Origin of the sequence: Vibrio gallaecicus (assembly GCF_024347495.1) — a bacterium.
In the GTDB taxonomy this organism is placed as follows: Bacteria; Pseudomonadota; Gammaproteobacteria; order Enterobacterales; family Vibrionaceae; genus Vibrio; species Vibrio gallaecicus.
Genome location: NZ_AP025490.1, coordinates 692057 through 749727, shown reverse-complemented (window position 1 = coordinate 749727; position 57671 = coordinate 692057). Strand labels below are relative to the sequence as shown.

The following is a 57671-nucleotide window of genomic DNA, read 5'->3' as shown; positions in this document are numbered from 1 at the left end:
CAGCTAGAAGAGGGTCAATGCCTGAAGGGATGAAGTTTGCTGAGAAACCACCCGATACACCAGCAAATGCTGCTGCGATACCCGCAAGAGGGTGACGACCTGCAGCATGGAAGATGATACCGCCAAGAGGGATAACGAGTACATAACCAGCATCGGCTGCAGTGTGAGATACAATTGCAACCAAAATTAGCATTGGTGTAAGAAGTTTAGCTGGCGTGAAGTTCAGCATCTTCTTTAGGCCGGTAGTAATGAAGCCAGAAGAGTCAGCAACGCCAACCCCTAACATAGCAACAAGTACAATGCCTAATGGTGCAAATCCGGTAAACGTAGTCACCATGTTCGCAAGGAAACTCGCAAGAGCTTCACCCGTTAATAGGTTATTAACTTCGAGAGCATCACCCGTTCGAGGGTTAATAAGATCGAATGATACATTCGACAAAAGTGCAGATAATACCCATACAATAACTAACGCCCAGAAGAATAAGATTGCTGGATCTGGAATCTTATTACCTGCACGTTCAATGAAGTTTAAAAAGCGGTCCATCCCACTGATTTTGCCAGTGTCTGGTGCTTGTTTTACGGCTTGGTTACTCATGGTAACTCCATATGTGATGTTGTTTTCTTTAGGTCTAATTAAAGTTATGACCACGACCTATTGGTTCACATATATTCTATTAAAACCGCAATCAAAAAGCACAAGATTCCATCTATATTTCCATAAATGGAGACATATTTTGCAAAAACACCATAATGCAGTAACAATGTAAAAACAAAAAGAACACCATGCTGGATACATGATTTTAACTAGCACGTAAACAATGTCCGAGAAGAGCAAACTATCACTACATTGAAGTTATAACTCTCAGCAATCAATCGAATTCGCTGTATTTAGAGATCATGGTTTGTAATTCGATAGCCTGATTATTACCAAACCGGTCTTCCCATGAGCTTGTTATCTGAATGGTCTTTAACGCACCTGATAAACTATTCGCAACTGTCCAATCAAGTTGATATTTCACATGCGAGTGATCCATACCATCAACAATATCTGTAGCAAAATCTGCAGGCGTTATGCTCGATAAAGCAGCAGACGCGCCACGAGTTCTGAACCATTCGAGTTTATTTTCAGCCAAATGCAGAGCTTCCACACTGTGAATAGCAAAGTCAGACTTTTGCTCAACATACGTCTGCAGCTTGATTAACCCAAGAGAGCCAACTCCGATCAATAAAAATGAAATAAGTACTTCTATTAAGCTAAAACCTTTTTGCTTATAAATCATTCCATGATCCTTTTTGCCACTTTACCTTTGAACTGTTATTTGGGACAGATCCAGAGTCAAAGGTCAAACTTAGTGAAACACCAAAAACGGTTAAGCCACCAGGTGTATCGAAAACGTAACCTCCTTTAGGCTTAAAGGCACCACGAGAAAAAAAAGTTAACTTCTTCTGTTGGGCAACCGTTAACTCAGCTGTAGATAGATTGCCATGTGTAGAAACATCACTTGTCCAACGAGAACTTAAATCAGCACTGCTTGGAATCGTAGAGGTGAATAAGTGATATATAATACCTGGGAAATCATTAGCTCCATTCACAGTAAGAATTCCATCTTCAACAACTAACACCTTCGATGAAGCACCAATTAAAGTTGTATTTAGCAAGTTGCCACTTTCCAGATCACAGTCTCCTTCAACCCAAACGTTATCATTTAAAGAATAGGCATCCTTAATCCTATCCTGGCAGCTATCACTTCCCGAAGAGCCCGAAGTTACAGTCCCTTGTACAATCTCATAATCAGCTTTTATTGAGTCAATATTACTTCTTGTATCTCCAAAAAAGCTTTCAAATGGGTCAAGACTAGAGTCATACACAAAATCATTTTCAACAAGTTTACCAGCTCCTCTATGGGTTTGATCATCTCCAACAACAGTTAAATCATAATCCCATATACTATGCTTAACGCAATTACTATCACCCGACGGGCATGTGTAACCAGATGCAGCCGTGTCTGTTTGATATGCACTATTACAAGTAACACCAGCTGGGTTCAAAGTTTTAAATGAACCATTCATGATGAATCCACTCGCATACCTTACAGATACGCATTGATCTACTCCCTCAACATCAGGAACAAATTCATTTGCACCAATCAATTTGAGGTTGGAACGAGCTTGAATTGCTCCAATGGAGCGAGAAGTTATTTTTATATTCTTTTGTAAGGAATTGTAGCCACTTACTGAGGTCAACGTATATGTAGTATCACCTATTGTATTGGGAGAGATTGACATTGAGGATAAAGTACATGCGTTATAAATATGATCTACAGGGTGAGTAGAACTATCTTCTTTGATTTCTGTAATCGCGCACTCCAGACCTCCCTCAGCTTCCCAATGCTGCTTACGTGCTTCTACCTCATTCTGAGCTCGCTTGATCTGGTAAAAAAGCCCCTTGGATGTACCCAAAACTACAGCTAACGCTATAATAAGAAGTAATGATGTAATCAATAAGACCACCACGCCTTGGTGATTTTTCCTCATTATAAATTCCTTTGCTTAACTGATGAATTTACCGAATAATTAATACCCGTATTAACGAGAGTTGCATCAATATTAAAATCAATCACTTGAGTATTAACACCAGATGCTTTTACTTCCTTTGAAGTAAGAGAAAAATCACTAACACTTATTTGCTTTTTAAAAAAAACACTTTCGCAACTCATCGCCACTCCACTCGGTGGAGTGCGTGTAAGCATCGCAGATAACAACATAACGTCACTGCTTTTAACTTCACAATAATCTATCTCGTCTCCGCTTTTTCCATACAAGATATTTAGATATTCAATAGGTTGACCTGATTGGCTGTTAAGATAAACAAATGCCATCGCTGCATCGGATCCAGAGTTATCGATATGAATAGTATGCGTCGCACCAGATAACTTGACTGACCGCCCTATATCACCTGAATAACCTGCCCTTAGCATTTCATCCTTCATAATTTGAGACATGCTAAATAAGTTATGCTGGATAAGTAATTCAAGACTATTGTTAGTCACAACCCTCTGAGTTGATAAAAATGCACTGCCAATAATAGCAATCGCAATCAAGCCAAGAAATGATGCGATCATCATTTCAACAAGAGTAGCTCCACGCTGAGAACTACAAGAATTAGCAAATTTCATAACCGAAATACCCTATGCTATTTCGTTCATTTGAATTAGGATCAACGCTACAAACCCGAACTCTTCCTGTTGTTTCAGACGCTTTAACAAATATTTTTTTTGACAGCTCATCATCAGGTGCAAACTCAACATTACCATTTGAAAGTCTCCCTCTAACGGCATCAATCGCTACTATTTTTTTTGCTTGAAAGTTAAAAATCACTTTAATTCCCTCATACGAGCTTCCATCTATATGAAGTAACTCATCAGAAACTACGTAAGGCGTGGAGCTTGTCAAAATCAACTTCCAATCTCCTGTAGAGCTTTCTAGAGGTCCAGACGCCCCCCCAACTCGAAAGTGTAAAAATAACTCTTGGTTTCGAAATACAGCCTCTGATCTAGAGGTGATAAGGAAGCTATGAATCTCTGAAGCTAGTCTCTTCATCTTCACCGTTTCCGAGACAGAACTAAAACTTGGAGCAGCAACAGCCAATAATATTGAGAGCACTGATATGGTTATGAGCAGCTCTAAGAAGGTAAACCCGCGAGACATTTCCCAAATTCCTATGTAAACCGATACGTAACCGTATTTAATCTTGCAAGGATGCTATCACCGGAGAAAAATAGGCAGAATATTGAGAAGGAACTACTCGTGATGATTCGAAAAAATAAATGTAACAACAACAACTTAAGTCGCAAAGGGATGACATTGATCGAACTATTGATCGCTGTGGCTATTATTGGAGTGCTGACCGCTATTGCCTACCCAAGCTATACCGATCATGTTATTAAATCTCACAGAACAGCAGCATTGGCTGATATGGCAAAAATACAACTCACACTTGAGCAGTCTTACAATGGTGCATATAGCTGGGGAAGTATTATTTCAGGGGGGGCTTGTACAATGTGTGAATCATCAAGTGATCGCTATGTATTTTCTGTCGCAAGTTCAAGCAGCATGGCATATACAATAACCGCTACAGCGCAGTCAACTAAAGGGCAAAGTGGTGACTCTTGCTTAGGCACTCCCAAAACAATGACGCTAAAATCTTCAGGTGAAGAATCCCCTGTAGATTGCTGGAACTAATAAAAATTAATATCCTTGATATGAGTAAAGAATGATTAGGAATATACATAACTGCATTTTTAAGTAAACGAGAAGATCAAAAAAGCCTGCACACTGGCAGGCTTTTAAAATTTCAAACCACTATCTAATTACTTAGTTAGGTCATCAAAAAAGTTTTTAACACCGTTAAAAAAACCTTCAGATTTAGGCTTATGCTTATTAGCAGCTTCGCCGCCACATGTTTCTTCAAACTCTTTTAGAAGTTCTTTCTGACGAGAGCTCAACTTCACTGGAGTTTCAATAACAAGCTTAACGATTAAGTCACCAACGCCACCGCCACGAACACCTTTAACACCTTTGCCGCGCATACGGAACATACGACCGGTTTGCGTTTCTTCAGGCACTTTAAGGTTTACACGACCATCTAGTGTTGGAACTTCAACTTCACCACCTAATGCTGCCATAGCAAAGCTTACTGGCACTTCGCAGTAAAGGTTGTTGCCGTCACGCTCGAATATGTGGTGCTCTTTAACATGAACTTGTACATACAAGTCACCAGCTGGAGCACCTTGCTCTCCCGCTTCACCTTCGCCAGATAAACGAATGCGATCGCCAGTGTCCACGCCTGCAGGAATCTTAACGTTAAGCGTTTTAGTCTTTTGCTTGCGACCTTGTCCATGACAAGAGTTACAAGGGTCTTTAATGATTTTACCTTTACCGTTACATGTTGGACATGTTTGTTGTACGGCAAAGAAACCTTGGCGCATTTGAACTTGTCCGTGACCGTGACATGTTCCACATGTTTGTGCAGATGAGCCTTTTTTCGCTCCGCTGCCATCACATGTGTCACACTCAACAAGCGTAGGGACTTCGATTTCTTTAGAAACGCCACGGACCGCTTCTTCAAGCGTTAATTCCATGTTGTAACGTAAATCTGAACCACGTTGTGCACGTTGCTGACCGCCACCACGGCGACCACCACCGAAGATATCACCAAAAACATCACCAAAGATGTCGCCGAAATCACCTTGACCGCCGCCGTAGCCGCCACCACCACCCATTCCGCCTTGTTCAAAAGCAGCATGACCATATTGATCGTAAGCGGCTTTCTTTTGCGAATCGGTTAAGATTTCGTACGCTAATTTTACTTCTTTAAACTTATCGGCTGCGCTCTCATCACCCTGATTACGGTCTGGGTGGAATTTCATTGCTAAGCGTTTATACGCTTTCTTAATATCACGCTCTGATGCATCGCGGCTAACGCCTAATACTTCGTAAAAATCACGTTTTGACATGTTTTAAGTCACCAAGTTATTGCTACCATATTGCATTTAATACTCACTATTATTCAGTAAGCTATCACTACAATCGGCGGTTTATGTATCAATCTAGATAAAGGTTCGAGATTCGAAATTCGAGAGCCATTATCTAGATCGACAAGCTAATTACAAATATGCGGGCGTAAGAGTTACCTCTGACGCCCGCAAAAATATTCATGAAGAAAAGGAGCTGTTAAAAGCCCCTTAATCAATAAGAATTACTTCTTATCTTCTTTTACTTCTTCAAATTCAGCGTCAACAACATCGTCGTCTTGCTTAGGTTGCTCACCAGCATCAGCACCAGCTTGTTCTGCTTGAGCTTTCTGTTGAGCAATTTCCATCAGCTTTTGAGCAGCTTGCATAAGTTCTTGAACTTTAGCGTCGATAGCTTCTTTATCATCACCGGACTTAACTTCTTCTAGTGCTGTAATTGCCGCTTCGATCTTCTCTTTCTCGTCTGCAGGTAGAGCTTCACCAGCTTCTTCTACTTGCTTCTTAGTGCCGTGGATCATTTGGTCAGCTTGGTTACGAACTGTTACTAACTCTTCGAACTTTTTGTCCGCTTCTTTGTTAGCTTCAGCTTCTTGTACCATTGCTTCGATCTCTTCCTCAGACAAACCGCCTGATGCTTGGATAGTGATCTTCTGCTCTTTACCCGTTGCTTTATCTTTTGCAGATACGTTCAGGATACCATCAGCATCTAGGTCGAATGTTACTTCGATTTGTGGCATGCCACGTGGTGCTGGTTGGATACCTTCTAGGTTGAACTGACCAAGAGACTTGTTGTAAGTCGCTTGCTTACGCTCACCTTGAAGAACGTGGATAGTTACTGCGTTTTGGTTGTCTTCTGCTGTAGAGAACGTTTGATCCGCTTTAGTAGGGATAGTCGTATTTTTCTCGATTAGCTTAGTCATTACGCCGCCCATCGTTTCGATACCGAAAGATAGAGGAGTAACGTCAAGAAGTAGAACGTCTTTAACGTCACCAGCAAGAACACCACCTTGAACTGCCGCACCCATTGCTACTGCTTCATCAGGGTTAACGTCTTTACGTGGTTCTTTACCGAAGAACTCAGTTACCTTAGCTTGAACCATAGGCATACGAGTCTGGCCACCAACTAGGATTACGTCAGTGATTTCGCCAACAGATAGGTCAGCATCCGCTAGAGCAACTTTTAGTGGCTCAAGAGAACGTTGAACTAGGTCTTCAACTAGAGACTCAAGCTTCGCACGAGTCACTTTAACGTTCATGTGTTTAGGACCAGTTGCATCAGCAGTAACGTAAGGTAGGTTTACGTCTGTTTGAGTAGTAGAAGAAAGCTCAATTTTCGCTTTTTCTGCTGCTTCTTTAACACGCTGCATTGCTAGTGGATCAGCTTTAAGATCGATGCCTTGCTCTTTCTTGAACTCATCTACTAGGTAGTTGATCATGCGGTTATCGAAATCTTCACCACCTAGGTGAGTATCACCGTTAGTAGAAAGAACTTCGAAAGTCTTCTCGCCTTCAACTTCGTCAATCTCGATGATAGAGATATCGAAAGTACCACCACCAAGGTCGTAAACAGCGATAGTGCGGTCGCCGCCTTTCTTGTCTAGACCGTAAGCTAGAGCAGCAGCTGTTGGTTCGTTGATGATACGTTTAACATCAAGACCAGCAATACGACCAGCATCTTTCGTTGCTTGACGCTGAGCATCGTTAAAGTAAGCAGGAACAGTTACTACTGCGCCAGTTACTTCTTCGCCTAGGAAGTCTTCAGCTGTTTTCTTCATTTTCTTAAGAACTTCAGCAGATACTTGAGGAGCAGCCATTTTTTGACCTTGCGCTTCAACCCATGCATCACCGTTATCAGCTTTAACAATGTTAAAAGGCATGATTTCGATATCGCGCTGTACTTCTTCATCTTCAAAACGACGACCGATTAGACGCTTAATAGCGAACAGTGTGTTTTGAGGGTTAGTCACTGCTTGACGTTTCGCAGGTTGACCAACTAGCGTTTCGCCGTCTGTATATGCGATTACAGATGCTGTAGTACGTTCGCCTTCAGCATTTTCAATTACGCGTGGTGCATCGCCGTCTAAAACAGCAACACAAGAGTTAGTAGTACCTAAATCAATACCAATGATTCGACCCATCAGGCTATCTCCGAATAAATTCTATTTAGTTTTTGCTATACCCACTATGTGGGGGATGGTAATCAGGGATTCAACCCTAATACACAAAATTAAAGTGCAAATGTATTTTGCTTTCGTATGCACCATAGATAAGGGCTGCAAACTGGTTTTCAAGGGAACAAGTGAAAAAATATCATTTTTCCTGCATCTTTTTACTTAGCGATGGAAAATAGATTATCCCTTACAGGTTAAGGCTTGAAAGGTTGGATATTCGAGAGCTCAACATCGGCAAAGTTATTGATTGAGAATTAACTGCTAGAAGCTTGCTTGCATGCAATTTCCCGCTTCCATACCACGCCATTTACAGGCAGAACTCGACTTTTTAGTATTACATTAGTTATATGCATCAGCTTTGAAATACATCCAATCTTGACCGTATCGAAGTAACTATAAAGTGAGTTCTAGCATTAAATAAGTCGCTTACTTTCAATCACTCTATTAAGTACAACCATGAACTATCGTTACAAACACAAAATATTACAGGCACAAAAAAGCCCCGCTCTATTTGAGCGAGGCTGCAAGTTATCAAGCTTTAAGTAAACTTAAGCTTCTGCATTTTTAAGTTCAGCACCTTCTTCTTTCTCAACGCCAATCTCATTTTCAGATTTCGCTACGATTGTATTTACCGCAGTGTCACCAACAACATTTGAAGAAGTACAGAACATGTCACAAATACGGTCAACAGCAGCAACAATCGCTAGACCTTCTGGTGGTAAGCCTAGTTGGTGTAATAGAACACCGACCATAACAACACCGCCACCAGGAACACCACCAGCACCGATAGACAGTAGCAAAATAGTTAGACCTAGAGTGAAGATGTCAGCAGTGTTAATAGGTTGACCAAATGCGTTTGCTACGAACATAGTTGCAAGTGCGATGTAGATAGATACACCAGACATGTTCATCGTTGCACCAAGCGGTACACCAAAACCAGCAACTGATTTAGATACGTTTAGCTTGTCAGTTAGAGTACGCATTGTTACTGGGATTGTTGCGTTCGAACTTGCTGTAGAAAGTGAGAAAAGAACTTGCTCACGAGTCGCACGTAGGAACTGCTTTGGTGAAATACCAGTGAAAGAACCAACCATCATTGGATAGAAGAAGAAGATCCAGAATACTAGCATTGCAACAACAAGTGCTACGTAACCCGCTACCGACATTAATGTATCAGCATCAAGTGTCGCACCTAGTTGAATCATAAGCGCAAATACACCGTATGGCGCTAGGCTCATAACTAGACCAATCAGCTTCATCATGATTTCGTTAGCCATCTTGAAAGTCTTGATAGCTGGACCGCCACGAGAATCAAGCGCTTGAATAGCAAGACCAGTCAAGATTGCCATGAAGATGATTTGTAGCATATCGCCGCTTGCAAACGCTTGAACAGGGTTGCTTGGAACGATATTAACAACTAGAGAGAAGATATCTGGCGTTTCTGTTGTAGTCAGCGCAATAGTTTCAGAAACCGTACCTGCAAGGTTTGCACCTGCACCAGGTTGGAAAATCAGACCAATAGTTAAAGCAGCTGAGATCGCGATGATGGTGTTAATAATGTAAAGAGCAAAGGTTTTACCACCTAGACGACCAAATGAACGAATATCTTTCAGTTCAACAATACCGCAAACAATCGATACGTATACCAATGGAACAACAAGAAGTTTAATCAGCGATACAAACATACCACCAGCACCTTCTGCTGCGCCTAATAGGTAAGTATCAAAAATTGCAATTCCGCTAAATAGATACTGAATAGCAGTACCAATAAGTAGGCCAGCAAACAAGCCTACAAAAATCTTACTTGAGAGCGATTTATCCATCGTTCTTCTCCAGTTTGTTGTGTTTGAAAAATGTACTTTTATAGTTATATATGCGAGTGAAATCGCTATATTGCAGAGGATTTTACATACAGGAATAACAATTAAAAGCATTTTTTTACAAAATAATTACAACTGTGACATTGAAGCATTTAGTTAAAAACAATTAGTTTCATAAAATAAAACACTAAATGATTGAAAAACTGCATTTTAAAAGAACGAGTACCCATAAAATTAGAATGTGCTTATTTAACAAGGTATCTAGCTAACAGGCATAAAAAAAGAGAGGCATATGCCTCTCTTTTTATATCGGTCTTACTAGTGGTTTATTTTGAAACCATAACCATCGCTGGGCGAACAACTCGACCATTTAGCTCATAGCCTTTTTGCATCACGAACATAACTGTGTTTGCTTCATGATCAGGGCTTTCTTGAATCGACATTGCTTGGTGGAATTCAGGGTTGAAAACTTCACCTTCAGGGTTAATCTCTTTAAGACCAAACTTAGAAACAGTATCAACAAAAGTCTTATGCGTTAATTCAACACCTTCAAGGATTGGCTTAACCGCTTCATTTTCTGTATCAGCAGCTTGGATAGCGCGCTCTAAGTTATCGATAACCGGAAGTAGACCTTCAGCAAATTTATTCAAAGCGAATTTACGCGCTTTATCTACTTCTTGCTCGCTACGGCGGCGCATATTTTCAACTTCAGCTTTCGCTCGAAGAACAGAATCTTGCTGTTCTTTCACTTTAGATTCACTAGATAATAATGCAGCTTCTAGTTGAGCAATCTTTGCTTCCTGCTCATCAGCAGCGTCTTCATTCAGTTCAGCTTCTTCCACTTTCTCAGCTTCAGCAATGATCTGATCTAGCTCTGCTTCGGTTACTTTGTTTTCTTCGTTGCTCATGATATCTCCAGAATTCGTTTTCAATGCAAGTGACAGGCGTGTTTGCGCCCCAAATTGATATAAAACACTCGCATAGACGTTCAACTTGCCTTTATTATGGGGATGAAGAATTTTGATTCAAGCCTAATTCGTTTGGAAACGTTATGAAAAAGCTATTTGAAGTCATCGCCATTATAGGTAAACCTCGAGATCAGCAAGCAATTCAGACTCATAGAGAGCTCTATCAGTGGTTAAGTGCTGAAGGTTATCAAGTATTTGTTGATGACCGACTTGCCAGTATTTTGGACGATATCCCGAAAGAACATTTCTCTAGTCTCATTGAGCTGGGCAAACGCGCAGATCTTGCGATTGTTGTCGGTGGCGACGGAAACATGCTCGGCGCCGCTCGTATTCTATCTCGTTTTGATATTTCAGTGATCGGTGTTAACCGAGGGAACCTAGGTTTTCTAACGGATCTAAACCCTGAAAACTTTCAAGAGTCGCTGACCGATGTTTTAAAAGGCGAATTTATAGAAGAAGAGCGCTTCCTACTTGAGACCGAAATACACCGCCACGGGCAAATAAAAAGTCATAATGCATCCCTCAACGAAGCCGTGTTACACCCAGGTCAAGTCGCGCATATGATCGAATTTGAGGTGTATATTGATGATAGCTTTGCGTTTTCACTGCGTTCTGATGGTTTAATTGTTTCAACGCCTACGGGCTCTACTGCCTATTCTCTGTCTGGTGGCGGTCCTATTTTATCTTCAAGCCTTAATGCGATTTCACTAGTACCAATGTTCCCGCATACCCTTTCAAGCCGTCCTCTTGTAGTCGATGGTAAACGTCGTATTAAGCTTATCGTTTCACCTGATAATCGAGGCACTCAAGAAATCAGTTGCGATGGTCAAATTTCGCTACCTGTTTCACCAGGCGACGAGATTCATATTTACCAAAGCCCTAACGTGCTCAAGCTTATTCACCCAAAAGACTACAATTATTACCACGTTCTACGTAACAAGTTAGGCTGGTCAAGCAAGCTTTTCTAAAGCAATAGATTAGCTTTCAGCAAATAATTTAAAAAGGTTGACGGAGTTCGTCAGCCTTTTTTATTACCTAAAGAACTCTCATCAAATCAATACTTATCCTTACGTCCTGTATCAAGATCTCTTCATTGAAAACGAGTGAATCAGGAATCTATAGTAGTTTCAGTGCTCTATAGAGAACTCCAATTCTGATGACTATCACAAAAAAATTTCAAACGTTGACTTTACTGTATAAAGAAACAGTATATACTGAGCTTATATACAGTATTGTTCAGTTATACAGGTAAATAAAATGCTGGCTCATTTAAGTGTTAATAATTTCGCTATTGTTAAGTCTTTACAGCTAGAACTTTCTAAAGGCATGACAACAATTACCGGAGAAACCGGTGCAGGTAAATCTATTGCAATTGATGCGTTAGGTTTGTGTCTTGGAGGAAGAGCTGATGCAGGAATGGTTAGGCAAGGTGAAGATAAAACCGAAGTCAGCGCTGCATTTTTACTCGAAAACAATTTACATGCGACTCGCTGGCTAGAAGATAATGATCTGCTAGATGGTTGTGAATGTATTTTACGCCGAACAATTTCAAAAGAAGGTCGTTCAAGAGCTTTCATCAATGGCAGCCCTGTTCCTCTAGCTCAGCTCAAATCTCTAGGGCAATGCTTAATCAATATCCATGGTCAGCATGCACACCACCAGTTAATGAAAGGTGATTACCAAATGGCTATGCTTGATCAGTATTCTGGTCATTTCAATCTTCTCAAATCTACCCGCTTGGCTTACCAAACTTGGCGTCAGGCTGATAATCACTTAAAACAACTTCTTGAAAATAGCCAACAAAACCAAGCTCAAAAACAGTTGCTTGAGTATCAAATAAAAGAATTTAATGAATTATCAATCAATGAAGATGAATTTACAGAGTTAGAGCAAGAACATAAGCGCCTTTCTAATAGTGGTGAGCTCGCATCTACTTGCCAACAAGCAATTGAATTGATTTATGAAGGTGAGAGTGTAAATGCACTAAGTATCTTACAGTCAGCAAACCAATCATTGATAGAATTAGCTGAGCTAGATGAAAGACTCGTTGAGCTTCCGAATTTACTTGCTGAAGCCATTATTCAAATCGAAGAAACCAACAGCGAGCTCAGAACGTATTTAGACAGTATTGATGTTGATCCGGCTCGAATGGTGTATGTCGAAGAGCGTTATTCCAAAATCATGTCTATGGCTCGTAAGCACCAAGTACTGCCTGAAGATCTATACCAACATCACCAAGATCTATTACAACAAATTGAAAGCTTAGATTGCTCTGACGAAAAACTTGAAGAGCTTGCTCAAGATGTAGAATTGCAATATCAAGCATTCGTCGTAAAAGCTGAGAAGCTGCATAAATCACGAATTCGATATGCTAAAGAGCTCAATAAGCTTATTACGCAGAGTATGCATGAACTCAGCATGGAAAAAGCACAATTTGAAATACAGGTAAGCAATACCAATACTCATCCCTCACCATTAGGTATGGACAGTGTGACTTTTGTAGTTTCAACCAACCCAGGTCAACCAATGCAACCTATCGCAAAAGTGGCTTCTGGTGGTGAACTTTCTCGAATCTCACTTGCTATACAAGTTATTACTGCACAAAAAGTTGATACTCCGAGCCTCATTTTTGATGAAGTAGATGTGGGAATCAGCGGTCCGACTGCAGCAGTAGTCGGTAAAATGTTACGCACTCTAGGGGAATCGACCCAAGTGATGTGTGTGACTCACTTACCTCAGGTTGCAGGTTGCGGGCATCAACAACTGTTTGTCGCAAAAAGTACCAAAGCAGGAAAAACAGAAACTCAGATGCGCACACTAGATGAACAACAACGTATATCGGAACTCGCACGCCTGCTTGGGGGAAGCCAAATTACAGAGTCGACCCTCGCCAATGCAAAAGAGCTCTTAGTTGCAGCGTAGCGTTTAAACATACCTTTATTCTCAAGTATGACTAATTTGTTCATAAAATTTGCAACTTAATTCAAATTTGCTAGTCATAACAAGCTCAATACGCAAGGAGCTTTTTACTTCTTGCGAGAGCTTGTTTATTATCAGGCAGTATTTTAGCGAATTAAGATCTCAAACTATGCGAATTAAAAAGTGGCTAGTCGCCGTTCCACTAGCTCTCACAATGTTGACGGGTTGTTCTGTATTAGAAAAGTTGGTTTATCGTATTGATGTAAACCAAGGCAACTATGTTGAGCAAGAAGCCGTAAACCAACTAAAGTTTGGCATGACCAAAACTCAAGTTCGTTATGTTATGGGCTCCCCAATGTTGATTGAGAATGGCTACCCTGATACTTGGTATTATATTTACCACCACACAGAAGGTCATAAAGACTCGATCCAAAAAAACCTCATTGTTGACTTCAACGCTGATGGCACATTAGTCGCTGTAGCGGGTGATTTTGAAAGTGGTGATGAGTTTTTCGAAAGCCTACGATAAATATAAATAAAGCTCGCAACTGGCGAGCTTTATTTTAAAAACTTTAACATAAGTTATTTTGCGGCAGCTTTCTTAGCTTGTTCTGCACGTTTCCTGCGAATTTCTTTCGGGTCAGCAAGTAAAGGTCTATATATTTCAATACGATCTTTATCTCTAACGGTCGCATCTAACTTAACATTTCGGCTAAATACGCCGACTTTATTTTTCGCAAGATCAATTTCAGCGTAAAGTTCTAACACGCCAGATTGCGCAATAATATCGCTAACATTGGTGTTCTTATTCACGACTAAAGTAAAAACACGTTGCTCTAGAGGAAGCGCATAAACCACCTCTACATGGATCATATCTGATTCAATTGTCATGGCTTAGTAAACCTGTTTGGCACGTTGAGTGAACGCACTGACCATATTCCCTGTGAGTTCATTAAAGATTTTTCCAAATGCCATTTCGATCATTCGGCTAGAAAATTCAAACTCTAATTTTAACTCTACTTTACATGCTTGATCATCTAATGGCGTAAAGTGCCATCCACCCTGTAATTTTTTAAAAGGTCCGTCAACCAACTCCATCATGATCATCGCCCCTTGAGTCAGGTGATTAGAAGTGGTAAATGTTTTACTTATGCCAGCTTTTGAAACATCAACAGATGCCACCATGGATGTATCTGATGACTCAATCACACGAGAGCCTGAGCATCCTGGTAAAAATTCTGGATAACGAGCAACATCGTTGACCAAATTAAACATTTGATCAGCACTAAATGACACCAATGCTGAACGAGTAACCTTTGGCATATAGACTCCTGTTAAAGACAGCGTTACATTAAAAGCTGTCAGCAATTCTAATTCTATTGAGCTAGCGCGCAAACAAAAGGATTCCCCAATAGAGGCGCAATCCGTATAATGAGGCCATTATGGCAAAGAATAAATCAAAATCCAAAGCTGGTAGCAATACCATTGCGCTTAATAAGAAAGCTCGCCACGAATATTTCATCGATGATGAAATAGAATCAGGGCTTGAGCTACAAGGCTGGGAAGTAAAATCCTTACGTGAAGGTAAAACCAACATTGCTGAAAGCTATGTTTACATCAGAGATGGTGAAGCATACATCAGTGGTATGACGATTACTCCGCTGACTCAAGCATGTACTCATACCGTTGCAAACCCAACACGTATTCGTAAACTTCTTTTAAAACGTAAAGAACTCGATAACCTTATCGGGCGTATAAACCGTGAAGGTATGACTTTAGTAGCAACCGCGCTTTATTGGTCTCGCTCATGGGCGAAAATCAAAATTGGCGTCGCTAAAGGTAAAAAGCTGCACGATAAACGTACTGATATGAAAGAAAAAGATTGGGCTAGAGATAAAGCACGAATTATGAAGAGTAATTTGCGCTAAATTTAAGCACTTAAACGCACAATGCTAGACAGGCAAAGCTTTTCTGGTACTATGCAAATAACACTTGGGGCTGATTTAGGATTCGACAGGAATTTTGAAGTCTGAGGTGCATGCCGTGGGGCGGTTGGCCACGTAAAAAGCCGCAAAAAAATAGTCGCAAACGACGAAAACTACGCACTAGCAGCTTAATAACCTGCTCAGAGCTCTCTTACCCTAGCTTCCGCTCGTAAGACGGGGACCAATAAGAGATCAAACCCAAACTAGCTAGCGCGGATTCTCCCACCTGAGAGGAAAAGCGCGAATAACAATTCAGGTTAGCCTTTAACTAGCGTGTCGGTTCGCAGGTTGCTGGTGAAATTAAAGATCGACTAAGCATGTAGTACCAATGATGAATGATTTTTGGACGCGGGTTCAACTCCCGCCAGCTCCACCAAACGTTTGGAAAGGGCCAACTCGAAAGAGTTGGCCCTTTTTTTATGCCTCAATTGAGGATGTCTTTTTACATTAGTGAACGTACGCACTATATGATTAGACTTTGTGCATTTCCTCTAAGCCATTCTTTATGCTCTTTATAGTCGGGCATAACTCGTTCAACTTCTTTCCAGAACTGTGGCGAATGGTCATGGTGGATTAGATGACAAAGCTCATGCACCACTACGTAATCAACAACCCTGTTGGGAGCCATGACAATCACCCAGTTAAATTCTAAATCACCGTAAGGGGTACAACTGCCCCATCTACTCTTAAACTCTTTAGTACGAACAACGCACGTTTCAACGCCCACCAACGACTCGTAACGCCTTACCTTCTCACGAATCTTCTTATCAGCATGACGCTTATACCAATTCGTTAAAGCGCGGCGAATATAGTGCGTTTGTGTGGATGGTTCAGGAACGGTAACCGTAATACGTCCATTAAGCAGTTTTGTAGGCGCTAAGTCGCCTTTAAGCACTTTTAAGCGATAATTACGCCCTAGGTATGGCAATGACTCACCTGACACATACTCTCGCATTGTCGCAGGGCTGGTGGTTTGGTATTGCGCTATCTTTTCGACTATCCATTGATGTTTGCTCGCTAAGAGCTTATCTATTTTGTCACGCTCCAGCAGCTTAGGGACAACGATGATCACTTCGCCTTCTTCAACTTTGATTGAAGCGGTTTTTCTACGTGAAGTACGTTCCACCAGCACACTATAACCTTCAGTATGAATCAGCTCAGGTTCACGCTTGTTCATTGCTTTTTGCTTACTCACTTATTACCAAACTTATGCTTAGCGAGATCCATGAAGCGTTCTTGTAGTGCACTCACTAACGCTTTATCACCGAATGGCTGATCGAGCACAGCACGCTTAATCTCTTTCTTCATACGCTTCACTTCATCTTGCTTAGCGAAGAAATCAATAATCTCTGTTGCTTCATCCAGCATCGCGACTAAAGTTTGAGTTGTCTGTTTGATTGACTCATGAAGCGATTCATCAATCACATCGCCATCACTGGCATGCGTTACTTCTGAGATAAGAATATTGTAGAAAGCAAATTCCGTTTCCGACAAACCAACATCTTGTGCCGCTTGCTGGTGAGCATTGCCAATATCGTCAGTCATCTCAAGCAGTAGTTCTAACTGAAGCGACCATTGACCTGCTGTTTTTTCAATGACATCACGCAGGCGTAAACTCAACGAACGGTAATATTCAGGGTCTTCATCGAGATTAATGGTAATGTGATGCTTAATTGCACTCTCAATCTCAGACGCTTTCGATTCATCCGACTTGGTTGGTTTTATCGTCTCTTTGAAGTTCGCCGCCAGTAAATCTACAGGGGGTATTTTCGGGTCTACTCCTGTACTAAGAATGTGCTCATCCACCAACTGGCGAACCTTTTCACCGATTTCACGCATATCTAAGCCAGCGTCTCGATACCGCGTTTTTGATGCGTTATGAACTTTGCCCAGTAACTTCATATCCGGAATGAAAGGGGCAGCACTGGCGTCAGGCAAAATCACGTTGAGTTGTTTGGCGAACAACTTAAAAGCAAGGTCGAACTGCGCACGAGTCGTTTCATCTTTTAGCGCTAACACGTAATCATCAATATCGTCACTCTTAACATTATTGAAGAAAGACATTGCTCTCGTGTGTTTCGCTTTTAGCTTAGGAATTTCATCTTTCAGGCTTTGGTATGTGCCTTCTACATCATCGCTGCTGAACAAGTCTAACGCTTCAGTAAGGTGAGTAGCTAACCCGTGATAATCCACAACATAGCCACAATTCTTACCCTTGTAGGTACGGTTCACACGGGCAATGGCTTGCATTAATGTGTGGTCTTGCAGTTTGCGGTCGATATACATAACTTGAGCAATAGGTGCATCGAAACCCGTTAACAGCATATCTTTCACAATAAGAAACGCCGTGTTATCAAACTTTTTGCTCTTATCTTCAGTTCCCGCTTTATCGATACCAAAAGGCTTTTTGAAATTCTCAATCGCTTTCTTTTGATGCGCTTTGTCGGTGTACTTAGCGATATACGTTTTGTCGTTGTGATCACCTGAGATAATCACCTCAGAAGGAGGTGCACCCAGCTCATCAAGCGTCTTTTTAAAAATAGCGGCAGCATGACGGCTACCCACGACTATCATCGCTTTAAAACCATCTGGGCGAATGTGTTCTTTATAGTGTTTAAGCAGATCTAAACATACCCAGCGAATACGAGCCGGCGCTTCACGTACTGCGCGCTCTACCCCGTACTTTTTCTTTATTTCTCGTTGTTCGTCTTCGGTGTATTCACCAAAGTACTCTTCAAACAGCTTATCAAGTGACTCTCCCGCCACTTCTGATTGCACTTCTCTGCCTTCATACAGCAAGCGTACGGTTGCACCATCTTCGACTGCTTCATTGATTTTGTATTCATCAATATAGCCACCAAACGCTTGACCCATCTTTTGCGTTTTAAGCAAAGGTGTACCCGTAAAGCCCACTTTAGGGGCGTTCGGTAGCGCGGCATTGATGGTCATAGCTAACCCACCAAATTGTGTGCGGTGAGCTTCATCAGCAAGAACGATTATTTTGTCACTCGGGTTTAGGTCTACAAAGCCTTCCGCTACTGTCGATTGTTTCTCTTGCTCTTTTTCAAGATCAGAGAACTTTTGCACCATCGCAGTCACAAGATCAGAGCTATCTTTCTTTAAGAGCTCTTTTAATTCAGCCACAGAGCCAGCGTTATAAACTGTTTCGCCTTGGGCACCACGGAAGGTATTGGAAAGCTGTTCATCCAGTTGTGTTCTATCGGTAATGAACACTAATTTGTACTGCTGTAATTCTGGATCACGGCGCATCTTAACGGCAAGCATAACCATAGTGAGTGATTTACCACTGCCTTGGGTATGCCAAACCACACCACTTCTTTCTTTACGAGAGAGGGCTTTGCGATCTTTGCCTCCCTTCAATCGTTCGATGACTTTATTCACCGCTCGATATTGCTGATAGCGAGCCACTTTCTTGATGATTTTCCCATCATCGGTTTCATAGATGATGAAGTTTTGCAGGATATCGAGGAAGTTGTCTAAGCTGAACATACCTGCTAGTAAACGTTGCTGAGCCGTCACATGGGTCAAAACCTCATAACTGGCTTTGGGTTCTGCTGCTTGCATAAGTTCGACTTGGCTTTCTATATTAGCTTCACTAACAGAGTCATCATCTAATACATCATCAGGGTATTGAACCTCTACCGCAGAACGAAACGTCACCACGTTATCTTGTAGCGACTGGTTCGCTAACGCTTCATCACTGAATGGGTAAGCGTCTTTCCAATCGCCATAATGCTGGCTGCTCGAGCTAATGGTACCGACTTTGGCTTGGTCACGACAGGTAGAAACCATCAGTTGGTTATACCAAAACAGCTTCTCTGCCCCTTCACCGTCTTGCTGTTCACGTAAATCTGCATAACGACGAAGCTGATCAATACCATGGCTCATTGGGTCTGAAATGTATGGCGATTTACACTCAATTACCGCAAGGGGAATGCCGTTCACAAAGCAGATAATATCGGGGATAATTTTCTGGTTAACCCCTTCCACTTTGAACTGGTTGGTGACTAGAAATTCATTGTTAGAAAGCGTATCGAAGTCAATAAGTTTAACGGTTTGCCCTTTGCGCCCTTTACCTAAATCTTGCTCAACCGATAGGTAATTCACCATGGTTTGATAAAAAGCGTGGTTGTACTCCATTAAGGCAGCAAAATGTGGGTGCGTAACCTCACGAGAAACTTTGCGAAGGTTTTCGTCACTTATCCAAGGGTTAATGCGTTTAATGGCCGCTTCTAGGCGTTTAACAAGCACCACGTCACGTAAGTATTCACGCTCAGGGACACCATTGGTTTCGGTGTAATTAGGCGCAAGCTTTTTACCTTGAACATACGTCCAGCCTAATTGAACCAACTGAGCAATGGCAGGCGCTTCTACTTTATCGAATTCGTTGTTTTTCATATCATTCCTAGCTAAAGCGATGCGACGGGCTCTACCTGTTTTGTTTCTTCAAGGCGCTGTTGAATTCTAGCCGTGATCGCTTCAACGCCTTCCTCTGTTAGTAGGCTATCTAAAGGGACTTCGAAACCATATTTTAAAAAGAGGTTGTCTTGCTCAACCTCAGCGGAATCACAGTAGTTAGGGTAGCTTCCGGCCTCCCACAGCTGATAAAAATCGCCCACTTTTTCAACCACAGCTCGATAAATCGCTACCCTCAGAACACTTTCCGCTTCACTTACAGGGATTTTCAATTTTAATGCGTCTGGCTGTGCTTGATACTCTTCATCATTCACACCCGAGTCATTAATAACAATAAATTCAACAATGTAATCATTAAGCGTGACGGCGCCGTAATTACTGAACTGCTTAAACACATAGCGCGTATTGGTGGCGGGTAATAAATCCCACTGCCACTTTTTAAACGGATTTTTCCCCGGCTTATCAAAACGAACAGGATGCCAAAAATAGAACTCTGTATTAACGCTATGCGCTATTTGCTCAAGAGTCGGCAGTAAGCGCTGATAATAGGCTGCGAGCAAACGGTGCGCAGTTCTGACTTGGGTGAACAGATCTTCTGGTTGTGAGTTATTCATGGGTGTTCCTAGGCCAAACCGACAGGGTATCTAAACTGACGGGAGTAAAGTTATGATTGATAAGACGAGGTTCAGACTGAAATGCACAGGCAGAAACAAGCTCTTGCTTGATACTATGATCAGAAAGTAATGAGTGTTGAAGTGATAATGCGTTAAAACCGTTACAGATAAGATCATGCAACTCAAAGCTATTCGTTTTTAACCCATATAAAGCTAATGCTTCTAGCATATCGGTAAGCACTCGTCTGTCTGTGGGGCTTATGCCATCACCTTCCATTAACTTAACCAAGTTGTCGGTAACGGCTTGCCACTTAGTGGCACTAACTGTTTTAAGGCAATCATAGCGTTCGTGAAGTAACTCAGCCCATTGGGTCGCGTTGCCTGTTTCAATACGCCCAATCGCAAGAAAGTATAGCGGTAGGTCGTTGTGCTCATCCGACTGAATAAAAGAAGCCACCTCTCTTTGCCACTGCTCATAGTATTGGTCGCCGCCTGCTGGTGGTTTTACTTCTACAATTAAATTGCACAATTCAAAGCGGATCACCAAATCAGGTTCAACTTGGCGAGATTCACCGTCTTCTGTTAAAGCATACCTCGGCCAATAGTCGATAGATTGAAATGCACCAAATTTCACCTGAAAATCATCAGGCGATAGAGAAAAACAACTCGCTAGGATTTGAGTTTGAACATCATCAGATAGGTAAGCAAAGCGCTCAAAAAAGGTAGACGTGAGCAAATCTTCACGAGCTTTAAACACGCTTGCCCAGCGTACCGAATCTTGCCCACCGTGCTCAATACGCCCTGCCTTTCCGTGAAGAATTGCTTTTAACATTAGCTGTCTACCTTAACTCGTTTTTTGCCTGTTAGGAGATCTTGCATAAGGGCTTTTTTAAGTGATTTATATTGTAGTAATCTATTTTCAACACTAGTGAATTTTTGATTCAAAGAGTCAAATACACGCCCTAGCTTAATTTGCTCTTCAAATGACGGGATTGGTACCTTTAATTTTCTAAAGTCACCTAAATTCAGATGCCCAACAGTTGAACCTACAACACCACCAAGTAATCGAGTTTGAGTTTCAGTTGCACGCATCAACCAAAGAAGATATTTAGAATCAATTACTCTACCTTTAGGCTGTAAGACAATAATGCTTTCATAAATACTAAATTCGACATCTGTATCAACAAGAGCACACACACCTAATGATCCTGATTTACTAACTAAAACATCACCACGCTTAGCTTGTCTTTTCTTCGTTAATGACTGATGCTGTGAGTGAGTAATTTGACGAGCCTTAGAGAATGAGAGTACTCCATTAGAAATATCAGTTGCTCTAATAAGATATGCCCCATCAGATTCCGTATAATCAACCTTCGCTGTTAGCCCTAGAAATATTTCATTACAAACATCATATATCCCCCTAACCTCCCAACCCTTCGGAATCCTGCCCACTGGTGAGTCTTTAAACTCGGTATGCGGTTTACCATCCACACCGACACCACGGGTGAGTAGCTCTTGCATCATGCCTGTTTTTAGGTCTTTAAGCTTGTCGATTTGCGCCTGCGTTTTTTCTATCACATCATCGACAGAAGTGAGAATAGCTGCGATTTTCTTTTGCTCTGGGAGTGGGGGCAAATTTAAAGCTAAAGACATTACATCTGAGCCAGGTAAATTAGCAACCGTACCTTTACGGACTAATGATTCGACTTGTTTTTTTGCATTAAATGTCTGCATAAAAAACTTTATGTATTCAGATGATATGTATTTTGAAGGAGTCAGGCGAATAGCGTATGCACTTGCGATATAAGGGATTTTTTGTTCATAAAACACCGCTGTCATCCCACAATCAGCGGTTGTTATCATAACTAAGTCACCATTACATAACTTGTTATTATCCACTAATTTCCTATCCAGTGTGGCTGTTGGAACTTGTTGGTATTTAATTTCACCAATAGAAGATACATCTGTTCCCCTAATCGTTTTGACATTGCCAGAATCATCATAGTCTTTAGAACTAAAGCGAGGACCATATTTATAGTCATTGAATACATCTTTAAATTTTACTGACTGCCACCCTTCAGGAACCAAGCTACTCATAACCCAGCTCCTTCAAGTAACCTTGCATCACCTGCTCGGCATCCGTTACTTGTTCATCAAGTTCATTCAACGACACTTGGTATTTATCCCACCAGCGTTCAAGTTGGCTTATTGTTAGGGGGAGAACCTTCGCATCAGCTTTCTCTATCACTTCTCGAATCTGTTCTTTGCTTTCAATACTTGGCTTGAAGACGTAGTACTCTTGATCGTCTGAAGGCTCTGCATCTTTCTTCTCGAAGACAACCGACACGTCAAAGCCTTGAATGATCTCTTCTTGAATGTATTCGTCTTCCACTTCACGCACTGGCACGCCACCATGAATAATTGCACGTACATCAAAAATCTCGGCTGGTGGTGAGGTGTCGGCATAGCGGCGAATATTGAGGTTAAAATCGTTCTCGGCGATTTCTGAGAAGTTCACCACTTTGGCGTAGCGTTTGATATCGCACTTACTTTCAAATGAATGGCTTTCGAAGGTTTCGACAATCTTGGTGATGTCTTGCTCGCGCAGTTTGTTCTGGTTTTTGCCCTCTTCAAACTCAAGCTCTGAGTTGATGAACAGGACTTTGCCCTTACGAGCTGCGGATTTATTCTTATTGATGATAAGCAAGCATGCAGGAATGCCCGTACCGTAGAATAAGCCCGATGGCAGGCCAATCACCGCTTCTAGCAAATCGTCTTCCAAAATACCTTGGCGAATCGCTTTTTCGCTTGAGCCACGAAATAGCACACCATGAGGCATAACCACACCCACCATACCTTCATTATTGGTGCTGGCGATCATATGTTGAACAAAGGCTAAATCACCCGCATCTTTTGGCGGAGTCCCATATGGGAAGCGACCAAAACCATCGCTGTCACACTCGTCTTTACCCCACTTTTTCAGTGAGAACGGCGGGTTAGCGATTACGCGGTCAAAGCTCATTAGCTCGCCGCCTTCAGTATGCTTAGGCTCGCGTAGAGTATCGCCCTTACGAATATCAGCACTTTGCACGCCATGTAAGAACATGTTCATCTTACAAATCGCCCACGTATTTAGGTTCATCTCTTGCCAAAATAGCGATAGGTTTGATGCGTTCTCGCCATTTTTAGCAAGGTGGTTACGAGTTTGAACCAGCATACCGCCCGAACCTGTTGTTGGATCGTAAATACGCATCCCCGCATGAGGTTTTAACAGTGCCACCAGCAATTGCACCACTTCACTTGGGGTATAAAATTCACCGCCCTTTTTGCCTGCGCTGTCGGCAAACATCTTGATTAGGTATTCGTAAGCGGTTCCCAGCATATCTGGGCGCTCAAAATCTTCGTTACGTAAGCGGTGCTGGCTAAAGTGAGAGAGCAAATCACGCAGCTTGGCATCGGTAAGCTTATTCTTAATGTTGAAGTCGATAGTGACCAACACACCTTCAAGCGCAGAGTTGTGTTCTTCAATCGCTTCGGTGGCTTTATTAAGGCTTTCACCGATGTTGTGCTTTAAGTCTTTAAGTCTTTAAGTCTTTAAGTCTTTAAGCGCAGACCAACGGGAACTTTCAGGCATGTAAAAAGTATCGTCGTACTCATCTTCATCATTTGCCAGATCGATAGCTTGTTCTTGTGTTTTACCTTTACCTAGGTAGTAGGCAATAACTTTCTCTTGTTCTTCTTCAAACGCATCCGACATGCGCTTTAGGAACATCATGCCAAAGATGTAGTCTTTAAATTCAGAAGCATCCATGTTGCCACGAAGAATGTCAGCCGTTTCCCAAAGGAAAGATTCAAGCTGTTGAAGGGAGAGTTTGTTGGTCATTAAGTTACCTACAGAATATGAGGTGATCTCGTACAAAGGTGTACGTTGTCGTATTGGTACGAACAGATATATGACGCGAATTTTACGGGGAAGTGGCTGGTGGGGCAATGAAAGAGTGCAAACATAACAAATCATCGATGCAATCCATGATTTGCATAACATTTCATATGAATATCTATTTTTTATGCAATTAAATACCCGTGATGTATGTAAAATATCTATTACGTAAACAAATCATGAGCAGAGCACTATCAACAACGATACCCCGAAGCCCAAATTGGCTACGCCCTCTTTAAAACACTATTTACAGCAGGCTGATTGGACATTAAGTCGCTTGCTAGGATTTATTTTAAAAGCGTTAATTTACATTTTCCTCGTCAGTCTGAGTATTGCAGTCATCAGTTTTGAATTACTCAATATTTTTGAATATCAAGATGGGTTATCTGATGTATCAACCATCGAGATTATCTTTTTCATCTCATTTCTTGTGTTGCTAAAACGCTATTGGGTATATACAAAAAAAACCTCACTTCGCTGGTGGCATATCATTAGCACCCCGCTTTTATGGCACGGAAAATTCATTACGGCTGCGCTACTTTGTGCCAGTACGATTGTTTTTATTGACCTATTCGAAGGTACCGAGCAATTTAAAAACCTGTTATTGCTAGAGCAAAGTTACGACCAAATCTTTTCTTTCAGCATTATATTACTGTGCTTGTATATTGCAGTTCCAAGCCAGGATCTGATTCTAAACCCAGGCTCAGACACCCCATTAGAAACCCCAAATAACGACAACGATACTAAACAAGCACAAACGGACGCTGAGGTAACAAATGCTCAATAAAAAACACGCCATGCTTGCTATTGCACTAGCGATCTTACCAATGGTTTCCAATGCTGAAAAACTCTCTCTGGTCGATAGCTGTGTTGAACTTATCAATATTTATGACTCCAAAAGTTCGAAACAATTGTTAGCGGCACAAACCACATCGCTATCAGAAAGTTTGCGCGCTGGATACTGCTTGGGAGTAATTGACCAATATGAAAAGTCCGAATATGGCTGCCGTTCAGATTGGTATGAGCGAGCACAGTTTATTGCACGCGAGTCATTAAAAGATAAGCCGTTGCCAGAGCGAAAACTATTGGAGCTATCGTGTGAAATCTAACGATAGCTACACCTCAACCGATAGCTACACCTCAACCGATAGCTACATCTCAACGCCTGATGCAATTAAAAAGCTATTCAACATAAAGCTAGCCGAACATAAATCATTCAAAGATTTGGTGTACCCATTAGTAAGAAGCAAAGGTTTCTTTGAGGTTAAAAAAGAGCCTATGGCGCTGGGCTCAACAAAGAACAACTTGCTCATTGCAAGTAATAGCCTAACCAAACTCCATAATGCCGTCTTGCTACAAGGGTTCTTTGCTGATAGTAAACGAGTCAAAGATATCTTTTCTCATTCAAAAAAACGCATAGAAGCAGCGGACTTTTTAGAAACAGTCGTCATGGGTAGACAATCTATTCTCGCAGTTGGCATTCAAACGACTGCGCTGTCAGAGCTGATCGTAAAATTAAAATCAGAACACATCGACCTGAGTAAGGAAAAGTTACCAAACCCTTTTCAAGAGTTACCGCAACTTTCTCTCAATGGTGTAACCAGTGTAATGCAGGCTCTATTGGCTCAAAGCGCCTTGCTGACACAAGGTGAATCAATGATCATGCACTTTTTCAATCAGGATATAGAAAAAGCCTACCTTGCAGCATGCTCTCTAGGAAATACAACTCCTGCGCTGGCTCAATACCAAACCCTTATCAAGCAGAAATACCTCGAAGCCGTCGAGTTCGATGACCTATTAAATAATTTATTAAATTAGTTGTTGCGAGTGCAGTGCACTCAATCATTCTTGCTATCAGTTCATCAGGGAGAGCAAGAATGACTTCAACTAAACAGCTTATTGATACGTTCCAATCTCAACTTCCTTCATGCTATGTAGAGCGAGCTTTCAGTATTGAAGCCCAACTCAGAGCTGGAGCTTTATACCCAAACTTAGGGGGGAAGAAGATCCGCTCTTGCCCTACCTATATTAGGTTTAAGTTGGGTAGAGGGTTCCGGTTTGTTTGGTGTGTTGCACCTGATGGGCTTTATCCCAAAGCAATCACAACTAGGCAAGGATTTGAGCGAATCATTAAACAAATCCGCAAGGCTAGTTATTAAACAAGGAAATTGATAATGGCTAAGAAAATCACACCAGCAGACAATGCAGCAAACATCCCTAACGCTAACAAGGGAACTAACGGCACTAACCGACAGTATGATCAGAACCAAGGCAACCGCGGTAAGCAACTAAATCCAAATCAACAAGGGAATAAGTAATATGCCAAATTCAAGTGATATGTCTCAAGATGAGCTCGATGTATGGTCAGATATCAACAACCCAAATAACGATGCGGATATGGATGATTGGTCTGATGCACATAACCCAAATAATGATGATTATTTAGGTGATGACTAAGTAATAAGCGGCTCTCTAAAGAGCCGCTTTTTTTACTTGTTCACAGGGTATTGATGGATAGCAATTTGGGCTCTCAATATAAAAAATCAGACTTAAGACACAATTATAAAACTTAGTAGAATTATTTAATTTAGTGGGTAACGTATAACTTTAGTACCAAGAAAAGTACCAAGATGAAAAATAAAATTATAAAACAACTAGTTACTAGATAAATTCAGATGCCGCCAGCCCACCAAACGTTTAGAAAAGCCCAACTCGCAAGAGTTGGGCTTTTTTGTATATCAAATCAAAATTCATAATAGCTGCAATTACTTCTAGTAAGCACTTCCTCTGAGAAATTGAATTCGCCATTTAAATCTCGGTAAGCTTCATTTTGACCGAATCGATATAACAAAGAGGCATAGATAGAATCTAGATATAAAGACATTGGGTCCTTTAAATCATGAAGCTTTCTGATCTCTACCATGCAGTTTTCCCATGCAAAAAGAGAATTAAACAGCTCGTATGACTCTTCTTCCAATAAGTTAATCGACTCATCAAGCTCTAACTCATGTAAAGCACGATAAATAAATGACACATTCAGTGCCATTCTCCGAAGTTCTTCATTTTGATATGTATCTAGCACACCTAGTTCAAAGCTGTCTTTAATATTATTTCTGTTTAAATCCGTACCTAAGATGACTTCTGCAGATTTAGGGTCAGATGATTCACCCGGCGCATTAGTACTTCTATCTAGGACACCATCAGTTGCCAGCCTTCTCCAATACCATGACGTTTCAGGGTGTTCTCCTTTGTTGCCCCATTTAGATAGGTATAAATCTCCGTTTACATAAACCACCAGCCCGCTATGATAATTTTTATCTACTTCAAACTGTGGGATAGATGAATTTACATGTACCCAACCTTCCCAATGGCTCTTGCCAATATAAGGCTCGTTACCTTTATTCCAGTGTGTCGCGACAAAAGCTTCCCCATTATGAGCCACACAGTCACCTATACTGTAAACAACCTGCTCTTCCCAAGATTGATCACTCAATGCATAAAAGCTTAAAAACCAACTCATAATCAACAATAGTTTTTTTAGTTTCAAAGTGTTTACTCACAAAACAAATCGTATGAGCAGTTTGAAGGTAAGTTAGGATGATGTTTATTCAGGAAAACAAAAGATGGACCTGTTCATCTAATTTGAATGACTTGCTAGCAGTGAATTACACCAAAAATGAGAGTTGAGGTGTAGCTAAAATCAAACACAAAAAATGCAATACTGTGGAGGTCGAGTCCGAAGTAAAAGGAATTATATAAACAAAGTGTTTATGGATGGTGTGAGGGGATGCGATTAAGCAGATCATAAATGTATTAAAGCTTGAAGAGTTACTTACTTAATGCATAGGCAGTTAGAACACCAACCGTCACTGGCATTAGCCAAAGCATAACTTCAACCCAAGCTCTAACGAGGCTCTTCTTTTTTTTCTTATTACTTGTTTTTTTCTTGCTATGATTTTGACTTCCTGATGATTTCACTTATGCCTCAACCATAACCCAATGTACGAGTTTACATTCTCCCAGTACATGGTTAAAACACAAGACAAATATAATGTAAGTATCTATAACAAAAGACCAAATGGACAATTGCCATACAAATTTGTTACATATTAGCTTCAGCTACAAACCGGCTTAATAAATAAGTAATATATTTTTCATCGAGTCATTTTCTTTACAAATACAACAACAAACAATGCCATGATAAAACTCCCCATAAAGGCTTCAACTGCAGCAATAAACCGAGCAATCCCAACAGGCGATATATCTCCATACCCAAGGGTTGTAAACGTCACAACGCTAAAATAAAGAGCATTAAAAAACTCTAAAAGAAGAAAGTAAGGTGCACTGGTGTCTGTATTGGAAGTAATGGTCGTATCTAGGAAAAAATACGCAACTGCACAAGTAATAATAAGAACGATAGAAAAAAGGACAACACGCAATGGGGACTCGCCATAGCCACAAAAATAATCCACCAACTTAGAAATAAAACGATGAAAACTATACCGAGGTAACTGGTAACGACGAAATCGCATTTCTTTAGTGAAAAACATCCCCGCTGTCTCGAACAACCCCTGCTTTTCACATTGCTTACGTATATTTCTACATACCTCTTCTGCTTCTTGATACAACGATCTGGCTTTACTTCTCTCTTTGCGTTTTTCTGATTTCTTAGCTTCAGTCTCTTGTTTTAATGAATTTCCCCAATTGATGTTATCCAACCTAGCTCGCCCTAAATCAGAGCCAAGTAAGTTACAATTGTCCAAGTGAGCGCAGTGTAAATTAGCATTCACCATTTTTGCTTTCATCAGTGAAGAACCACGTAGATCAAGCCCAAAGAAATGCGCGTCTCTTAAATCAGCTCTGTAAAAATCAACATTTCGACAGGAATAACCTTTCTTGCACCCACGATTAACCAAGTCGATATCACGCAAGTTTGTTTTAGCTAATTGGAATCCATCAAGTGGTTTGCCGGCTATGGCCCATCGTTCTATTTTTTCTTTTACGTCATCATTACTTTTGTCGACTTTAGGATCATGCCAGTAACAGAGCCCTGAATCTCCACATTCTTCTTCACAATGCCAACCGTCGGGATTTACGTAACCACATGTTATTTTTTCTTCTTCCATGGCTCCTCCTTACAGTTATTGATAATTGTAGAAGTTATCTAGCAAGGTTGTACGGCAGAGCAAAAAAATATGATTTAAAAACCGATTACTAATATTCAATTTGCTGCGATAACCATTCCAAAAATGATTGAACGGCTCTGCTAGAGGAATGGGTTAACGCAAAATATCCAGCGTCTGCTTTAATCTCTACCGATAATGCCACTAAACGTCCGGTCTCTAACTCATCTTTAATCAATGCTTTTCTGGCAAGCGCAACCCCTACACTAGCTTCCGCAGCTGCCATTGCCATATCTGTTCGATTAAAAAAATGACCTCGATTTGTATCGAACTCTAAATTCATTTTATTTGCCCAATAAGACCACTCTTGATCCCTGTTAGAACCTAGCCAAGGTTGGGCATCGTGCAACAAGGTGACACTCGTCCAATCAATATCGACAACAATCCCTGCAGAATTTTCAGTCGAGCCTTTAGCTAACAGAGTTTTCAAATAATGTGGGCTGGCGACTGGCACTAAATACTCTTCAAATAACAAACTTGCATGTGAATCCAAATAAGGCAATTCGCCATAATCAATCGCAATATCAAAGTCTCCCCCTGATTTATCAACAATTGCACCTTCTGCAAAGGTTTGAACTTGAATATCAGGGTAAAGCCTATGAAAAGCCTCAAGTCTTGGGACCAACCATTTAAACGCAAAAGAAGGAGTGAGTTTTAAGCGAATCTCTGTACTCTGCTGACTTGTAAAATCGAGCTGAGCTAATACTGCATCTATATCCTCAAGGCTAGATTTAGAAACTTGATGCAAACGGGAACCAACTTCCGTTAAGCGTATTCCTCTAGAATGCCTTTCCACTAGCGTCAGCCCAAGCTTTTGCTCTAACTGCAATAGCTGCTGGCTTATTGCTCCTGTTGTTAAGCACATAGATTTAGCAGCACTAGTCAGGCTAGAGTGCTGACCAACTTCTATGAATGTCATCAGAGACACCGCCATATTACTTTTCAAATACTTCACACTCAGCCTTTAGTAAAACTATAACCTGCTGTTAATTTATATCGATTGTTAGCAATTTGTAAACAAGACACTCTATCTCTACAGAATTTAGGGGATAATATGAAAATTATTGTGTTAGGCAGTGGCGTGATTGGTTTAACAAGTGCATGGTATCTTGCTCAGCAAGGGCACCAAGTCACAGTTATTGACAGGCAAGATGTGGCAGCAAATGAAACCAGCTTTGCTAACGCAGGGCAAATTTCCTATGGGTATTCATCACCTTGGGCAGCTCCAGGAGTTCCCCTAAAAGCGGTAAAGTGGCTCACGCAACAACATGCTCCTTTAAAGATCACTCCCCCACTCTCTTTCGCGACCATCAAGTGGGCTTCAAAAATGGTAAGCAACTGTACCACACAGCGTTACGACCAAAATAAAGCTCGTATGCTGCGTGTTGCTAACTACAGCAAGCAATGTTTAAACGACCTTAACGCTCAAACGAATATTAAATATCAGGGCCGTCGCTTAGGAACGCTTCAAGTATTCAGAACAGCCAAACAATTACATGCTGTACAAAAAGACATGAAGCTTCTTAAGCAAGCGAATACTGCTTTTGAGCTCTTAGACCAAACCGGCTGTATTGATAAAGAACCAGCTCTGAAAGGCGTTAAAGATAAAATACTAGGAGGGCTGCATCTGCCGGAAGATGAAACTGGCGACTGCTTTTTATTTTGTCAGCAACTGAAAAAGTTAGCGTCTTCATTAGGTGTGAACTTTATGTTCAATACACAAATCAAAAGTCTAACTACCCACAATAATCGCATTACATCTGTGCTCACCGATAAAGGAGAGCTGACCGCAGACAGTTATGTGGTGGCATGTGGAAGCTATTCCGCGCAGCTTCTTGCCCCTTTAGGTATCACACTTCCGACCTACCCAGTAAAAGGCTACTCGCTAACCTTACCCATCAAAAATAGTGAACAAGCACCACGCTCAACCGTGATGGATGAAACGTATAAAGTTGCCCTCACTCGTTTTGATGACAGATTAAGGGTCGCTGGTACCGCTGAATTGAGCGGTTTTAATTTAGAACTTCCTGAAAAAAGAAGAAAAACAATAGAACTTGTTATCCAAGATTTATTCCCAAATGCGGGGGATTTACAGCAAGCGGAGTTTTGGACAGGACTAAGACCTATGACACCTGATGGAACCCCTATCATCGGCGCAACACCGATAGAAAACTTATTCACGAATACAGGTCACGGCACATTAGGTTGGACTATGGCTTGTGGTTCTGGAAAGTTACTCGCAGACATAGTGTCAAAACGCAAACCTGATATCGATTACTCAGATCTTTCTGTTTCCAGGTACCTTTAGAGCCCATAAAACCACCAGCACAACAGGTTACATAGTGAACATCATTCAGAATTAAATTCGTTGCATATAAAAAACTTAAAACCGACGTTAATCCTGACATTTTGCAGAATGGACGCATATATATGCAGATATTAAGGGCATCGGTATGCCAATACTAAATTTTAACACTTAATTAGCATTTCGTGCTTGGCATCACGCATTAAGATAAAAGCAGATAAATAAATTAACAAATAAGTTACAAAAAGATTAATATATCGAACGAAAAATAAACATAATAGTTAATAACAGGGAAAATACTCATGCAGTCACTCGTTGATTTTTTGAATGGAATTATATGGAGCCCAGTGCTGATTTACTTGTGCTTAGGCGCAGGTTTGTTCTACTCCATAATGACTCGATTCGTACAAATTCGTCACTTCTTTGAAATGTGGCGCTTGCTTCTTAATGGTAAAAGTTCTGAAAAAGGAATCTCTTCTTTCCAAGCATTAGCAGTATCGCTATCTGGTCGTGTTGGTACTGGTAACATTGCTGGTGTTGCTGCCGCGATTGGCTTTGGTGGTCCTGGTGCAGTATTTTGGATGTGGGTCGTTGCTTTCTTCGGTGCAGCAACTGCATATGCAGAATCAACACTGGCTCAAATCTATAAAGAAGAAGATGAAGGTCAATTCCGTGGTGGTCCAGCTTACTATATTGAAAAGGCAATGGGTCAGAAATGGTATGCTTGGATCTTTGCTATCTCGACAATTTTCGCTTGTGGTATTTTACTTCCAGGCGTTCAATCGAACAGTATTGGTAATGCAGTAGAAGCCGCATTCGGTTCTGGTGACATGATTGAAACAGCTATCGGTACCTTTAGTTTTGCCAAAATTTTAACCGGTACAATCATCGCAGTCATCCTAGCATTCATCATCTTTGGTGGTGTTAAGCGTATTGCAAACTTTACTCAAATCGTTGTTCCATTTATGGCGCTGGCTTACATCATTGTTGCCTTCGTTATTATCCTATTGAACATCGGTCAAGTACCTGTTGTTTTCTCTATGATCATTGGCGACGCATTCACTCCTATGGCAGGCTTTGGTGCTGCAATTGGTTGGGGTGTGAAACGTGGTGTCTACTCAAACGAAGCTGGTCAAGGTACTGGTCCTCACGCAGCTGCAGCTGCAAGTGTTGATCACCCAGCTCAGCAAGGTTTGGTACAAGCATTCTCTATCTACATTGATACGCTACTTGTTTGTTCAGCGACTGCATTCATGATCATCATCACTGGTGCTTATAACGTACATGGTGGCGCTGAAGGTGTTTTCCTTGTTCAGAACTTAGCCGCAAATATCGGTGCTAATGGCCCTGTATTTACTCAAATGGCGATCGAAAGTGCGCTACCAGGAATCGGCAAACCGTTCATCGCATTTGCTCTATTCTTCTTCGCATTTACAACCATTCTTGCTTACTACTACATCGCAGAAACTAACATTGCGTACCTAAGACGCACCGTTAAGATCCCTGGAATGATGTTCGCACTTAAGCTTGTACTTATCACTGCTGTTTTCTACGGTACAGTAAAAGCAGCAAACCTTGCTTGGGCTATGGGTGATGTAGGTGTTGGCTTGATGGCTTGGTTGAACATTGTTGGTATTCTTATCATCTTCTTCATGGCGAAGCCTGCAATTAAAGCTTTACATGATTACGAAGAACAGCAACGAGCTGGCGTGACTGAGTTTACTTTTAACCCAGTAAAACTTGGCATCAAAGGTGCTACTTACTGGGAAGAGAAATACAAACGCAAAACAGGTATAGATCCAAAATCTGAAGTTAAGCAAGCTGATGCTGTAGAACAACCATCAACATAATGGTGAGTTTGAAAGTACTTAAAAACATAAAATGACTTATTTAAAATAAGCAGTGGATATGAAAAAGGGTTAGCAAATGCTAACCCTTTTCTTTTGTATTAAAGTCACCCAGGCTTTAAAGCAGCACTAGCATGACTTTCAATTAAGCAAATTACTATTAAGCAGCAATCTCTTGAGTCATTAATTGTTCTGCTGGTTTCTTTTCTCCAACAGGTAACACCGTACGACCGTACTCATTATTGATTACTTGAGCCATTGCAAAGTAGATTGCAGATGCACCACAGAAGATACCTTCAAACCCCGCGATAGTGCCGATTAATTCGCTGCCAGTAAAATCACGAGCAGCAAGCAAGAAGAATAGAATCGTCAGTGAACCAAATACCACTTGCTTTGCCACTGGGTAACAAAGTGAACCAATGAACATAAAGCCAGTGAAGATACCCCACAATAGTAAGTACCAACCCATAAAGCTTGCTGGGCTTGCTGGTAAACCCATGTAAGGCATAACAATAAGCCCAACCAATGTTAACCAGAATAGACCGTAAGAAGTAAATGCGGTTGTACCAAACGTATCACCACGCTTAAAGCACATCATGCCAACAAGCACCTGGCTAATACCACCGTAGAAAATACCCATCGCAAGAATCATTGAATCAATTGGGAAAAACCCAGCATTGTGGATATTAAGAAGAATAGTGGTCATACCGAACCCCATTAGGCCAAGTGGCGCAGGGTTAGCTAGTTTGGTCGACATTGCAGATTTACCTTACTAAAGTGTTTATTATCAAAAAAAACGATATAAATTGTAAGAAAATTTTAATCTATAAACTTCAGTAACAAAAATTAAGTTATCGAAAACTAAGGTTGTACAAATGATCACATATACAAATGTGAACTAGATAATATTCATTCTTATAACATTCTGTGATAACGCATTTTAAATTTTTCGTATTTACATCCTTTGATGGGATTTCACAGTGCCAATCCATACGTGAAGCATTGAACTATGCTAAACCTATAAAAGAGGCTATTAATGTTGAATCGAGATTGCATATGGATTTGTTTGCCGATCACAGGGAACTCTCTTCATCTCCCAGTACACCCGTGCCACCTCCTTTAGATGTGGCACAGTGGAAAGTATTGTTAATCGATGACGATGAGCAGATGCACCAAGTGACTAAGTTGGTACTAGCTAACTTTACATTCCAAGGGAAAGGTTTAGACCTTATCTCGGCTTACTCTGCGGCTGAAGCCAAAAGCATTTTGGCTCAACATAAAGACATTGCTCTTGCGTTAGTAGACGTGGTGATGGAGCATGATCATGCAGGGTTAGATGTGGTCAAATACATAAGGGAAGAGCTGAAAAATACTAAAATTCGTTTAGTCCTTAGAACGGGACAAGCCGGGCAAGCGCCTGAAGATTTTGTTATTCAAGAGTATGAAATTGATGACTACAAAGAAAAAACCGAGTTGACGACACAGAAACTCAAGACTCTCCTCTATTCAATGCTTCGTGCCTACCGAGATCTGACCACCATTGAAGTCCAAAAAGAAGGGCTGAGCAAGGTGATTCAAGCTTCAGCAAACGTCCAAAATACAACTACTTTAAAAGATTATGCCTCTTCTGTTTTGAGCCAATTAACATCGTTGATTCAATTAGACGCCTCTGCCTTTTATTGCTTAGTCAAACCTCGACCTGATGGTGAAGAGTCACGAGCGTTAACATTAGCCGCGACGGGGGATTATGTAGATTCTTACTCTGAATGCCTCTTTGAAGTATTACCCGAGGTTGTCTCAGCCCGTTGTCAGTTTGCGCTTACCCAACAAAGTAGCCAAAGCTATGATGATGCCTATGTTTTTCATATGACTGATGAATCCGGAGTAGACAGCCTTCTCTATATCAATATATCCCATAAACTGAGTGAATTAGATAAGCAATTACTCGAAATCTATATGCACAATATTGGGCTAACTTTTGAAAACCTAAACCTACTTGTCGACCTACGCGAAACATCTAAGGAGTTGGTCTATAACTTAGCAAATGCGGTAGAGGCAAGAAGCAAAGAAACTGGTGCTCATGTACAAAGAGTTTCACTTTTTAGTGAAAAACTAGCACAGCTTTATGGATTACCTCCACAAGAAGTTCAGATGATAAAGCATGCCTCACCTTTGCATGATGTGGGAAAGGTCGCCATACCTGATAGCATTTTGCATAAACCAGGAAAACTAGATGCTGAGGAATGGGCAACCATGCAAAAGCATGTTGAATATGGTGTCGACATTCTCAGTAAATCAAAACGAAAACTCATTTCTGTCGCTAAAGAGATCGCTCAAAACCACCATGAAAAATGGGACGGTAATGGCTACCCTACCCAACTAAGCCAATTTGATATTCCTATTAGTGGTCGAATTACTGCGTTAGCAGATGTATTTGATGCGCTAGGGTCAATTCGCAGTTACAAAAAAGCATGGTCAGATGATGACATTAAAAATGAAGTCTTCGCTCAAAGAGGTAAGCACTTTGAACCCAAACTTGTCGATCTACTTGTTGAACATTGGAATGAATTTATTGAGATTCGAGAATCACACCCAGATTAGACTTTCAGTATCCATCATCGATGTTCATAATTCATGGTTTAGGGTTTAGGGCTCATTTGATTTTTCATCGTTCATCGGTAAATTTCTAGGTAATGAAAAAGTAAAAGTCACTCCACTCCCTAATTCAGATTCAAAGCTGAGTTGCCCAGCAAGTTTCTGATGAATCAAATTAAAAACCAAGTTCAAACCAAGCCCAGAACCACCTTGTCCTCTTTTACTGGTGAAAAAGGGTTCAAAAATTTTCTGATGTAAGGTTCTGTCTACGCCACAGCCGTTATCTCTATAAATAAAAATAATGTAATCACCCTCTACATGAAAGTTCAGTATTATCTCCGCATCTTGCTTCTCAGAGAAAGCATGATTCACGCTGTTCAAAATGAGGTTAGATACCACTTGCGTTAATACGCCAGGTAAACTGTTCATTGTGATACTGGGATCGCCGTCTAAGCATGGAGTTACTGGTACTTTTCTCGTTTCAGGATGAATACTGGCAATGAGCGCATCTAAGCTTTGTTTTACGTTAAATTGACTGCGACTTTCTGATACTTGGTCCACTGCAGTTTGCTTGAAATCTCTGATCAATTTAGCGCCACGATTTAAGTTATCCTCTAGTAAAACGCTTGCTTGGTTCATCTGCTGCATGATTTGTTCAAATTGCTGGCTCGTTAATGTTTGTGAAGTAAACGCATTGTTCAATTCATTACACGACTCTTTAATCAGAGAAGAAGCCGTGACAGCAATACCAAGCGGTGTATTAACTTCATGAGCGACACCCGCAACTAATCCACCTAATGCCGCCAGCTTTTCTGACTCAACAAGTTGCTCTTGGGTCTCTTCTAAACACTGCATACTTCGCTCAAGGTCACACGTACGTTCTGCCACTTTAATTTCTAGGTTTTGATTTAAATCTTCAAGCCTAAACTGTGCATCTTTTAATGCTGTTACATCAATAGAACTGCCTCGGTACCCTTTGAATTTATTCTTTTTAAGAACGCTCATCCCTTGAAAAATCATATAAAAATGCTGCCCATCAATTTCTAGATTCACTTCGCACATTGAAAAGTCTTCTTGCTTACTTAGGTGGTAGATCAAGCTGTAGGCATCATGTATTCCACCGACATCATTAATAAAAGGATGCTGATGAATATCAATATTCAGAGCTTTCTGCATAGCTTCAGATACAAACACTAACCTGCCAATTTCATCAGTCTCCCAAAGCCAATCTGAAGACACATTGGCAAAATCGACAAATCGTTCTTGTTCGAATCGAATATTATTGTAGAGGGTTCGAATATTACCCGTAATTTTATTGGTTTCGTCTGCCAACCAATTCAACTCATCATCCTGTTCCATTACCCATGGATGATAAGCCAGCTTTAATGGGTCACTTGGGTGCCTTGGGTTGAACTTACGTAGATAGGTTGCCACAGCAAAAATACGTCGATTTACATTTTTATGGAAAACCATGAGGATCAGGTAACAAACAATTGTCGTTTTGATAGCGTTAATCACTAAAGTAACCAAGAACTGGCGAAGTAAATAACTGTAGATTTCCTCTCCATTGGATTCCATATACAAACTGCCAAGAGCTTCTATTGGAGCATCAACCTGAGGCTGGTATTGCAATACAAACTCAGCATGAATCGGGTACTTAGTCACTTTCTTTCCCGCAGTAAAGGTGTAACTGCCAGAACGAATTTCCAAATAATTAACCTTAGGGAGGTTGACTAGCCCTTCTAATTTTTGCTGAAGCAGAACTAAATCATAACTCCACAAGGAGGCCCCGAGTAATTCAGCGTGAACAGATTTAATTTCCTGCTGTCTTTGTTCAACACTGTTAAATTCTCGGTTGTAATCCCAATACAGCTGAATAGTGGTACCAAGTAACGTCACTACGCCACTGAGAAGCACCATAATCAGAATTATGCGGCGACCTATACGGCTATAAATGGGGTTGCTATCACTATCTTCAAATTTTTTAGTACGACTCATAACCTTGCACTCCAATGCCCACTTGGTGGCATACTTTTCAGTATAGAAGCGAATAGCTTAGCTATACTAAATAGATGGATTATTGAAGGAGAGCAGGGATGAAGTTGTTCTTGGTGTTTCTATTTACTTTACTTGCACCTTCAGTTTCCGCTGAAGATGTGCTGATCATTGAAAGTTATCACTCTGAATATCCATGGGATAAAGACTACGTAAAAGGTATACGGAACACATTAGATGAAGAGCATTCTGTAACGACCTTCCAAATGGACACCAAGCGTTTACCACAACACCAATTTTCAGAAATGGCCCACAAAGCCTTTTTACACTATCAAGAACTCAAGCCTGATGTCGTGGTATTGGGCGACGATAACGCACTGAAGTTTATGTTACCAAAGCTTTATAACGAGCCTATTAGCATCGTCTTTTTGGGTATCAATTCTAACCCGAGAAAACTCCTTGCTCGTTATCAAGGGCAAGCGCAAATAACAGGGATATTAGAACAGCCATTATTGATAAAAAGCATCAATGAGATTGGCGATGTAATTAACAATAAGAACTCGAAAATATTGGTCTTATTCGACTCAGGTACAACTTCAAAAATTGCAGAAAAATATATTTCAAAGCAGTATCAATCGATTAGAAACTCGCTATCTGTCACTGTCGATATCGAAAACGTGACAACCTTAAGTAGTTGGAGACACCTCGTCAGCGAAAGCAAAGAAAAAGGATACGCTGCGATTGTGATGGGGTTATATCACACCTTAATTGATAAGAAAGGACACCATGTTAACGCAGACGAGCTAATGGCATGGACGCATCAACATACACCAGTGCCTTTATTCGGGTTTTGGGATTTTTCCATTGGAAAAGGTAAAGCTCTAGGGGGAGTTGTTCTATTTGGGCAAAGCCAAGGAATGGAAACAGGGAAGATTCTCAATCAAATCCTTTCGGGGAAGAACACTGACCAGATACCAATCCGGATTGGGAAACAGGGTAAAGCTATTTACAGCAAAGAAGAAATAGAAAGATGGGGATTAACACCGCCACCTCACTGGCAAGCAATTAACGAATAAAAAAGGGAGTGACAAAACACTCCCTATTCTACTTTAAATATTAGACATCATTACTGACAACTAATCTCATCCCAGAACCAATTAGATTGGGTTGGGGTTTCCCATGTTCCTGGACCATTTTTCGCAACAAAACACTTGCTGTTATAAGTCACTTTATCACCGTTGCTCACCTGGCTAGCACCTGGCACCCACGTAATGAATTCTGATGGGTCAACGACAACAGGTGGCTCAGTGACAGGTGGTTCAACAACCGGCGGTTCAGTGACTGGCGGCTCGGTTACCGGTGGGTCTACAGGCGTAGGGTCGGTCACAACTGGTGGAACAGGCTCACCAGAAATCAACTTCCATGGGTCACCCCCTGTTGGTTCATTTCCTTGGCTCCACCACTTCGCTTCATAAGTTGCCCCATTGAAGGTAACTTGATCACCAGAGTTGTAGACCTTATTCGCATCCCATGCATTACCACCAGGATCTGTACCAGGGTCAGTTGGATCTAGTTTATCAACCACTTTCACTTCAGGCCAGCTTGCATGAGAACCATAGAAATTCGTCACACACTTTTCGTAATCCCCAGGGACTAACGCTGAATAAGCCGTTTGGAAACCAACAAGTTCACACTCGAACGAGTAACCTTCTGGGCGATCAGCATAGTATTTCCAATTGCCGTCCCAGTTAGTGTAAAGCACGTCCGTCGCACCATTTAGGTTTAAGCTTCCATAAGGCGTTTGCTGCCAGCAAGTATTCGCTTCATCCGCTTCGATAGGAATTTGGTAATGTTCAGCTAAACCTTCCCAGTAACGAATTCGGTTAACTGGTTGTCCTTTATTTTTATTTTGTTCGCCACACTCAATACCACCATTGATTACATTGATTGTAGTGCCGAAGCCATAACCAATTCCCGCATCTAACTCCCGCTGAGATGGCGTCCACGTACGGTCAATAACATGTAACATCGCTGGTTTAGGAGCTTGAGGCGTTAAGAAGAACCAAATAGCAGAAGCAAGGTTTAGCCAAGAATCTGCAACTAGACCAGGGTTATTCAACAGTACAGTCGCATCCCCGTCGTACATGACCTCAGAGAACGCACCATAGTTGAAATGATAAGACAGTTGCTTAGCGCCTCGACCAAAGTAACCTTGACCGGCAGCACATGGCCAGCGAGCATTTTGCCAATCATTCTGACCACAACCAGTCGTGTAGCCTTCTTGTCCTTCTGACCACCCCATTTCACGTACATGCACTAAAGCTTGTTGCCACTCTTCCAATGCTAATGGGTTATCCCAAGTATTATCTTTTGCTATATGTCCGCCCGTTTCTTGAGAGAAATGAGCAAATGCCGTCACAATAGATTTCTTACATATCGCGTCAGAATCACGCCCATCGGTGTACTCTCCGCAAAAAGCAGGGAACTTGCCAATAGCACGCAAGAATCGAGTATAGGTATATTCTGGAGCCGCCATTTGAGTTAAGAAATCCCACTCAGATTGTGGGAAAACGCGCTCAACACGTTTTACGTTATCTGGGTTGCTTGCCAAGCCAGGAAAAATCGCTTCCACGACAGCGTTAGGACGAGTTTCTAATGCTTGAGACCAAATTGCATACATCGGGTCAGCGGTTTTAGATTGTTCTGCAGCTTGGAGATCACTCTTTAAAACCAAATATCCATTGGGGTTTTGAGGGTCAGGCTGAATATTCATTGACGATTGGCTATTTACTTGAGCATAACTATTGCCCGCCAGTAAACAACCTAGCACTGTAGCTAAATATTTAGGTTTAAACATTTTTAGTTCTCTATCTATCCATAATAAGTCGATAAAATAGTAGATAGGTCTGGAGATAGAAGGTAGGTCCAGATTTGTTAGACTATAAGAAGTGCGAGTGAGGTTATTAATTAACCGTGTGTACTAAGTAAAAATGACATCAAGTTTGGACACCATGTCTAAAAAAATAAAAAGCCCCAAACTAAGTTTGAGGCTTCTAATATTTAAGACATCATTGCAATGATAAAGACTTTATCAGAGATATTGTTCGCAATACGCGAGGACTATTCCCACTCGATAGTTGCTGGTGGCTTACCAGAAATATCGTAAACAACACGTGAAATGCCGTTAACTTCGTTGATAATACGGTTAGATACCTTACCTAGGAAGTCGTATGGTAGGTGCGCCCAGTGAGCCGTCATGAAGTCGATAGTTTCTACAGCACGTAGAGATACAACCCAATCGTACTTACGACCATCACCCATTACACCAACTGAACGTACAGGTAGGAATACCGTGAATGCTTGAGATACTTTGTGGTAAAGGTCAGCAGCATGAAGCTCTTCAATGAAGATAGCATCAGCACGACGTAGTAGATCACAGTACTCTTTCTTAACTTCACCAAGAACACGAACACCTAGACCTGGACCCGGGAATGGGTGGCGGTAAAGCATATTGTATGGAAGACCAAGTTCTAGACCAATCTTACGTACTTCATCTTTAAACAGCTCACGTAGAGGCTCAACAAGACCCATTTCCATATCATCAGGAAGACCACCAACGTTGTGGTGAGACTTAATTACGTGTGCTTTACCAGTCTTAGATGCAGCTGACTCGATAACGTCTGGATAGATAGTACCCTGAGCAAGCCATTTAGCATTCTTCAGTTTCTTAGACTCTTCGTCGAAGATATCTACGAATACGTGACCGATGATCTTACGTTTCGCTTCTGGTTCAGCTTCGCCTTCCAGAGCGTCAAGGAAACGATCTTCAGCGTCTACTTTGATTATGTTTAGGCCAAACTTGTTGCCAAACATCTCCATAACCTGCTCACCTTCGTTTAAACGAAGAAGGCCGTTATCTACAAATACACATGTTAGTTTGTCGCCGATAGCGCGGTGAGCAAGCATCGCAACTACAGATGAATCAACACCACCAGAAAGACCAAGGATAACTTCGTCGTCACCTACTTGCTCTTTAATTCGTGCAACAGCATCTTCAATGATAGAAGCTGAAGTCCACAGACCTTCACAACCACACGCGTTAAGAACGAAGTTCTCAAGCATTTTTAGGCCGTTTTTAGTGTGCGTTACTTCTGGGTGGAATTGAACACCGTAGTATTTCTTATCTTCGTTTGCCATTGCTGCGTATGGGCAAGTGTCTGTTTCTGCGATTTTCGTGAAATCAGCAGGGATTTCAACCACTTTGTCACCGTGGCTCATCCAAACGTCTTGAGTTGTCTCAAGGTCTGCGAAAAGTGCAGATTCACCCGTTACTTGTACAGCAGCGTAGCCAAACTCGCGCTCAGTAGATGTGGCTACTTTACCGCCAAGTTGCTCAGCCATAGTTTGCATGCCGTAGCAGATACCGAAGACAGGAACACCTGAATCAAATACGTACTGAGGTGCACGTGGAGAATTATCTTCCGTTACACTTTCAGGGCCACCAGATAGGATGATACCGTCTGGATTGAATTCACGAATATCCGCTTCTTCTACGTCCCAGCTCCAAAGTTCACAGTAAACACCGATCTCACGAATACGACGAGCTACTAGCTGTGTGTATTGAGAACCGAAGTCCAGAATTAGAATACGTTGGTCATGAATATTTTTAGTCATTGTAAGCAGTCTTATTGGCTATGTGATAAAACGGAGGCGAGTTTACTCACCTCTGATTAACTCTTCAAGAAATAAAGCAAACGTTTTCGTAAGTTATCTATAAGGCAATGTTTTGCAAAAATCATACGTTCAACAAAACAGGCTTTAGATAAAATAATGTGCCGACTAAATCAGCACATTATTCAAACGTTTGGACGTATTATTAACCTAAACGGTAGTTAGGTGCTTCTTTCGTGATTTGAACATCGTGTACGTGAGATTCTTTCATGCCCGCACCAGAGATACGAACAAACTCAGCTTTAGTACGCATGTCTTCAACAGTTGCAGAACCCGTTAGGCCCATGCTTGAGCGTAAACCACCCATCTGTTGGTGAACGATCTCTTTTAGACGACCTTTGTATGCGATACGACCTTCAATACCTTCTGGAACAAGCTTGTCTGCAGCGTTATCAGATTGGAAGTAACGGTCAGAAGAACCTTGAGACATAGCGCCAAGAGAACCCATACCACGGTAAGACTTGTAAGAACGACCGTTATAAAGGATAACTTCACCCGGAGCTTCTTCAGTACCCGCGAACATTGAACCAACCATCACACAAGATGCGCCAGCAACGATAGCTTTACAGATATCGCCAGAGAAGCGGATACCGCCATCTGCGATTACTGGAATACCGTATTCGTTTGCCACTTCAGCGGCATCAGCGATTGCTGTTACTTGAGGAACACCTACACCAGTAACAATACGAGTAGTACAGATTGAACCCGGGCCGATACCCACTTTAACCGCACTAACACCCGCTTCGATAAGAGCACGAGCGCCAGCGCCAGTTGCTACGTTACCACCGATGATTTGTAGATCAGGGTACGCAGCACGAGTTTCGCGGATACGGTTAAGTACGCCTTCAGAGTGACCGTGTGAAGAGTCGATAAGTAGAACGTCTACACCAGCTTCAACAAGAGCAGCAACGCGCTCTTCGTTACCAGCGCCAGCACCAACAGCTGCACCTACACGTAGGCTGCCGCGCTCATCTTTACAAGCGTTTGGTTTACGTTCTGCTTTATGGAAGTCTTTTGCAGTGATCATTCCTGTTAATTGGAAGTCATCATTTACTACTAGAACTTTTTCAACACGCGCTTCGTGCATTTTCTCTTGAACTTCTTCACGAGTTGCACCTTCTTTAACAGAAGCAAGGCGAGCTTTAGGCGTCATTACTACATCAACTTTCTTAGAAAGGTCAGTAACAAAGCGAACATCACGGCCAGTAATAATACCAACAAGTTCGTTTGTTTCAGTAACAACAGGGAAACCGGCAAAACCGTGTTTTTCAGTAAGAGCTACAACATCAGCGATTGTCGCGTCAGGGTTTACTGTAACAGGGTGAGAAACTACACCTGCTTCGTAAATTTTAACCTGGCGAACCATTTCAGCTTGTTGTTCTATAGACATGTTCTTATGAATGAAGCCTATTCCGCCTTCTTGTGCCAGTGCAATCGCTAGGCGAGCTTCTGTCACAGTATCCATCGATGCAGAGATCATTGGGATGTTTAGGGAAATATTCTTCGTCAACTGAGTGCGAAGATCAGCTGTATTAGGGAGAACGGTGGAGTGTGCTGGCACTAGCAGTACGTCGTCGAATGTCAGCGCTTCTTTGGCAATTCTTAGCATTTGCAATATCTCACAATAATAGGAGTAAAAAGAAACAATCCAATCTCATCGTTTCGCCTAATGAGGGCAGCCAATTAAGGAAAATCAAACTGCATTTGGATTAGATATTGCGGACGGATTATACGGCTAACGAAATCGCTTGGCTACTCATTTTTATAATTTTAATTTGCATTATACCCCTTGCTATGTATTATATTGCCGCTATCTTCCATACTCACGTCTTGTGGGTTAGATTCTAAGAATGATAGTCACTCTATGACCAATCCAAATATCTTCACTGTGTCTCGCCTCAACTCTGAGGTTCGCTTACTTCTTGAAAATGAAATGGGAATTGTCTGGCTGATCGGCGAAATTTCTAATTTCTCAGCTCCGGTTTCAGGTCACTGGTACCTAACGCTTAAAGATTCTCGAGCTCAAGTAAAGTGTGCGATGTTCCGTGGGAACAACCGTAATGTTTCATTTAAACCTAAAAATGGTAACCAAGTTCTAGTGAAAGCTCGCCTTTCTCTTTATGAACCACGTGGTGATTACCAACTGATAATTGAAAGCATGCAGCCTGAAGGTGATGGTCGACTTCAACAAGAATTCGAGAAGCTGAAAATGAATCTCGCTGCAGAAGGTTTATTCTCTCAATCTAGTAAACAAGACTTACCTGAACACCCTAAACGAGTCGGTATCATTACCTCTAAAACAGGCGCTGCACTTTACGATATTTTGGATGTTTTAAAGCGAAGAGATCCATCATTACCCGTCGTCATTTATCCAACAATGGTTCAAGGTGAAGAAGCCTCGATTCAAATAGCACAAGCTATAGGTCGAGCAAATGAACGTGATGAATGTGATGTGTTAATTGTGGGTCGAGGGGGAGGCTCATTAGAAGATTTATGGTGCTTCAATAATGAAATTGTTGCGAGAACTATCGCAGCAAGCCAAATTCCTATCATCAGTGCTGTAGGTCATGAAGTAGACGTGACAATTGCGGATTTCGTTGCAGATATGCGTGCACCTACGCCATCTGCTGCCGCAGAGCTAGTGAGCCGTGATAATAGTAATAAAGAGCAAGCTTTCGCTGCTAAGAAAGCGCGTTTAAATAGTGCCATTCGCCATTTTCTACTCAAGCAAGGTAAGCACACCCAATTGCTTACACACCGACTAGAAAGAAACCATCCGAGTTACCAATTACAAAAACAAAGCCAGCAGTTGGATGATCTTGATACACGTTTGCGTCAAAGCATAAACAAATTCATCAAAGTACGCTCTCAAGATATTGAACGCAAACATCACCAGCTACAACTTCATTCTCCAATAAAACGTTTAGGTGAACAAAAACTTCATCTACAACGATCTGAGCAGAAGTTATTAGACGCAATGGATAGAAGTTTACTAACCACGCGCCACCAGCTAGCGATGGCTGCTGAAAAACTGGAAACAGTTAGTCCACTGGCGACTTTAAAACGTGGCTACAGTATTTCTCATTCGAAATCTGGAACAACTATTTCATCAATTAAAAATGTAGAAGTGGGTGAAGTGATAAAAACACAAGTGGAAGATGGAATCATCGAATCCAAAGTCATCGATATAAACTGATAGGTGTAATTTTATCTAAATTATTAGGTTAGACGCTTTAGAAGCCGGGGCTTTACGAGACTTTTATTAAAGAGAAGCTCAGGTAAATATCAAACGAATATCCATCCCAGAAGCAAATATCAAAGATTTGGCTTTTGGGATTTATAACCAATTAGGCTTCAACTTTTTGAAAAATGAATTTAGCTCTAGACTTTGATTTAAGTTCGTTACACTTAGAGTTACAAAAATAACTTGCCGAACCACACGCCTGCAACTTTTCTAACTCTGCTTCACAATCAGGACAAAAAGCAATTTTCTTAAAATGAAAGTCGCAACCATTACAAACGTACTGACCATCCCAATTCAATTCAACTTGGCATTCTGGGCATCTATTTTCTTGCATCATTTCCCTCTCAATTCGCTCTTACAAGATCGCTCTGACAATACATTAGTATGTCACTCATAATATCTTTGGGTATTCACCTGTCTCGACAGAATGTACTACCACTTTGATTTAGCTTGTTTGACTTTATACATGTTCTTATCAGCTAAAGTGATTAATTGATCTAGGTTCACCTCATCTTTCGCACAAGCTAATCCAACACTTACAGAAAATTGCATTTCATTGATAAGTAGCACTTCCTTCAATTTTGAATTCAGAGCTAAATAATAGTTCTGAGCGACTTCTTCAGAAGTAAAACAAGAAAAGATAACAAATTCATCTCCTCCGTAGCGCCCTATTTTTGAACATGGCGAAGATACTGAAGACAAAGTATCAGCAACTGTCGTTAGGATTTGATCACCAAATTTATGCCCAAAATTATCATTAATAAATTTAAACTTATCAATATCCACAAAAAGACATGACATGACCTTGCCAGAAAAACACTCGCCATCCATCACTTTCTTGGCCTCAGAAAATAAAGCTCTGCGGTTATAACAATGCGTTAATGAGTCTCGATTAGCATAAAAGTTGAGTTGAGTTTCCATTGCAAACTTTTCAAGCGCAACAGAATATAAGGAAGCAAGAAGTTCAAGAATCTCAGTTTCGAGTTCACCAGGGCTTGATGGTAAATCGCTATAAATAGCAAAAGTACCCAACACTTGATTATGCGACGAAATGATAGGGACAGACCAACAAGCATGAAGATTTGCACGCTGAGTTAATGCTAGAAAAAGAGACCAATTAGGGTGCTCATTTATATTAGAAACGATAACAGGCTTTTTTAATGCCGCAGCTTCACCGCATGAGCCAATCCCAACACCAATTTTTACTCCTTCAATTGCTTCATTATAAAAATCTGGCAAATTTGGAGCCGATTCTAAATGTAGCCTTTGTGTTGAAGGATCCAAAAGTAGAATTGAGGCCTTTCTCTTACCAAAAAGATCCTCTGTTAGCGCAATTACTTTCTTGTTCAGGGCTTGTCGATCAAGCCCAAGAGCGAGCTTTTTAAGTAAGGAGTTTACGGAACGATGAGCTTCTAATAAAAATTCTTGGTCCATTTACAACAACTTCCTATAGGATTCGTGCGTAATTTATACATCTATAGTCTATTTTGCAAACAAATACTAAAAGGTCATTAATAAATTTAAAGCGAAAGATCTTTATGTGATCTTTCGCTTTATCTAATTTGATCAGCGATCTACCCTTAAAAGAATATTTATATCACCACACACCGAAAGCATAAGTTACATATGCTGCATTCTCATTTTAAATAGAATTATAATCTTAGTTATAATATCTAAACCACACTTTACAGAGTTTTGTAATAACAAAGAACACTAGCAGGCAGAGTTTACATCGGTGTGCATTTCAATATGTTGTTCATCCAAGATATTTAATGTAACTGTAACTTGGTGAAGTTCCTTAATGCTATTGATATGACTTCCTCCGCAAGGTATTGATACGGTCTCACCATCAATTAAACACTCCCAGTAACGGGAATCAGTAAGAGTGTCACCTTCTAACCTCATAGTTACGTCCGTTGATTCCGCCAACCAAGTATCAATCAACTGATTAATACTTGATTCAATGGCTTTAAGATTGCTCAGCATATCAGCCACATTTAAACCACGTTTTTTAATCGTTTTACCTAAACGGTATGTGTCAATACAGGTATCAGGTGTTACAAAGCTCGTCACTTGAGCATAGCTATTAAAATCATAACTACCCAGTGGGTCTTTTCTATCTGCATCTTTGCGCCAGTAAGAAGCTGATAATATTTTATTAAGTGCTAAGAAAGCGATATGACCAGCACTATGACCTCGGCTCAAGCTCATTTGATAATCTTGATCCACATTCAACTGAATGGTGTCTCCAACTTCCAGTGAACTTGCTTCTTCAGAAAGTTGGTGGACAACAACAAAGATCCAGCCCTCAGTGTTTCGTTTAACTGGAATATCGGAGCCTACAAATAACAGCCCTGTTGCTTCTTCAAACGCACCGACTAAGCAATCTTCAACTGGACACAAGGTGTTTTTAAATTGAATCGTTCCTCGGTCTGCTGGATGATCTGGCCAAATATGGCTTACAGGGTGAAAAGGAGTTTCATCAGTAACGAGATAAATTTTACCTTCATGTTTTTCTACCAGTTGAACCGCCGCCTCTAACGTCCACGTATTGTGGCAAAACTTAATTTTTGTTGGGAGTACTGCTTTATTGTTTGTCATATCTATTTCTTTACTGAATTTTGGTTAAAAAAATACCCAAGACTAAGCTCGGGTATTTAAATGTAAGGGAGGAAGGTTATTTACGACCTTTCATCATCGACATCATACGTTTACGTTTACGCTCTTGTGAAATCGTCAGCTTATTTGTTTTAGCTTCAAACGGGTTTTCACTATTTTGGAATTGAATACGAATTGGTGTACCCATGATCTCCAAAGAACGACGGTAGTAATTCATCAAGAAACGTTTGTATGAATCTGGTAAGTTGCGAACTTGGTTACCGTGAATAACGATAATTGGCGGGTTATAACCACCAGCATGTGCATACTTAAGCTTAACACGGCGTCCACGAACCATTGGCGGCTGGTGATCATCTGTAGCCATCTTCATGATACGAGTCAACACTGAAGTACCTACACGCGTCGTTGCTGATTTATATGCTTCTTCAACAGATTCAAATAAGTGACCAACACCAGTTCCGTGAAGTGCAGAAATAAAGTGAATGCGAGCAAAATCCACGAAACCTAAACGACGGTCTAGTTCTTTCTTCACATGCTCTTTAACATCGCTATCAAGACCGTCCCACTTGTTTACTGCAATTACGATTGAACGACCAGCATTCAATGCAAAACCAAGAAGGCTTAAATCTTGATCTGAGATGTTTTCACGAGCATCAATAAGCAGCAATACTACGTTAGCATCTTCAATTGCTTTCAGAGTCTTAACTACAGAGAACTTCTCTACTGTTTCATTGATGTTTTTACGGCGACGAACACCCGCAGTATCAATCAGAACGTATTCACGCTCGTCACGCTGCATTGGGATGTAAATTGAATCACGAGTTGTCCCAGGCATATCGTAAACAACAACACGCTCTTCGCCAAGAATACGGTTTGTTAGCGTAGATTTACCTACATTTGGTCGACCAATGATTGCTAGTTTGATTGGTTGATCTTGAAGACGCTTGAACTCTTCTTCAGCTTCTTCTTCAGTGAAATCAACTTGCTCTTCTTCTTCGTCGTCTTCGAACTCAGTTAAATCACTTACTTCGCCGTTTTCCGCTTTTAGTGCTTCTGCAAAAGGATTAAGAGCTAGATCAATCAAAGCTGTTACACCACGACCATGAGCCGCAGCAATTTGGTACATGTCTTCAACACCCAGTTGCCAGAAATCAGCACTTGCTGCATCAGGGTCAATACCATCAACCTTATTTACTACTAGCATTGAAGGCTTTTCTAGTTGACGCAGGTGCTTGGCAATCGCTACATCTGAAGGTGTTAGACCTGCACGGCCATCTACCATAAATAAAACGACATCAGCTTCATCAATCGCCGCTAGCGACTGCTCTGCCATTTTAGTTTCAACACCTTCTTCAGTACCATCGATACCACCAGTGTCGATAACAATAAAGTCGTGCTCACTAAAATGTGCATGACCATATTTACGGTCACGCGTTAAGCCAGGGAAATCCGCAACCAATGCATCACGAGTTCGAGTCAATCGGTTAAATAACGTAGATTTACCTACGTTTGGACGCCCTACTAGAGCAACAACAGGTACCATAACAACCTCTACAATTTCATTTCTTAATGTAGTTATAGGTAAACACTTGCCAGCAAGTTTAAATTTTTACCTATAACCACATGATTTATTAAATTTATAACAACAAAACGGCTCCTAGCTGTTACCAACCAGGAGCCGATTGTGAATTATATCACGCTTTATTGGCTAATCGTCAGTTTCTTTACATCGCCATTGCGAGTAACGATCAAGTAACCTTCAGGTAGTTCAATAGGGCTAACCGAGAATCCACTGTCATGCACTAACTGCTGAGCAACAAATTCACCAGTTGAGCGATCTAACCAATGTAAGTAACCTTCACTGTCGCCAACTACTAGATAATTATCAATAAGTGCTGGTGCCGTCAGTAAGCGGTTTTCAAGTTTATCTGTCTTCCACAGCTCAGTACCGCTTCGAGCATCCACAGCTACTACATGATCTTTATCCGTAACAACAAAAATACGGCTACCATCGCTAGTCATATCGATGGCTGAAGAATAATTACGTTTCCAAGTTGGTTTACCTGAACGTAAATCAATTCCTATCAACTGGCCATTAATACCAATGGTATAAAGCGTTCCACCTAAAACAATTGGAGAAGCATCAACATCGACTAGACGATCAATTTCAGTCGCACCTTGGGGTGTGCCAACAGGCTGTTGCCAAATAAGTTGACCACGTTCAACAATAGCGGCTGCTAAACGGCCATTTGCAGTTCCCCAGAAGACACCACCAGAAACGGCAACAGGCGCACTGTCTCCACGAAGTGTTAAGCTAGGAACTTCAGTACTTATTGTCCATTTTTGTTCGCCAGTCGCTTGATCAAGAGCAATCAGCATACCGCGGCTAGTATGAACAAGGACTAAGTTACTGTCAGTTGCAGGAGAAGCTAATACTTCACCATTAACCAGCACTCGCCAAAGTTCTTCACCCGTTTCTTCGTCAAGAGAAATGACTTCGCCGTTCTCAGTACCAACAAATATTTGTCCGTAAGCAGCAGTCAAACCACCAGATAAACGTGCATAAACCTCTTTTTCAAGATCGGCTTTCCAAATTTCTTTGCCCGTTTCAGGGTCAAGTGCTTTTACTAAGCCATCTCGGCTTGCAAGAAATACTTTCCCATAAGCAAACTCAGGGTTGAGCTTTGAAAAATAGTGCCCGACTCCGTCACCAATTGAAGTTGACCACTCAGTCGACGGTGTAAATTCACTCTTCACCACAGGCACAGGAGCCATAATGACAGTGTCTTCCTCACTGGCACAGCCAGCAAGTAATCCAAGACCAAGAGCACAGATCGTGAATTTAGAAAGTACCGATTTTTGGAACATTCTCTTCATTGAGATCTGCCTTACTTAGCTAGGTCGTCGAGTTTAATTTGCAGCGTTTGGCTTGCATCAGCAGCTTGTTGAGCTTCAGAGTACGCGCTGTATGCTGCACCAGAGTCACCTTTACGAAGTGAAATATCACCTCGTAACTCAGCTACTCGACCTTTCCATGATTCGTCAGGTATCGCGCTTAGCTCAGTAAGAGCAGCATCAAAGTTACCTTGCTCAGCTTTAATACGAGCTACGCGGTAAGCTAGCAATGGAGAAAGTGCTGCGTCTTTCGTTGCCGCCTTAGCCCACTCTAGTTGCTTTAATGCTTCATCAAGGTTACCAGCTTCAACTTGAGCTTTCGCTAATTGCATTGCCGCTAGAACAGAGTATTCAGCGTCAGAGTTAGAATCAATAAAGCTTTGAATGTCAGCTTGTGCATCTGCCCCTTTAGCATCTAAAACAGAAATTGCTGAAGTATAGCTTTCAGAAGCCGCCTCACGAGCTTGAATCGCTGAGTCTTGGTAATAACGCCAGCCAAATAAACCGCCTAAACCAATAACAGCACCAAAGATTACGGCTTTGCCATTCTCTTTCCACCAATCTTTAATGGCTTCAACTTGTTGTTCTTCAGTATCGTAAAGTTCCACTTCCTGTCCTCTTTAATTCTTTAGTAAAGCGATAAAGAATGCTTCATCGCTTAATAATCTTTAATGGCTTAATTAGATAAGCGCTGCAATTTTTGGAGCTACGTCGGCTTGAGAAAGCGTTTCTTGTGTTCCGGCAACAAGATCTTTAAGAACTACAGTTCCATCAGCTACTTCGTTTTCACCAAGGACAAGCGCTACAACCGCACCTACTTTGTCAGCACGTTTAAATTGCTTCTTGAAGTTACCGCCACCGAAGTGACTCATTACACGCACACCTTCAACAGTATCGCGTAATTGATTCGCTAATTGCATGCCCGCGATCATCGTTCCTTCGCCTGCGGCAACCATATATACGTCAACGCTACGACGAACTTCTGTTAGCTCTAGAGTTTCCATCATTAGCACTAAACGCTCTAAACCCATTGCGAAGCCAACAGCAGGGGTAGCTTTACCACCAAGTTGCTCAACAAGACCATCGTAACGACCACCACCACAAACTGTACCTTGCGCACCAAGGCTGTCAGTGATCCACTCAAATACAGTGCGGTTGTAGTAATCTAGACCACGTACTAGGCGCTCATTAACTTGGTATTCGATACCAACAGCGTCAAGAAGTTCACATAAACCAGCAAAATGTTGTTTTGATTCTTCGCCTAAATATTCAGATAGTCGAGGAGCGTCACCTAAGATAGCTTGAACGTCTGGGTTCTTGGTATCTAGTACACGTAAAGGGTTCGTGTGCATACGACGCTTACAATCTTCATCTAGTATGTCAATATGTTGCTCAAGATACGCCACTAACGCAGTGCGGTAGCTTACGCGATCTTCTTGAGAACCAATAGAGTTCAGCTCTAAACGAACTTGCTTGTCGATACCTAGCTCACGCCATAGACGTGCAGTCATCATAATAAGTTCAGCGTCTACATCTGGACCTTCTAAGCCAAACACCTCAACACCACATTGGTGGAATTGACGGTAACGACCTTTTTGAGGACGTTCGTGACGGAACATTGGCCCCATGTACCATAGGCGCTGTTCATCACGGTTGATCAGGCTATTTTGGATACATGAACGTACACAGCCAGCAGTACCTTCAGGACGAAGCGTTAGGCTATCGCCATTACGATCATCAAAGGTGTACATTTCTTTTGAAACAACGTCAGTCTCTTCACCAACCGCACGGCTAAATAGGTTTGTTTCTTCAACGATAGGCATACGCACTTCGTTATAACCGTGTGCACTCACCACATTTTTCACAGCGTTTTCTACTTTCTGCCACAGTGGTGATTGAGTTGGAAGGCAATCGTTCATGCCTCGAATTGCTTGAATATTTTTAGCCACAATAATTTTTCCATCATGCTTTCAAGGAGGAGTAATAACTAAAAGAAATCACCCACTCATTGAAATTGAATTAATCTTCTAAGTTTTGTACATCAATACGATTACTTTCATCAAGCACCGATGCTTTTGCTCGAATTCTTGCTTCAAGCTGGTCGACTAGATCGTTATTATCAAAACGTTCTTTTTGGCGCTTACCATCTTCATAGAAAGCACTCTTACGTGCACTGCCTGCAAGACCTAAATGAGAGACTTCAGCTTCACCAGGACCGTTCACAACACAGCCAATGATTGATACATCCATTGGAGTGATCACATCTTCTAAGCGCTCTTCTAATGCATTCACTGTATTGATCACATCAAACTCTTGACGAGAACAGCTTGGACACGCAATAAAGTTGATGCCGCGAGAACGAATGCGTAGAGATTTAAGAATATCAAAACCAACTTTTATCTCTTCTACCGGGTCAGCGGCAAGTGAGATTCGCAATGTATCACCAATACCTTCCGATAATAGCATCCCCAAACCCACAGCCGATTTAACAGAACCAGCACGCGCACCGCCAGCTTCTGTAATGCCTAAGTGAAGAGGCTGATCAATCTGTTTCGCCAGTAATCGATATGAACCAACAGCCAGAAATACATCTGACGCTTTTACGCTGACTTTAAACTGATCGAAATTCATACGATCAAGGATGTCTACATGACGCATTGCCGATTCAAGTAGAGCTTCCGCTGTAGGTTCGGTGTATTTCACTTGGATGTCTTTCTCAAGTGAGCCACCATTTACGCCAATACGGATTGGGATATTCATATCTTTTGCGCAATCAACAACCGACCGAATACGGCTTTCATTACCAATGTTTCCGGGGTTGATACGCAAACAGTCCACTCCATATTCCGCAACTTTTAACGCAATGCGGTAATCAAAGTGGATATCAGCAACCAAAGGAATTGAAACTTGTTGTTTGATTAGCTTGAAAGCCTCTGCTGCATCCATTGTTGGAACAGAAACGCGAACAATATCAGCACCTACATTTTCAAGTGCTTTAATTTGAGCAACAGTCGCCGCAACGTCTGTTGTTCTTGTATTGGTCATGGACTGCACAGCGATAGGTGCACCATCACCGATCGGTACATCACCCACATAAATGCGGGTTGATTTGCGACGAATAATAGGAGATTCGGGTTGCATATTGACTCTAAGGTAAGGTGATTCTTGCTACTTTGCCTGAAGTATACCCAGAAAGGTCGACAGGTTCACTTGCAAATGTCATTGATACACCTTCAGGTGCACCTAGAACCACTTTATATGGCGTAGTTCCAGAAAGGTTAAGCGATTGCCCTGCTTTTTTAATCCCAGTAGAAAGAGTGGCACCAGTGGCATCTTTTACTTGAATCCAGCAGTCTGCTTTAAACTGCATTACCAGTTCATTTAATAAGGGTTCAACTTGTGCAATGGACTCTACTACTAGCACGTCTTCAATTACAGCAGGCACCTCAGTGTTTGCTTCCGCTGGATTGGTATCTGATACGTTCATTTCATCTGACGCAGCTGCAGAAGTTGTAGTCGTAGCGGTAGAAGCTTGCTCTGCATTAGAAACCGTAGGTTCGAAATCAGCAGTAAGCTCTTCAGAAGCAATCGTTGATAAATCAGCTTCTGATGGTGTACTTAATAATTCTTCTTGAAGTTGTTCTTCAACGGCTGGCTCACTAGAAGTAACGGCCAAAGTATCTTGTTCTTGATTTTGCCACCACCAAATAGATGAAATACCAACGATAACGACAAAAATGCCCCAAGTTAGGCTCATGATTCTGCTGTTATGCTTTTCGGTATTAGTTTTACGTGAAAAGCTTTGCATTTCTTGTTCTTCATGCTGAGCATCGCCCGCATGATCCAATGCATCTAGCACTACCTTTTCATCAACATTAACGCATTTGGCATAAGAACGGAGGTAACCTCGGGTAAAGGTAGCCACGAGATCGGATTCAAACTGGTTTTCTTCAATTTTTTGTATAACGGTAATACGAAGTTTAAGTCGATCAGCAATTTGCTTTTGAGTCAGCCCTAAAGACTCACGCTTGTTCTTTAATATTGTGCCAGCTTCTGGTCTCGCACTTGCATTTTGCGATGCTTGAATATCTTGTTCTGTGTTCATAAAGGTGAACTTCTAAAGTAATACTACGAATAATGGAGAACGTTTTTATTTTAATATGGCTCAATCAAATGGTTCGTAATAGATGAAAATTATTCTTGCTACTCAAACATAATTTAAAAATAGAAAACAACAGCAGTACTTATACTTCGGCAGTTTTCACAGGTAACCAACCTAAATAGACAATTTCTGGTTTGAGCTACAAGCTAAAGCTTAAAACACTAAGCAGTATCAATCATAAGCTAATGCCATTACAAGACAAAAACACTTTCAACAAAATTTACCGTTAGCTCAAGCTTTTGTCTAAAAATTAACTGAAAATGTAAGGAAACATGGAGTCACAGCCAAAATTGACAGGTATTTTGAAGCCAGAAAGCAACAAGCCAGAAGTATTACCCCTGGCTTGTTTTCATTAAAATGGTGTTTTATACCGCTTTGACTTCGATAACGCCACCAGCAATAAGATTCGCTTCACTGGCTGCTTTCAGCATTTTGGTACGTTTCGTTCTATCTATCACGTCACCTACTAATTGTCCGCAAGCAGCATCAATATCATCACCACGAGTTTTGCGTACAGTGACAGTATAGTTGTATTCCATCAATGTTTTTTGGAAACGGTCAATACGAGAGTTACTTGGTTTCTTATAAGGAGAACCTGGGTATGGGTTAAACGGGATTAAGTTAATTTTACAAGGCGTACCTTTCATAAGCTCCGCAAGCTCACGAGCATGGTCCATGTCATCATTTACACGATCAAGCAAAACGTACTCAACTGTCACCTTACCGCGGTTTGCATTTGAAGATGCAATATAGCGACGAACTGATGCTAAGAAATCTTGAATATCCCAGCGATCATTAATTGGCATAATTTCACTACGAAGCGCATCATTCGGCGCATGCAGTGAAATAGCTAAAGCCACATCAATGTTATCAGTCATTTGGTCAAGACCAGAAACAACACCAGATGTTGATACAGTCACACGACGCTTTGACAGTGAAAAGCCTAAGTCATCCAGCATAATTTCTAGTGATGGCATGAGGTTCTTCATATTAAGAAGTGGCTCACCCATTCCCATCATTACCACGTTAGTGATAGGACGACGACCCGTTTCTTTTTCAAGTCCAATCTCACGAGCTGCACGCCAGATCTGACCTACAATTTCAGAAACTTTAAGGTTACGGTTGAAGCCTTGCTGAGCTGTTGAGCAAAATTTACATTCAAGAGCACAACCAACCTGTGAAGACACACACAGCGTTGCTCGGTCACCATCTGGAATATAGACCGTTTCAACATCTTGATCGCCAACTCGCATCGCCCACTTGATAGTGCCGTCAGAAGAGTGCTGGGCATCAGAAACAACCGGAGCTTTAATCTCGCATTTACGGATCAATTTCTCACGCAGTTTTTTGTTGATGTTATTCATTTTTTCGAAGTCATCGACACCAAAATGATAAATCCACTTCATCACTTGCTCTGCTCGAAACGCCTTTTCATCTAGCTCTTCTATGAAAAATTTACGAAGACCTTTACGATCAAAATCGAGTAGATTGATTTTAGCTGTGGTCATGATGCCTCTCAATGACGGAACGATAAATAAGGGCGCGAATTGTACAGCCTTTACTCATCGTCAACAAGTGCTGTAAGACCTTGAGTTTGGTAAGGCATTCAACCATAACGATTAATATTTAGCCTATTCTTTATCTAGCCCCGATAAAAACAAAAAAGACCCCACATTGTGAGGTCTAAGTATTCATCAACGTCTTTAA

The 57671-nt window shown here is 41.3% G+C and carries 52 protein-coding genes, 1 other RNA gene and 1 pseudogene (1 of these 54 cut by a window edge); 17 read left to right on the top strand and 37 right to left on the bottom strand.

All coding sequences use genetic code 11. The features are described from left to right. The 5 genes from OCU78_RS03330 to OCU78_RS03310 form a co-directional block, all read right to left on the bottom strand. Nucleotides 1-595, bottom strand: the beginning of a protein-coding gene (locus OCU78_RS03330; protein ID WP_137374918.1) for an AbgT family transporter. Its footprint begins 968 nt before the window's first position; the window shows 595 of its 1563 coding nt (coding positions 1-595); its start codon is at nt 593-595; the stop codon falls past the left edge of the window. A 274-nt stretch (nt 596-869) separates the two neighbouring features. Beyond that, on the bottom strand, nt 870-1280 hold the full coding sequence (locus OCU78_RS03325; RefSeq protein ID WP_137374919.1) for a type IV pilus modification PilV family protein: 411 nt from the start codon (nt 1278-1280) through the stop codon (nt 870-872). Beyond that, entirely contained in the window at nt 1270-2535 is a 1266-nt protein-coding gene (locus OCU78_RS03320) for a hypothetical protein (protein WP_137374920.1), read from the bottom strand. Before OCU78_RS03320 ends, OCU78_RS03325 begins: the two co-directional genes overlap by 11 nt. Beyond that, a complete protein-coding gene (locus OCU78_RS03315; protein WP_137374921.1) occupies nt 2535-3176 on the bottom strand; it encodes a PilW family protein in 642 nt (213 codons plus the stop codon). Before OCU78_RS03315 ends, OCU78_RS03320 begins: the two co-directional genes overlap by 1 nt. Beyond that, nucleotides 3163-3708, bottom strand: coding sequence for a pilus assembly FimT family protein (locus OCU78_RS03310; protein ID WP_137374922.1), 546 nt, complete (start codon nt 3706-3708; stop codon nt 3163-3165). Before OCU78_RS03310 ends, OCU78_RS03315 begins: the two co-directional genes overlap by 14 nt. A gap of 102 nt (nt 3709-3810) precedes the next feature. On the opposite strand from OCU78_RS03310, the gene OCU78_RS03305 reads away from it, so the two are divergent. Next, a complete protein-coding gene (locus OCU78_RS03305) occupies nt 3811-4242 on the top strand; it encodes a type IV pilin protein (protein ID WP_137375006.1) in 432 nt (143 codons plus the stop codon). A gap of 128 nt (nt 4243-4370) precedes the next feature. Here the strand turns inward: OCU78_RS03305 and dnaJ are convergent, their stop codons facing one another. From dnaJ to grpE, 5 genes and pseudogenes are all read right to left on the bottom strand, one after another. Beyond that, the gene (gene dnaJ, locus OCU78_RS03300; protein ID WP_137374923.1) at nt 4371-5516 is read right to left on the bottom strand and encodes a molecular chaperone DnaJ; all 1146 of its coding nucleotides are present in this window, start codon (nt 5514-5516) and stop codon (nt 4371-4373) included. Between the two features lie 242 nt (nt 5517-5758). Beyond that, nucleotides 5759-7672, bottom strand: a complete 1914-nt coding sequence (dnaK, locus tag OCU78_RS03295; protein ID WP_137374924.1) for a molecular chaperone DnaK — start codon at nt 7670-7672, stop codon at nt 5759-5761. Between the two features lie 294 nt (nt 7673-7966). Beyond that, nucleotides 7967-8095, bottom strand: a pseudogene (locus OCU78_RS03290) (polysaccharide lyase family 7 protein); the annotation flags it as partial. Between the two features lie 158 nt (nt 8096-8253). Further along, the gene (locus OCU78_RS03285) at nt 8254-9528 is read right to left on the bottom strand and encodes a dicarboxylate/amino acid:cation symporter (RefSeq protein ID WP_137374925.1); all 1275 of its coding nucleotides are present in this window, start codon (nt 9526-9528) and stop codon (nt 8254-8256) included. Nucleotides 9529-9851: 323 nt separating this feature from the next. Beyond that, entirely contained in the window at nt 9852-10433 is a 582-nt protein-coding gene (gene grpE, locus OCU78_RS03280) for a nucleotide exchange factor GrpE (RefSeq protein WP_137374926.1), read from the bottom strand. A 143-nt stretch (nt 10434-10576) separates the two neighbouring features. Here grpE and nadK point away from each other — a divergent pair, with 143 nt between their 5' ends. The 3 genes from nadK (at nt 10577) to bamE (ending at nt 13941) form a co-directional block, all read left to right on the top strand. After that, nucleotides 10577-11461: an NAD(+) kinase gene (gene nadK, locus OCU78_RS03275; RefSeq protein ID WP_137374927.1), complete on the top strand. Its 885-nt coding sequence runs from the start codon at nt 10577-10579 to the stop codon at nt 11459-11461. A gap of 289 nt (nt 11462-11750) precedes the next feature. Further along, nucleotides 11751-13415: a DNA repair protein RecN gene (recN, locus tag OCU78_RS03270; RefSeq protein ID WP_137374928.1), complete on the top strand. Its 1665-nt coding sequence runs from the start codon at nt 11751-11753 to the stop codon at nt 13413-13415. Between the two features lie 166 nt (nt 13416-13581). After that, nucleotides 13582-13941, top strand: a complete 360-nt coding sequence (bamE, locus tag OCU78_RS03265) for an outer membrane protein assembly factor BamE (RefSeq protein WP_137374929.1) — start codon at nt 13582-13584, stop codon at nt 13939-13941. Nucleotides 13942-13994: 53 nt separating this feature from the next. Here bamE and OCU78_RS03260 read toward each other — a convergent pair whose 3' ends face one another. Together OCU78_RS03260 and OCU78_RS03255 are read right to left on the bottom strand one after the other, a co-directional pair. Continuing rightward, complete coding sequence (locus OCU78_RS03260; RefSeq protein ID WP_137374930.1) at nt 13995-14303, bottom strand: RnfH family protein; 309 nt, start codon at nt 14301-14303, stop codon at nt 13995-13997. Between the two features lie 3 nt (nt 14304-14306). Further along, entirely contained in the window at nt 14307-14735 is a 429-nt protein-coding gene (locus OCU78_RS03255) for an SRPBCC family protein (RefSeq protein ID WP_137374931.1), read from the bottom strand. Between the two features lie 119 nt (nt 14736-14854). Here OCU78_RS03255 and smpB point away from each other — a divergent pair, with 119 nt between their 5' ends. Together smpB and ssrA are read left to right on the top strand one after the other, a co-directional pair. Next, nucleotides 14855-15340: an SsrA-binding protein SmpB gene (gene smpB, locus OCU78_RS03250; RefSeq protein WP_137374932.1), complete on the top strand. Its 486-nt coding sequence runs from the start codon at nt 14855-14857 to the stop codon at nt 15338-15340. A gap of 66 nt (nt 15341-15406) precedes the next feature. After that, nucleotides 15407-15773, top strand: a transfer-messenger RNA (tmRNA) gene (ssrA, locus tag OCU78_RS03245). Nucleotides 15774-15860: 87 nt separating this feature from the next. Here the strand turns inward: ssrA and OCU78_RS03240 are convergent. From OCU78_RS03240 to OCU78_RS03210, 7 genes are all read right to left on the bottom strand, one after another. Beyond that, entirely contained in the window at nt 15861-16574 is a 714-nt protein-coding gene (locus tag OCU78_RS03240) for a M48 family metallopeptidase (RefSeq protein WP_137374933.1), read from the bottom strand. A 14-nt stretch (nt 16575-16588) separates the two neighbouring features. Beyond that, nucleotides 16589-19816 carry a type I restriction endonuclease subunit R gene (locus tag OCU78_RS03235; RefSeq protein WP_137374934.1) on the bottom strand — a complete coding sequence of 1076 codons (3228 nt, stop codon included), beginning with the start codon at nt 19814-19816 and terminating at the stop codon, nt 16589-16591. Nucleotides 19817-19827: 11 nt separating this feature from the next. Beyond that, nucleotides 19828-20448 (bottom strand): hypothetical protein, encoded by a 621-nt coding sequence (locus tag OCU78_RS03230; protein ID WP_137374935.1) that lies wholly within the window; start codon nt 20446-20448, stop codon nt 19828-19830. Next, nucleotides 20441-21280 carry a hypothetical protein gene (locus OCU78_RS03225; RefSeq protein WP_137374936.1) on the bottom strand — a complete coding sequence of 280 codons (840 nt, stop codon included), beginning with the start codon at nt 21278-21280 and terminating at the stop codon, nt 20441-20443. Before OCU78_RS03225 ends, OCU78_RS03230 begins: the two co-directional genes overlap by 8 nt. Beyond that, nucleotides 21280-22545 (bottom strand): restriction endonuclease subunit S, encoded by a 1266-nt coding sequence (locus tag OCU78_RS03220; protein WP_137374937.1) that lies wholly within the window; start codon nt 22543-22545, stop codon nt 21280-21282. Before OCU78_RS03220 ends, OCU78_RS03225 begins: the two co-directional genes overlap by 1 nt. Next, on the bottom strand, nt 22538-23947 hold the full coding sequence (locus OCU78_RS03215; protein ID WP_261856022.1) for a type I restriction-modification system subunit M: 1410 nt from the start codon (nt 23945-23947) through the stop codon (nt 22538-22540). Before OCU78_RS03215 ends, OCU78_RS03220 begins: the two co-directional genes overlap by 8 nt. Nucleotides 23948-24034: 87 nt before the next feature. After that, entirely contained in the window at nt 24035-24331 is a 297-nt protein-coding gene (locus OCU78_RS03210) for a type I restriction-modification system subunit M N-terminal domain-containing protein (protein ID WP_240701775.1), read from the bottom strand. A gap of 334 nt (nt 24332-24665) precedes the next feature. On the opposite strand from OCU78_RS03210, the gene OCU78_RS03205 reads away from it, so the two are divergent. Genes OCU78_RS03205 through OCU78_RS03180 form a run of 6 tightly spaced genes read left to right on the top strand, consistent with a single transcriptional unit; the run spans nt 24666 to nt 26845 of the window. Continuing rightward, complete coding sequence (locus OCU78_RS03205) at nt 24666-25175, top strand: hypothetical protein (protein WP_261856021.1); 510 nt, start codon at nt 24666-24668, stop codon at nt 25173-25175. Then, complete coding sequence (locus OCU78_RS03200) at nt 25165-25497, top strand: hypothetical protein (protein WP_167494069.1); 333 nt, start codon at nt 25165-25167, stop codon at nt 25495-25497. Before OCU78_RS03205 ends, OCU78_RS03200 begins: the two co-directional genes overlap by 11 nt. Then, a complete protein-coding gene (locus OCU78_RS03195) occupies nt 25487-26206 on the top strand; it encodes a hypothetical protein (RefSeq protein ID WP_137374939.1) in 720 nt (239 codons plus the stop codon). The genes OCU78_RS03200 and OCU78_RS03195 overlap by 11 nt, the downstream gene beginning before the upstream one ends. A 59-nt stretch (nt 26207-26265) precedes the next feature. Then, nucleotides 26266-26547, top strand: coding sequence for a ParE family toxin-like protein (locus OCU78_RS03190; protein ID WP_137374940.1), 282 nt, complete (start codon nt 26266-26268; stop codon nt 26545-26547). Nucleotides 26548-26562: 15 nt separating this feature from the next. Continuing rightward, complete coding sequence (locus tag OCU78_RS03185) at nt 26563-26706, top strand: hypothetical protein (protein ID WP_167494070.1); 144 nt, start codon at nt 26563-26565, stop codon at nt 26704-26706. A 1-nt stretch (nt 26707) separates the two neighbouring features. Continuing rightward, nucleotides 26708-26845 (top strand): hypothetical protein, encoded by a 138-nt coding sequence (locus OCU78_RS03180; RefSeq protein ID WP_165689832.1) that lies wholly within the window; start codon nt 26708-26710, stop codon nt 26843-26845. Between the two features lie 286 nt (nt 26846-27131). Here OCU78_RS03180 and OCU78_RS03175 read toward each other — a convergent pair whose 3' ends face one another. The 3 genes from OCU78_RS03175 to OCU78_RS03165 all read right to left on the bottom strand — a co-directional run bounded on the left by OCU78_RS03175 (nt 27132) and on the right by OCU78_RS03165 (nt 30490). Further along, nucleotides 27132-27908, bottom strand: a complete 777-nt coding sequence (locus OCU78_RS03175; protein WP_137374941.1) for a carbohydrate-binding protein — start codon at nt 27906-27908, stop codon at nt 27132-27134. 634 nt (nt 27909-28542) lie between these two features. Further along, entirely contained in the window at nt 28543-29514 is a 972-nt protein-coding gene (locus OCU78_RS03170) for an ion channel (RefSeq protein WP_137374942.1), read from the bottom strand. A gap of 88 nt (nt 29515-29602) precedes the next feature. Next, nucleotides 29603-30490 (bottom strand): LysR substrate-binding domain-containing protein, encoded by an 888-nt coding sequence (locus tag OCU78_RS03165; RefSeq protein WP_240701776.1) that lies wholly within the window; start codon nt 30488-30490, stop codon nt 29603-29605. Nucleotides 30491-30625: 135 nt separating this feature from the next. On the opposite strand from OCU78_RS03165, the gene OCU78_RS03160 reads away from it, so the two are divergent. Both OCU78_RS03160 and OCU78_RS03155 read left to right on the top strand, forming a co-directional pair. Beyond that, nucleotides 30626-31879, top strand: a complete 1254-nt coding sequence (locus OCU78_RS03160; RefSeq protein ID WP_137374944.1) for a D-amino acid dehydrogenase — start codon at nt 30626-30628, stop codon at nt 31877-31879. A gap of 299 nt (nt 31880-32178) precedes the next feature. Further along, the gene (locus OCU78_RS03155; RefSeq protein WP_137374945.1) at nt 32179-33726 is read left to right on the top strand and encodes an alanine/glycine:cation symporter family protein; all 1548 of its coding nucleotides are present in this window, start codon (nt 32179-32181) and stop codon (nt 33724-33726) included. 157 nt (nt 33727-33883) lie between these two features. Here OCU78_RS03155 and OCU78_RS03150 read toward each other — a convergent pair whose 3' ends face one another. Then, a complete protein-coding gene (locus OCU78_RS03150) occupies nt 33884-34480 on the bottom strand; it encodes an acetate uptake transporter (RefSeq protein ID WP_137374946.1) in 597 nt (198 codons plus the stop codon). 299 nt (nt 34481-34779) lie between these two features. Between OCU78_RS03150 and OCU78_RS03145 the strand changes: the two genes are divergently transcribed. Next, nucleotides 34780-36324: a DUF3369 domain-containing protein gene (locus tag OCU78_RS03145; protein ID WP_137374947.1), complete on the top strand. Its 1545-nt coding sequence runs from the start codon at nt 34780-34782 to the stop codon at nt 36322-36324. 45 nt (nt 36325-36369) lie between these two features. Here OCU78_RS03145 and OCU78_RS03140 read toward each other — a convergent pair whose 3' ends face one another. Then, entirely contained in the window at nt 36370-38316 is a 1947-nt protein-coding gene (locus OCU78_RS03140) for a PAS domain-containing sensor histidine kinase (protein ID WP_137374948.1), read from the bottom strand. Nucleotides 38317-38414: 98 nt separating this feature from the next. Here OCU78_RS03140 and OCU78_RS03135 point away from each other — a divergent pair, with 98 nt between their 5' ends. Further along, on the top strand, nt 38415-39389 hold the full coding sequence (locus OCU78_RS03135; protein WP_137374949.1) for an ABC transporter substrate-binding protein: 975 nt from the start codon (nt 38415-38417) through the stop codon (nt 39387-39389). A 50-nt stretch (nt 39390-39439) separates the two neighbouring features. Here OCU78_RS03135 and OCU78_RS03130 read toward each other — a convergent pair whose 3' ends face one another. The 3 genes from OCU78_RS03130 to guaB all read right to left on the bottom strand — a co-directional run bounded on the left by OCU78_RS03130 (nt 39440) and on the right by guaB (nt 44653). Then, nucleotides 39440-41170, bottom strand: a complete 1731-nt coding sequence (locus OCU78_RS03130; protein ID WP_137374950.1) for a chitinase — start codon at nt 41168-41170, stop codon at nt 39440-39442. Nucleotides 41171-41433: 263 nt separating this feature from the next. Further along, nucleotides 41434-42987, bottom strand: a complete 1554-nt coding sequence (gene guaA, locus OCU78_RS03125; RefSeq protein ID WP_137374951.1) for a glutamine-hydrolyzing GMP synthase — start codon at nt 42985-42987, stop codon at nt 41434-41436. 202 nt (nt 42988-43189) lie between these two features. After that, the gene (guaB, locus tag OCU78_RS03120; protein WP_048669208.1) at nt 43190-44653 is read right to left on the bottom strand and encodes an IMP dehydrogenase; all 1464 of its coding nucleotides are present in this window, start codon (nt 44651-44653) and stop codon (nt 43190-43192) included. A gap of 255 nt (nt 44654-44908) precedes the next feature. On the opposite strand from guaB, the gene xseA reads away from it, so the two are divergent. After that, a complete protein-coding gene (xseA, locus tag OCU78_RS03115) occupies nt 44909-46240 on the top strand; it encodes an exodeoxyribonuclease VII large subunit (RefSeq protein ID WP_137374952.1) in 1332 nt (443 codons plus the stop codon). Between the two features lie 151 nt (nt 46241-46391). Here the strand turns inward: xseA and OCU78_RS03110 are convergent, their stop codons facing one another. The 10 genes from OCU78_RS03110 to OCU78_RS03065 all read right to left on the bottom strand — a co-directional run bounded on the left by OCU78_RS03110 (nt 46392) and on the right by OCU78_RS03065 (nt 57472). Further along, complete coding sequence (locus tag OCU78_RS03110; protein ID WP_137375008.1) at nt 46392-46622, bottom strand: zinc ribbon domain-containing protein; 231 nt, start codon at nt 46620-46622, stop codon at nt 46392-46394. Nucleotides 46623-46720: 98 nt separating this feature from the next. Then, nucleotides 46721-47722, bottom strand: a complete 1002-nt coding sequence (locus tag OCU78_RS03105) for a sensor domain-containing diguanylate cyclase (RefSeq protein ID WP_137374953.1) — start codon at nt 47720-47722, stop codon at nt 46721-46723. A 279-nt stretch (nt 47723-48001) separates the two neighbouring features. Next, complete coding sequence (locus OCU78_RS03100) at nt 48002-48889, bottom strand: alanyl-tRNA editing protein (protein WP_137374954.1); 888 nt, start codon at nt 48887-48889, stop codon at nt 48002-48004. Nucleotides 48890-48965: 76 nt separating this feature from the next. Beyond that, nucleotides 48966-50450 carry a ribosome biogenesis GTPase Der gene (der, locus tag OCU78_RS03095; RefSeq protein ID WP_137374955.1) on the bottom strand — a complete coding sequence of 495 codons (1485 nt, stop codon included), beginning with the start codon at nt 50448-50450 and terminating at the stop codon, nt 48966-48968. Between the two features lie 158 nt (nt 50451-50608). Next, nucleotides 50609-51784, bottom strand: a complete 1176-nt coding sequence (bamB, locus tag OCU78_RS03090) for an outer membrane protein assembly factor BamB (protein WP_137374956.1) — start codon at nt 51782-51784, stop codon at nt 50609-50611. An 11-nt stretch (nt 51785-51795) separates the two neighbouring features. Continuing rightward, nucleotides 51796-52410 (bottom strand): YfgM family protein, encoded by a 615-nt coding sequence (locus OCU78_RS03085; protein ID WP_137374957.1) that lies wholly within the window; start codon nt 52408-52410, stop codon nt 51796-51798. A 72-nt stretch (nt 52411-52482) separates the two neighbouring features. Beyond that, nucleotides 52483-53751, bottom strand: a complete 1269-nt coding sequence (gene hisS, locus OCU78_RS03080; protein WP_137374958.1) for a histidine--tRNA ligase — start codon at nt 53749-53751, stop codon at nt 52483-52485. A 70-nt stretch (nt 53752-53821) separates the two neighbouring features. Further along, complete coding sequence (ispG, locus tag OCU78_RS03075; RefSeq protein ID WP_137374959.1) at nt 53822-54943, bottom strand: flavodoxin-dependent (E)-4-hydroxy-3-methylbut-2-enyl-diphosphate synthase; 1122 nt, start codon at nt 54941-54943, stop codon at nt 53822-53824. A gap of 7 nt (nt 54944-54950) precedes the next feature. After that, nucleotides 54951-55907, bottom strand: coding sequence for a cytoskeleton protein RodZ (rodZ, locus tag OCU78_RS03070; protein ID WP_137374960.1), 957 nt, complete (start codon nt 55905-55907; stop codon nt 54951-54953). Nucleotides 55908-56329: 422 nt separating this feature from the next. Continuing rightward, entirely contained in the window at nt 56330-57472 is a 1143-nt protein-coding gene (locus tag OCU78_RS03065; RefSeq protein ID WP_137374961.1) for a bifunctional tRNA (adenosine(37)-C2)-methyltransferase TrmG/ribosomal RNA large subunit methyltransferase RlmN, read from the bottom strand. Nucleotides 57473-57671: the final 199 nt, after the last annotated feature.

Excerpts from the sequence above, each read along its gene's own strand:
- OCU78_RS03110 (WP_137375008.1), bottom strand. The coding sequence starts at position 46,622 with ATGCAAGAAAATAGATGCCCAGAATGCCAAGTTGAATTGAATTGGGAT.
- ispG (WP_137374959.1), bottom strand. The coding sequence starts at position 54,943 with ATGCAACCCGAATCTCCTATTATTCGTCGCAAATCAACCCGCATTTAT.
- OCU78_RS03100 (WP_137374954.1), bottom strand. The coding sequence starts at position 48,889 with ATGACAAACAATAAAGCAGTACTCCCAACAAAAATTAAGTTTTGCCAC.
- OCU78_RS03210 (WP_240701775.1), bottom strand. The coding sequence starts at position 24,331 with ATGACCAACAAACTCTCCCTTCAACAGCTTGAATCTTTCCTTTGGGAA.
- OCU78_RS03140 (WP_137374948.1), bottom strand. The coding sequence starts at position 38,316 with ATGAGTCGTACTAAAAAATTTGAAGATAGTGATAGCAACCCCATTTAT.
- OCU78_RS03235 (WP_137374934.1), bottom strand. The coding sequence starts at position 19,816 with ATGAAAAACAACGAATTCGATAAAGTAGAAGCGCCTGCCATTGCTCAG.
- grpE (WP_137374926.1), bottom strand. The coding sequence starts at position 10,433 with ATGAGCAACGAAGAAAACAAAGTAACCGAAGCAGAGCTAGATCAGATC.
- OCU78_RS03130 (WP_137374950.1), bottom strand. The coding sequence starts at position 41,170 with ATGTTTAAACCTAAATATTTAGCTACAGTGCTAGGTTGTTTACTGGCG.
- OCU78_RS03135 (WP_137374949.1), top strand. The coding sequence starts at position 38,415 with ATGAAGTTGTTCTTGGTGTTTCTATTTACTTTACTTGCACCTTCAGTT.
- OCU78_RS03320 (WP_137374920.1), bottom strand. The coding sequence starts at position 2,535 with ATGAGGAAAAATCACCAAGGCGTGGTGGTCTTATTGATTACATCATTA.
- OCU78_RS03180 (WP_165689832.1), top strand. The coding sequence starts at position 26,708 with ATGCCAAATTCAAGTGATATGTCTCAAGATGAGCTCGATGTATGGTCA.
- OCU78_RS03105 (WP_137374953.1), bottom strand. The coding sequence starts at position 47,722 with ATGGACCAAGAATTTTTATTAGAAGCTCATCGTTCCGTAAACTCCTTA.
- OCU78_RS03225 (WP_137374936.1), bottom strand. The coding sequence starts at position 21,280 with ATGTTAAAAGCAATTCTTCACGGAAAGGCAGGGCGTATTGAGCACGGT.
- OCU78_RS03240 (WP_137374933.1), bottom strand. The coding sequence starts at position 16,574 with ATGAACAAGCGTGAACCTGAGCTGATTCATACTGAAGGTTATAGTGTG.
- OCU78_RS03145 (WP_137374947.1), top strand. The coding sequence starts at position 34,780 with ATGGATTTGTTTGCCGATCACAGGGAACTCTCTTCATCTCCCAGTACA.
- smpB (WP_137374932.1), top strand. The coding sequence starts at position 14,855 with ATGGCAAAGAATAAATCAAAATCCAAAGCTGGTAGCAATACCATTGCG.
- OCU78_RS03285 (WP_137374925.1), bottom strand. The coding sequence starts at position 9,528 with ATGGATAAATCGCTCTCAAGTAAGATTTTTGTAGGCTTGTTTGCTGGC.
- OCU78_RS03185 (WP_167494070.1), top strand. The coding sequence starts at position 26,563 with ATGGCTAAGAAAATCACACCAGCAGACAATGCAGCAAACATCCCTAAC.
- rodZ (WP_137374960.1), bottom strand. The coding sequence starts at position 55,907 with ATGAACACAGAACAAGATATTCAAGCATCGCAAAATGCAAGTGCGAGA.
- OCU78_RS03160 (WP_137374944.1), top strand. The coding sequence starts at position 30,626 with ATGAAAATTATTGTGTTAGGCAGTGGCGTGATTGGTTTAACAAGTGCA.
- OCU78_RS03325 (WP_137374919.1), bottom strand. The coding sequence starts at position 1,280 with ATGATTTATAAGCAAAAAGGTTTTAGCTTAATAGAAGTACTTATTTCA.
- recN (WP_137374928.1), top strand. The coding sequence starts at position 11,751 with ATGCTGGCTCATTTAAGTGTTAATAATTTCGCTATTGTTAAGTCTTTA.
- OCU78_RS03200 (WP_167494069.1), top strand. The coding sequence starts at position 25,165 with ATGCTCAATAAAAAACACGCCATGCTTGCTATTGCACTAGCGATCTTA.
- OCU78_RS03065 (WP_137374961.1), bottom strand. The coding sequence starts at position 57,472 with ATGACCACAGCTAAAATCAATCTACTCGATTTTGATCGTAAAGGTCTT.
- guaA (WP_137374951.1), bottom strand. The coding sequence starts at position 42,987 with ATGACTAAAAATATTCATGACCAACGTATTCTAATTCTGGACTTCGGT.
- OCU78_RS03310 (WP_137374922.1), bottom strand. The coding sequence starts at position 3,708 with ATGTCTCGCGGGTTTACCTTCTTAGAGCTGCTCATAACCATATCAGTG.
- OCU78_RS03155 (WP_137374945.1), top strand. The coding sequence starts at position 32,179 with ATGCAGTCACTCGTTGATTTTTTGAATGGAATTATATGGAGCCCAGTG.
- OCU78_RS03230 (WP_137374935.1), bottom strand. The coding sequence starts at position 20,448 with ATGAATAACTCACAACCAGAAGATCTGTTCACCCAAGTCAGAACTGCG.
- der (WP_137374955.1), bottom strand. The coding sequence starts at position 50,450 with ATGGTACCTGTTGTTGCTCTAGTAGGGCGTCCAAACGTAGGTAAATCT.
- OCU78_RS03260 (WP_137374930.1), bottom strand. The coding sequence starts at position 14,303 with ATGACAATTGAATCAGATATGATCCATGTAGAGGTGGTTTATGCGCTT.
- bamE (WP_137374929.1), top strand. The coding sequence starts at position 13,582 with ATGCGAATTAAAAAGTGGCTAGTCGCCGTTCCACTAGCTCTCACAATG.
- OCU78_RS03190 (WP_137374940.1), top strand. The coding sequence starts at position 26,266 with ATGACTTCAACTAAACAGCTTATTGATACGTTCCAATCTCAACTTCCT.
- OCU78_RS03220 (WP_137374937.1), bottom strand. The coding sequence starts at position 22,545 with ATGAGTAGCTTGGTTCCTGAAGGGTGGCAGTCAGTAAAATTTAAAGAT.
- dnaJ (WP_137374923.1), bottom strand. The coding sequence starts at position 5,516 with ATGTCAAAACGTGATTTTTACGAAGTATTAGGCGTTAGCCGCGATGCA.
- nadK (WP_137374927.1), top strand. The coding sequence starts at position 10,577 with ATGAAAAAGCTATTTGAAGTCATCGCCATTATAGGTAAACCTCGAGAT.
- OCU78_RS03315 (WP_137374921.1), bottom strand. The coding sequence starts at position 3,176 with ATGAAATTTGCTAATTCTTGTAGTTCTCAGCGTGGAGCTACTCTTGTT.
- OCU78_RS03175 (WP_137374941.1), bottom strand. The coding sequence starts at position 27,908 with ATGAGTTGGTTTTTAAGCTTTTATGCATTGAGTGATCAATCTTGGGAA.
- bamB (WP_137374956.1), bottom strand. The coding sequence starts at position 51,784 with ATGAAGAGAATGTTCCAAAAATCGGTACTTTCTAAATTCACGATCTGT.
- OCU78_RS03170 (WP_137374942.1), bottom strand. The coding sequence starts at position 29,514 with ATGGAAGAAGAAAAAATAACATGTGGTTACGTAAATCCCGACGGTTGG.
- OCU78_RS03255 (WP_137374931.1), bottom strand. The coding sequence starts at position 14,735 with ATGCCAAAGGTTACTCGTTCAGCATTGGTGTCATTTAGTGCTGATCAA.
- dnaK (WP_137374924.1), bottom strand. The coding sequence starts at position 7,672 with ATGGGTCGAATCATTGGTATTGATTTAGGTACTACTAACTCTTGTGTT.
- xseA (WP_137374952.1), top strand. The coding sequence starts at position 44,909 with ATGACCAATCCAAATATCTTCACTGTGTCTCGCCTCAACTCTGAGGTT.
- OCU78_RS03165 (WP_240701776.1), bottom strand. The coding sequence starts at position 30,490 with ATGACATTCATAGAAGTTGGTCAGCACTCTAGCCTGACTAGTGCTGCT.
- OCU78_RS03305 (WP_137375006.1), top strand. The coding sequence starts at position 3,811 with ATGATTCGAAAAAATAAATGTAACAACAACAACTTAAGTCGCAAAGGG.
- guaB (WP_048669208.1), bottom strand. The coding sequence starts at position 44,653 with ATGCTAAGAATTGCCAAAGAAGCGCTGACATTCGACGACGTACTGCTA.
- OCU78_RS03150 (WP_137374946.1), bottom strand. The coding sequence starts at position 34,480 with ATGTCGACCAAACTAGCTAACCCTGCGCCACTTGGCCTAATGGGGTTC.